Annotated in this window: 58 protein-coding genes (2 of these 58 running past the window's edge); 26 read left to right on the top strand and 32 right to left on the bottom strand. The window is 70.0% G+C overall.

Annotated elements, in window-relative coordinates; translation table 11 throughout:
• On the top strand, positions 1–1636 hold the 3' portion of the coding sequence (cydC, locus tag AC06E6_RS04280; RefSeq protein ID WP_478060402.1) for a thiol reductant ABC exporter subunit CydC. Its footprint begins 53 nt before the window's first position; the window shows 1636 of its 1689 coding nt (coding positions 54–1689); its start codon lies off the left edge, out of view; it ends in the stop codon at positions 1634–1636.
• A 149-nt stretch (positions 1637–1785) separates the two neighbouring features.
• On the opposite strand, the gene AC06E6_RS04275 is transcribed toward cydC, so the two are convergent.
• The 17 genes from AC06E6_RS04275 to ccmA all read right to left on the bottom strand — a co-directional run bounded on the left by AC06E6_RS04275 (position 1786) and on the right by ccmA (position 17458).
• Complete coding sequence (locus AC06E6_RS04275) at positions 1786–2691, bottom strand: DNA ligase (protein ID WP_478060401.1); 906 nt, start codon at positions 2689–2691, stop codon at positions 1786–1788.
• Positions 2692–2798: 107 nt separating this feature from the next.
• Complete coding sequence (gene metX, locus AC06E6_RS04270) at positions 2799–3920, bottom strand: homoserine O-acetyltransferase MetX (RefSeq protein ID WP_478060400.1); 1122 nt, start codon at positions 3918–3920, stop codon at positions 2799–2801.
• Positions 3921–4102: 182 nt separating this feature from the next.
• Entirely contained in the window at positions 4103–4810 is a 708-nt protein-coding gene (locus tag AC06E6_RS04265) for a class I SAM-dependent methyltransferase (protein WP_478060399.1), read from the bottom strand.
• A 22-nt stretch (positions 4811–4832) separates the two neighbouring features.
• On the bottom strand, positions 4833–5846 hold the full coding sequence (locus AC06E6_RS04260) for a tetratricopeptide repeat protein (RefSeq protein ID WP_478060398.1): 1014 nt from the start codon (positions 5844–5846) through the stop codon (positions 4833–4835).
• Positions 5840–6292, bottom strand: coding sequence for a cytochrome c-type biogenesis protein (locus tag AC06E6_RS04255; protein ID WP_240212659.1), 453 nt, complete (start codon positions 6290–6292; stop codon positions 5840–5842). Before AC06E6_RS04255 ends, AC06E6_RS04260 begins: the two co-directional genes overlap by 7 nt.
• Positions 6289–6891 (bottom strand): DsbE family thiol:disulfide interchange protein, encoded by a 603-nt coding sequence (locus AC06E6_RS04250; RefSeq protein ID WP_240212660.1) that lies wholly within the window; start codon positions 6889–6891, stop codon positions 6289–6291. Before AC06E6_RS04250 ends, AC06E6_RS04255 begins: the two co-directional genes overlap by 4 nt.
• Positions 6891–8819 carry a heme lyase CcmF/NrfE family subunit gene (locus AC06E6_RS04245; protein WP_478060397.1) on the bottom strand — a complete coding sequence of 643 codons (1929 nt, stop codon included), beginning with the start codon at positions 8817–8819 and terminating at the stop codon, positions 6891–6893. The genes AC06E6_RS04250 and AC06E6_RS04245 overlap by 1 nt, the downstream gene beginning before the upstream one ends.
• Positions 8820–9287 carry a cytochrome c maturation protein CcmE gene (gene ccmE, locus AC06E6_RS04240; protein ID WP_240212662.1) on the bottom strand — a complete coding sequence of 156 codons (468 nt, stop codon included), beginning with the start codon at positions 9285–9287 and terminating at the stop codon, positions 8820–8822.
• Positions 9284–9463, bottom strand: a complete 180-nt coding sequence (ccmD, locus tag AC06E6_RS04235) for a heme exporter protein CcmD (RefSeq protein WP_104938642.1) — start codon at positions 9461–9463, stop codon at positions 9284–9286. Before ccmD ends, ccmE begins: the two co-directional genes overlap by 4 nt.
• Complete coding sequence (locus tag AC06E6_RS04230; RefSeq protein WP_240212663.1) at positions 9460–10212, bottom strand: heme ABC transporter permease; 753 nt, start codon at positions 10210–10212, stop codon at positions 9460–9462. The genes ccmD and AC06E6_RS04230 overlap by 4 nt, the downstream gene beginning before the upstream one ends.
• A gap of 141 nt (positions 10213–10353) precedes the next feature.
• Positions 10354–10809: an azurin gene (gene azu, locus AC06E6_RS04225; protein WP_104938644.1), complete on the bottom strand. Its 456-nt coding sequence runs from the start codon at positions 10807–10809 to the stop codon at positions 10354–10356.
• Between the two features lie 131 nt (positions 10810–10940).
• Entirely contained in the window at positions 10941–11693 is a 753-nt protein-coding gene (locus AC06E6_RS04220; RefSeq protein WP_240212664.1) for a c-type cytochrome, read from the bottom strand.
• Positions 11690–14215, bottom strand: a complete 2526-nt coding sequence (locus AC06E6_RS04215; RefSeq protein WP_478060396.1) for an MtrB/PioB family outer membrane beta-barrel protein — start codon at positions 14213–14215, stop codon at positions 11690–11692. Before AC06E6_RS04215 ends, AC06E6_RS04220 begins: the two co-directional genes overlap by 4 nt.
• A gap of 18 nt (positions 14216–14233) precedes the next feature.
• Positions 14234–15277, bottom strand: a complete 1044-nt coding sequence (locus AC06E6_RS04210) for a DmsE family decaheme c-type cytochrome (RefSeq protein WP_240212666.1) — start codon at positions 15275–15277, stop codon at positions 14234–14236.
• A 113-nt stretch (positions 15278–15390) separates the two neighbouring features.
• Positions 15391–16005 (bottom strand): TetR/AcrR family transcriptional regulator, encoded by a 615-nt coding sequence (locus tag AC06E6_RS04205; protein ID WP_240212667.1) that lies wholly within the window; start codon positions 16003–16005, stop codon positions 15391–15393.
• A 104-nt stretch (positions 16006–16109) separates the two neighbouring features.
• A complete protein-coding gene (ccmB, locus tag AC06E6_RS04200; protein WP_104938649.1) occupies positions 16110–16805 on the bottom strand; it encodes a heme exporter protein CcmB in 696 nt (231 codons plus the stop codon).
• The gene (gene ccmA, locus AC06E6_RS04195; protein WP_104938650.1) at positions 16802–17458 is read right to left on the bottom strand and encodes a heme ABC exporter ATP-binding protein CcmA; all 657 of its coding nucleotides are present in this window, start codon (positions 17456–17458) and stop codon (positions 16802–16804) included. The genes ccmB and ccmA overlap by 4 nt, the downstream gene beginning before the upstream one ends.
• 161 nt (positions 17459–17619) lie before the next feature.
• Between ccmA and AC06E6_RS04190 the strand changes: the two genes are divergently transcribed.
• From AC06E6_RS04190 to AC06E6_RS04170, 5 genes are all read left to right on the top strand, one after another.
• Positions 17620–18768, top strand: a complete 1149-nt coding sequence (locus AC06E6_RS04190) for a pyridoxal phosphate-dependent aminotransferase (RefSeq protein WP_478060395.1) — start codon at positions 17620–17622, stop codon at positions 18766–18768.
• Positions 18765–18911, top strand: a complete 147-nt coding sequence (locus tag AC06E6_RS04185) for a hypothetical protein (RefSeq protein ID WP_240212669.1) — start codon at positions 18765–18767, stop codon at positions 18909–18911. Before AC06E6_RS04190 ends, AC06E6_RS04185 begins: the two co-directional genes overlap by 4 nt.
• 5 nt (positions 18912–18916) lie before the next feature.
• Positions 18917–19102: a hypothetical protein gene (locus AC06E6_RS04180; protein WP_240212670.1), complete on the top strand. Its 186-nt coding sequence runs from the start codon at positions 18917–18919 to the stop codon at positions 19100–19102.
• Positions 19095–19892, top strand: a complete 798-nt coding sequence (locus AC06E6_RS04175; protein WP_240212671.1) for an amidohydrolase — start codon at positions 19095–19097, stop codon at positions 19890–19892. The genes AC06E6_RS04180 and AC06E6_RS04175 overlap by 8 nt, the downstream gene beginning before the upstream one ends.
• A gap of 106 nt (positions 19893–19998) precedes the next feature.
• Positions 19999–20430, top strand: coding sequence for a hypothetical protein (locus tag AC06E6_RS04170; protein WP_240212672.1), 432 nt, complete (start codon positions 19999–20001; stop codon positions 20428–20430).
• Positions 20431–20472: 42 nt separating this feature from the next.
• Here AC06E6_RS04170 and AC06E6_RS04165 read toward each other — a convergent pair whose 3' ends face one another.
• From AC06E6_RS04165 to AC06E6_RS04145, 5 genes are all read right to left on the bottom strand, one after another.
• Positions 20473–21123 (bottom strand): ATPase, encoded by a 651-nt coding sequence (locus tag AC06E6_RS04165; protein WP_240212673.1) that lies wholly within the window; start codon positions 21121–21123, stop codon positions 20473–20475.
• Between the two features lie 3 nt (positions 21124–21126).
• Positions 21127–21468, bottom strand: coding sequence for a type II toxin-antitoxin system prevent-host-death family antitoxin (locus tag AC06E6_RS04160; RefSeq protein ID WP_240212798.1), 342 nt, complete (start codon positions 21466–21468; stop codon positions 21127–21129).
• A 137-nt stretch (positions 21469–21605) separates the two neighbouring features.
• Positions 21606–23192 carry a pseudouridine synthase gene (locus AC06E6_RS04155; protein ID WP_240212674.1) on the bottom strand — a complete coding sequence of 529 codons (1587 nt, stop codon included), beginning with the start codon at positions 23190–23192 and terminating at the stop codon, positions 21606–21608.
• The gene (scpB, locus tag AC06E6_RS04150; RefSeq protein WP_240212675.1) at positions 23189–24028 is read right to left on the bottom strand and encodes an SMC-Scp complex subunit ScpB; all 840 of its coding nucleotides are present in this window, start codon (positions 24026–24028) and stop codon (positions 23189–23191) included. The genes AC06E6_RS04155 and scpB overlap by 4 nt, the downstream gene beginning before the upstream one ends.
• 16 nt (positions 24029–24044) lie before the next feature.
• On the bottom strand, positions 24045–24959 hold the full coding sequence (locus AC06E6_RS04145; RefSeq protein WP_240212676.1) for a segregation and condensation protein A: 915 nt from the start codon (positions 24957–24959) through the stop codon (positions 24045–24047).
• 347 nt (positions 24960–25306) lie between these two features.
• On the opposite strand from AC06E6_RS04145, the gene AC06E6_RS04140 reads away from it, so the two are divergent.
• From AC06E6_RS04140 to AC06E6_RS04100, 9 genes are all read left to right on the top strand, one after another.
• A complete protein-coding gene (locus tag AC06E6_RS04140; RefSeq protein WP_240212677.1) occupies positions 25307–25606 on the top strand; it encodes a YciI family protein in 300 nt (99 codons plus the stop codon).
• Positions 25603–25875, top strand: coding sequence for a BolA family protein (locus AC06E6_RS04135; RefSeq protein ID WP_104938660.1), 273 nt, complete (start codon positions 25603–25605; stop codon positions 25873–25875). Before AC06E6_RS04140 ends, AC06E6_RS04135 begins: the two co-directional genes overlap by 4 nt.
• Positions 25876–26033: 158 nt before the next feature.
• Positions 26034–27056 (top strand): LacI family DNA-binding transcriptional regulator, encoded by a 1023-nt coding sequence (locus AC06E6_RS04130; RefSeq protein WP_240212799.1) that lies wholly within the window; start codon positions 26034–26036, stop codon positions 27054–27056.
• Positions 27057–27137: 81 nt separating this feature from the next.
• Positions 27138–30101, top strand: coding sequence for a TonB-dependent receptor (locus tag AC06E6_RS04125; protein WP_240212678.1), 2964 nt, complete (start codon positions 27138–27140; stop codon positions 30099–30101).
• Between the two features lie 84 nt (positions 30102–30185).
• Complete coding sequence (locus AC06E6_RS04120) at positions 30186–31802, top strand: glucoamylase family protein (RefSeq protein WP_104938664.1); 1617 nt, start codon at positions 30186–30188, stop codon at positions 31800–31802.
• A 15-nt stretch (positions 31803–31817) separates the two neighbouring features.
• The gene (locus AC06E6_RS04115) at positions 31818–33086 is read left to right on the top strand and encodes a sugar ABC transporter substrate-binding protein (protein ID WP_478060498.1); all 1269 of its coding nucleotides are present in this window, start codon (positions 31818–31820) and stop codon (positions 33084–33086) included.
• Positions 33083–33964 (top strand): carbohydrate ABC transporter permease, encoded by an 882-nt coding sequence (locus AC06E6_RS04110; protein WP_240212679.1) that lies wholly within the window; start codon positions 33083–33085, stop codon positions 33962–33964. Before AC06E6_RS04115 ends, AC06E6_RS04110 begins: the two co-directional genes overlap by 4 nt.
• Positions 33961–34797 (top strand): carbohydrate ABC transporter permease, encoded by an 837-nt coding sequence (locus AC06E6_RS04105; RefSeq protein ID WP_240212680.1) that lies wholly within the window; start codon positions 33961–33963, stop codon positions 34795–34797. The genes AC06E6_RS04110 and AC06E6_RS04105 overlap by 4 nt, the downstream gene beginning before the upstream one ends.
• Positions 34798–35030: 233 nt before the next feature.
• Positions 35031–38156, top strand: coding sequence for a discoidin domain-containing protein (locus AC06E6_RS04100; protein WP_478060497.1), 3126 nt, complete (start codon positions 35031–35033; stop codon positions 38154–38156).
• 48 nt (positions 38157–38204) lie between these two features.
• Here the strand turns inward: AC06E6_RS04100 and AC06E6_RS04095 are convergent, their stop codons facing one another.
• The 6 genes from AC06E6_RS04095 to zwf form a co-directional block, all read right to left on the bottom strand.
• Complete coding sequence (locus AC06E6_RS04095; RefSeq protein ID WP_161615152.1) at positions 38205–38462, bottom strand: DUF2789 domain-containing protein; 258 nt, start codon at positions 38460–38462, stop codon at positions 38205–38207.
• 167 nt (positions 38463–38629) lie between these two features.
• Positions 38630–39289: a bifunctional 4-hydroxy-2-oxoglutarate aldolase/2-dehydro-3-deoxy-phosphogluconate aldolase gene (eda, locus tag AC06E6_RS04090; protein ID WP_104938669.1), complete on the bottom strand. Its 660-nt coding sequence runs from the start codon at positions 39287–39289 to the stop codon at positions 38630–38632.
• A 42-nt stretch (positions 39290–39331) separates the two neighbouring features.
• Entirely contained in the window at positions 39332–41248 is a 1917-nt protein-coding gene (gene edd / locus AC06E6_RS04085; protein ID WP_161615150.1) for a phosphogluconate dehydratase, read from the bottom strand.
• Positions 41249–41402: 154 nt separating this feature from the next.
• Positions 41403–42119: a 6-phosphogluconolactonase gene (pgl, locus tag AC06E6_RS04080; protein WP_240212682.1), complete on the bottom strand. Its 717-nt coding sequence runs from the start codon at positions 42117–42119 to the stop codon at positions 41403–41405.
• Positions 42116–43123, bottom strand: coding sequence for a glucokinase (gene glk, locus AC06E6_RS04075; protein ID WP_240212683.1), 1008 nt, complete (start codon positions 43121–43123; stop codon positions 42116–42118). Before glk ends, pgl begins: the two co-directional genes overlap by 4 nt.
• A complete protein-coding gene (zwf, locus tag AC06E6_RS04070) occupies positions 43120–44559 on the bottom strand; it encodes a glucose-6-phosphate dehydrogenase (RefSeq protein WP_104938671.1) in 1440 nt (479 codons plus the stop codon). Before zwf ends, glk begins: the two co-directional genes overlap by 4 nt.
• Before the next feature lie 348 nt (positions 44560–44907).
• On the opposite strand from zwf, the gene AC06E6_RS04065 reads away from it, so the two are divergent.
• Positions 44908–46008 (top strand): ABC transporter ATP-binding protein, encoded by a 1101-nt coding sequence (locus AC06E6_RS04065; RefSeq protein ID WP_240212684.1) that lies wholly within the window; start codon positions 44908–44910, stop codon positions 46006–46008.
• Here AC06E6_RS04065 and ygfZ read toward each other — a convergent pair whose 3' ends face one another.
• The gene (ygfZ, locus tag AC06E6_RS04060) at positions 46009–46869 is read right to left on the bottom strand and encodes a CAF17-like 4Fe-4S cluster assembly/insertion protein YgfZ (protein ID WP_240212685.1); all 861 of its coding nucleotides are present in this window, start codon (positions 46867–46869) and stop codon (positions 46009–46011) included.
• A 39-nt stretch (positions 46870–46908) separates the two neighbouring features.
• Here ygfZ and AC06E6_RS04055 point away from each other — a divergent pair, with 39 nt between their 5' ends.
• From AC06E6_RS04055 to AC06E6_RS04010, 10 genes are all read left to right on the top strand, one after another.
• On the top strand, positions 46909–47082 hold the full coding sequence (locus AC06E6_RS04055) for a DUF1674 domain-containing protein (protein ID WP_104938673.1): 174 nt from the start codon (positions 46909–46911) through the stop codon (positions 47080–47082).
• Between the two features lie 53 nt (positions 47083–47135).
• On the top strand, positions 47136–47528 hold the full coding sequence (sdhC, locus tag AC06E6_RS04050) for a succinate dehydrogenase, cytochrome b556 subunit (RefSeq protein ID WP_054665183.1): 393 nt from the start codon (positions 47136–47138) through the stop codon (positions 47526–47528).
• Positions 47525–47908, top strand: coding sequence for a succinate dehydrogenase, hydrophobic membrane anchor protein (sdhD, locus tag AC06E6_RS04045; RefSeq protein ID WP_104938674.1), 384 nt, complete (start codon positions 47525–47527; stop codon positions 47906–47908). The genes sdhC and sdhD overlap by 4 nt, the downstream gene beginning before the upstream one ends.
• Before the next feature lie 3 nt (positions 47909–47911).
• On the top strand, positions 47912–49702 hold the full coding sequence (sdhA, locus tag AC06E6_RS04040; protein WP_104938675.1) for a succinate dehydrogenase flavoprotein subunit: 1791 nt from the start codon (positions 47912–47914) through the stop codon (positions 49700–49702).
• Between the two features lie 18 nt (positions 49703–49720).
• Positions 49721–50506, top strand: coding sequence for a succinate dehydrogenase iron-sulfur subunit (locus tag AC06E6_RS04035; protein WP_104938676.1), 786 nt, complete (start codon positions 49721–49723; stop codon positions 50504–50506).
• A gap of 112 nt (positions 50507–50618) precedes the next feature.
• Complete coding sequence (locus AC06E6_RS04030; protein WP_104938677.1) at positions 50619–50873, top strand: FAD assembly factor SdhE; 255 nt, start codon at positions 50619–50621, stop codon at positions 50871–50873.
• Positions 50824–51252 carry a hypothetical protein gene (locus tag AC06E6_RS04025; RefSeq protein ID WP_240212686.1) on the top strand — a complete coding sequence of 143 codons (429 nt, stop codon included), beginning with the start codon at positions 50824–50826 and terminating at the stop codon, positions 51250–51252. Before AC06E6_RS04030 ends, AC06E6_RS04025 begins: the two co-directional genes overlap by 50 nt.
• A 44-nt stretch (positions 51253–51296) precedes the next feature.
• Entirely contained in the window at positions 51297–52538 is a 1242-nt protein-coding gene (locus AC06E6_RS04020) for a lipoprotein-releasing ABC transporter permease subunit (protein WP_161615145.1), read from the top strand.
• Positions 52531–53241 carry a lipoprotein-releasing ABC transporter ATP-binding protein LolD gene (gene lolD / locus AC06E6_RS04015; protein ID WP_240212687.1) on the top strand — a complete coding sequence of 237 codons (711 nt, stop codon included), beginning with the start codon at positions 52531–52533 and terminating at the stop codon, positions 53239–53241. Before AC06E6_RS04020 ends, lolD begins: the two co-directional genes overlap by 8 nt.
• Before the next feature lie 140 nt (positions 53242–53381).
• On the top strand, positions 53382–53840 hold the full coding sequence (locus AC06E6_RS04010) for a DUF6491 family protein (protein ID WP_161615143.1): 459 nt from the start codon (positions 53382–53384) through the stop codon (positions 53838–53840).
• Between the two features lie 50 nt (positions 53841–53890).
• On the opposite strand, the gene AC06E6_RS04005 is transcribed toward AC06E6_RS04010, so the two are convergent.
• The 3 genes from AC06E6_RS04005 to ftsY all read right to left on the bottom strand — a co-directional run.
• Positions 53891–54166 carry an oxidative damage protection protein gene (locus tag AC06E6_RS04005; protein ID WP_161615142.1) on the bottom strand — a complete coding sequence of 92 codons (276 nt, stop codon included), beginning with the start codon at positions 54164–54166 and terminating at the stop codon, positions 53891–53893.
• 30 nt (positions 54167–54196) lie between these two features.
• Entirely contained in the window at positions 54197–55255 is a 1059-nt protein-coding gene (gene mutY / locus AC06E6_RS04000) for an A/G-specific adenine glycosylase (protein ID WP_240212688.1), read from the bottom strand.
• A 77-nt stretch (positions 55256–55332) separates the two neighbouring features.
• On the bottom strand, positions 55333–55714 hold the 3' end of the coding sequence (gene ftsY, locus AC06E6_RS03995) for a signal recognition particle-docking protein FtsY (RefSeq protein WP_104938684.1). Its footprint extends 863 nt past the window's final position; only the last 382 of its 1245 coding nucleotides appear in the window; the start codon falls outside the window, past its right edge — the gene reads right to left on this strand; its stop codon occupies positions 55333–55335.

Here is a 55714-nt window from a genome sequence, read left to right as displayed (position 1 = left end):
GTTGCTGGCGGTGATGCTGCTGCTGGTGACGATGCTGGCCGGCGTCGGCCTGCTGGGGCTGTCCGGTGGGTTCCTGACCGCCGCGGCGCTGGCCGGGGCGCTGGGCGCCGGCGCCACCTTCAACTTCTTCTCGCCGTCGGCGGGGATCCGCGCATTGACCTTCGTGCGCATCGTCTCGCGTTACTTCGAGAAGCTGGTCGGCCACGACGCGACCCTGCGCATCGCCCGCGACCTGCGGGTCTGGTTCTTCCGGCGCGCGTTGCCGCTGGCGCCGGCGCGCCTGGGGGGCACGCGCACCGGCGAACTGCTGGCGCGGTTGATGTCCGACATCGGCGAAGTGGATGGCCTGCTGGTGCGGGCGGTGGGGCCGCTGCTGGCGCTGGCCGGCATCGCGCTGGCCAGCATCGCCGTGGCCGCCAGCATCCATTGGCCCGCGGCCGCGCTGTTGCTGCTGCTGTCGCTGCTGGTCGGCATCGGCGTGCGGTTGCTGGCCGTGCGCCGCGGCGATGCCGGTGAGGCCGCGCGCGCGCGGCATCGTGCGCGGCTGCGTACGCTCGCCTACGAAGGCCTGGAGGGCGCAGCCGACCTTGCCGCGCTGGAGGCGCGCGACGCCTGGTGCGCGCGCGTCGACGCCGCCGCGCGCCAGCTTGGCGGCGACGACCACCGCCGCCGCGGCCGGCTGATCGCCGGCAACATGCTTCACTCGGCCTGCGCCGGGCTGGGCCTGCTGGCGATGCTGTGGCTGGCGCTTTCCGCCTTCCAGGACGGCAAGGTGACGGCGCCGCTGGCCGCCACGCTGGTGTTCCTGACCGTGGCACTGCTGGAAGTCGCCGCCGGCTGCGGGCTAGCCTGGCAGGCGCTGCAGTCGGCGCGCGTATCGGCCGGGCGGCTGCAGGCCATCGTCGACCAGCCGCCCTCGGTATCCGACCCGGCGCGGCCGCGCCCGCTGCCGGCACCGCCGGCCACGCTGTCGTTCGAGCAGGTGGTGTTCGCCTGGCCTGGCGAGTCCCGGCGCCTGCTCGATGGCATCGACCTGCAACTGCGGCCCGGCGAACGCATCGCCATCGGTGGTGACAGCGGTTGCGGCAAGACCACGTTGTCGGCGCTGTTGCTGCGCCTGTGGGATCCGCAGGCGGGTGCGGTGCGCTGGGGCGGGGTCGACCTGCGCGACGTCGCCCAGGCCGATTGGCATCGGCATGTCGCCTGGCTGCCGCAGGGCGCGCCGGTGTTCGCCGGCAGCATCGCCGACAACCTGCGGCTGGGCCAGCCGCTGGCCGACGACGCACGGCTGTGGGCGGTGCTCGAACAGGTACGGCTGGGCGACTGGGCGCGCCGCCAGGGCGGGTTGGCGGCGTGGGTCGGCGAGAACGGCGCCACCCTGTCCGCGGGCCAGGCGCGGCGCCTGGCGTTGGCGCGTGCGCTGCTGCGCGACGCGCCGTTGATGGTGCTGGACGAGCCGACCGAAGGTCTGGACGTGGATACCGCCGACGCGCTGCTGGTCGACATGGCGGCCGCCTTGGGCCCGCGCAGCCTGCTGATGATCACCCACGGGCATCTGCCCGACGGGGTAGTGCACCGCCAGTACCGGTTGCAGCGCGGGCGCCTGTTGCCCGTGGACGGCGGGGCGCAGGGCTGAGGCCGGCGCAGGGATCGCGCCGGCCAGTACCGCCGGCGCGCCGCGGCGCGCGCGCGATATCTCGCTCCGGGGCATGCCGTGGCGGTCTTGCGCGGCACGCCGCGCGGAGGGATGACCGGTGCTCTGCGCATGCGGGGACCTGGCTGTGGTCATCGATAGCGCGTGCCGTCGACCGTGGGGGGCGGAAGTTGGGGGCGCCGGTCGTGGGGCGCGGTGCTGGCGGCGGCGGGTTCGCGTACGCGCAGGAAGCGCGCGAAGCGCGGCAGGCCGTTGCGGGTCAAGCCGTTGTAGCGGTAGGTGACCAGGCTGCCGATCGCGGGCGGCGCCATGCGCTGGGCATCCTTGAAGCCGCTGCCGATGCGGAAGCGGGCGCCGTCGGCGCGCTCCACCAGCAGCGCGCCGAGCAGGCCGGCGTACTTGCCCTTGCCGGGCAGGTGTGCGACCACCCGCGCGTCGGCATCGTTCCAGGATTTGAGCTTGAGCAGGCCGGTACTGCGGCCGGCGATGTAGTGGTTGTCCTGGTGATGCAGCATCAGCCCTTCGCCGCCGGCCGCCACGATGGCGGTCAGATGGCGGTGCAGTGCGCGGGTGTCGGCGATGCGCTGTTGCGGAACCAGCGCCAGGGTCGGCGAGGCGGCCTTTTCGACGAGGGCGCGCAGCGCCGCCAGGCGCTGGCTGAAGGTGCCGCCGTGCCCGGGCAGGTCGAAGACCATCAGCCGCAGGCTTCGCCAGTCATCCGCGTCGGGCGGATAGCGGCGCACGCTGCTGCTGGCGTGTTCGAAGCGGCCGCGCCCTGCCCACAGCTCGCCGTCCAGGGGCTGCGGCGGCCAGCCGCGGGTGAATCCGTCGGGGGCGTCGATGCGGTGGCCGGCGCGGGTCCACAACGCGTGCCCGTCCCAGCGCGCGCGGACACCGTCGAGCTTCTCGCTGACCCAGTAGCGGGAGACGTCCGGCCCGTCGCGCCACTGGCTGGCCAGCATCGGTGAAGGCACCGCCGCTGCCTCGGTGCGGGGCAGCAGCAACAGGTACAGCAGCAGGGTCCACAGGCGGCGCATGCTGGCTCCAGGAATGACTGGAGTAACAGCGTGCGCGCGGCGCAGGGGATGGTTGGATCGGGCGCGGCGCCGGCAGGGTGTAGGGACCTGCCACGCCGCAGCGTGGGTCAGGAACCGGGCAGGGAGTCCAGGAAACCGCGCACGGCTGGGCCGTAGCGGTTGTAGTCCACCAGGAACGCATCATGGCCCTGCGGCGAGTCCATGCCGATGAACTGGGCGTCGGCGCCACCGGCGCGCAGGCCGTCGGCGATCTGCTGCTGCTGCTCGACCGGAAACAGGATGTCGGTGTTGGCACCGATGGCCAGCGCGCGCTGCACGTGGATCTTCGCCAGCCCGGCCATGACGTCGCCGGCGCCGTACTCGGCCAGGTCGAACCAGTCCATCGCGCGGCCCAGGTACAGGTAGCAGTTGGGGTCGAAACGGCGCACGAAGCGGCGCGCGTGGCCTTCGAGGTAGCTTTCCACCTGGAACTCGAGGCCGAACGGATCGTCGTCGCCCTGCTCCGAATCCAGCCGCACCCGGCCGAAACGCCCGTCCCATTCCAGCGCCGAGCGGTAGGTGATGACGCCCAGCTTGCGCGCCATGCGCATGCCCGATTCCGGGTAATGGGCGTCGTCGTAGTCGCCGCCGTTCCAGGCCGGGTCGAGGCGGATGGCCTCGCGCTGCAGCGAGCGGATCGCGATGGAGAAGGGCAGCGCCTGCGCGCTGCCGGAAATGTTGATGTGGGTGCGGGCGATGCCCGGATGCTGCAGCAGCAGCGCCAGTGCGGTCATGCCGCCCATCGAGTTGCCGACCAGGCAGGCCAGCTGTTGGATCCCGAGCGCGCGCACCACCTCGGCCGCGGCGTTGGCGATGTCCTCCACCGACAACTCCGGGAACGACAGCCGGTAGGGCCGGCCGGTCGCCGGGTCCAGCGACGCCGGGCCGGTGGAGCCCTTGCAACTGCCCAGCGAGTTGACGCAGACCACGAACCAGCGCCCGGTATCGATCGGCTTGCCGGGGCCGAGCATGGGCTCCCACCAGCCGGGCGCGGGGTTGCCGGGATGGCTGGCGGCGTGGGCATCGGGCGACAGCCCGGTGACGATCAGGATGGCGTTGCCGGCATCGGCGGCCAGCGTGCCCCAGGTTTCGTAGGCGATGCGCGCGCCGTGCAGCTGGCCGCCGCGCTTCATCGGGAACGGCGAGGCCAGAGCGTGGAAGCGGCTGCCTTCGGGGATGAACTCGGTCATCGGCCGATTCTACCGGCCGTGTGCCGATACGGGGATGGCAGGCGATGCCCCGGCGTTATCAGGGCATGCGCCGTGGTTACCACGGCCGTGGGCAATGCCGCCGCTGCAACCGCCACGGGGCGGCGCCAGCAGCCGGAACGACAGGGCGGGCGCCGCGGGTTGGCTGCCGGGGCGGGCCGGGCTCAGCGGGCGTGATCGTCGCGCCTGGACAGCCAGCCGTGGATCAGCCCGGCCTGGAAGAACCGCACCGGGGGCTGGAAACCACCCGCGGCGATGAGCGCGGCGATCTGCTCCGGCGGCAGTATCCCGACGTCCCGGGCATAGGCATCGCGCATGCATTGCATGGCGTCGGCGGAAACCTCGGCCGCGGCCATCATGTTCATCCATGCGCGCAGGAGCACGTCGTAGGCGGGCGACTGCACGTCCGCGGCCAGGTCGGAGCTGGCGAGGATTGCACCCGGCGCGAGCCGGTGCGCGATTTCCCGGAAGAAGCCGGTGCGGACCGTCGTATCGAGAATGAACTGGGAGACCAGGAAGCAGGTGGCCGCGTCGAAGCGGCCGCTGTCGGGCAGCGATTCCAGGTAGCCCTCATGGAAGTGGCAGCGCGCCGACAGGTTCTCCCTCGCGGCGGCCTGGCGGCACAGGGCGAGCATCGCGCCGGAAGGTTCCACCGCGGTGAACTGCCAGCCGGGGTGGTTGCGGGCCAAATGCAGCAGTTCCGCGCCGGTACCGGCCCCGACACAGAGGATGCGGGCATCCGCGGGCAGGGCGGCGAAGGCCGAATCCAGCAGCAGGTGCAGGCAGTCGCGGATCGGGTGGGTCCTGGCCCACTGCGCGTCGTAGCCGGCTGCCTGCTGGTCGAACAGTCGCGTGATCTCGTCCTGGTTCACGGCCTGCGCGCCTGCGGCCGGGTCACGGTTGGCCGAGCGTGATCCGCAGCGGTCCGCTCGCGGGCAGGGCGACCCTGACCGGTAGCGACTCCACGTCACCGTCCTGGCGCATCGCGGTGCCGCTGGCGGACAGCCGCGCGAACACCTCGACCTCGCCCAGCGCGGAAAGCTTCTGCGTGGGCATCGGGCTGTCGGCGTCGTCCAGGGTGACGGTGAGCGGCCCGGCCTGCGCCGGATGCCGCTCGACCGCGACCGGCATCGGCGGGCCACCGGGGACCCGGGCGATGACGAACACGGTGTCCTTGCCGGTGGCGGTGCGGGCCTGCAGCGACGGCGACAGCGTGACCTCGACGGTGATCGCATGCGCGCCGGCGGCACCGCTGGCCGCGGCGGGCGTGGACGGCGGCATGCCGGCGTCGGCGCGGGCGGCGTCGATCTGTTCGCGCAACGCGGCGGCGGCGTTGGGATCCAGCCGCGGCAGCAGGCTTTCCCAGGTGCGCACGGCGGCTTCGTTGTCGCCACGCTGGCGCTGCACGATGCCGGTGAGCCAGAGCGCGCGCTGGTTGTCCGGCGCCACCTTGCGGGCACGTTGCAGCCATGCCACACCGGTGTCGTCGAACAGCATCTTCGGATGCGCGCGGGCGCGCGCCTGCGCGGCTTCGACCAGCAGTTCCGGCTGGTCGGGATCCAGCTTCAACGCGCGCTCGAACGAGGCGGCGGCCTCGGCCACGCGCCCGAGTTCGAGCTCCGAACGTGCCAGCAGGACCCAGCCTTCGGCGCGCTCGGGGTGCGCTTCCAGCACCGTGCGCAACTGGGCGACCGCCTGCTCGAGGGTCTGCGGTGGCGCGGCATCCGGCGCCTGCAGCGCCGCCGGCGTGCCCAGCCACAGGTACAGGCCCACGGTGGCCACCGCCATGGCGCCGGCCAGGGTGCCCCAGATCGCGCGCTTGCCGGCGCGCAGCAGCGGCCACAGCATGGCGCCGCCGGCGACGGCGGCCAGCAGCGCGGCCAGCGACAGAAATACCGCTTTCACCATTCGCGTTCGTCCTGGTTCGCATCGTCGGCCGCAGGCGCGGGCAGGGCGCGGCCGCGCCGCTTCACATGCGCGTAGAGCAGCCCCGCGCCAGCCAGCAGCAGCACGCCCGGGCCCAGCCACAACAGCAGGGTGCTGCCTTCCATGCGCGGGCGATAGAGCACGAATTCGCCGTAGCGTTCGACCAGGAACTGCTTGATCTGTGCATCGCTGCGGCCTTCGCGCATCAGGTTCAGCACTTCGCGGCGCAGGTCGTGGGCGATCTGCGCGTTGGAGTCGGCCAGCGACTGGTTCTGGCACTGCACGCAGCGCAGCTCGGCGGCCAGCGCGTGGAAGCGCGCCTCCTCGGCGCGGTCGCGGTACTGCAGCGGGGCCGGGTCGCCCATCGGCTGCGCCATCGCCAGCCACGGCAGGCACAGCGCCAGCAGCATGGCCAGCAGCCGCGTCATCGCGCGCGCTTCCCGCCAGCCCCGGCCTCGATCTTCTCCAGCGCCGGGATCAGCTGCCGGTCGAGTACGTCCTGGGTGATGGCGCCGCTGTACTTCCAGCGCACGATGCCGCTGCCGTCCACCAGGAAGGTTTCCGGCGCGGCGGCGATGCCCCAGTCCAGCGCGGTGCGGCCTTCCTCGTCGGCCAACACCACCATGTACGGGTTGCCCAGCTGCTCCAGCCAGCGCAGGGCGTCGGCGGGTGCGTCCTTCCAGTTGTAGCCGATCACGCGCACGCGCTTGGTCTCGGCGAAGCGGGTGAGGATCGGGTGTTCGTCACGGCAGGTCGGGCACCAGCTGCCCCACACGTTGAGCAGGTACGGCGCGCCACGCAGGTCGTGGCCGCTGACCTTGACGGTCGGGTCGTGCAGCACCGGCAGCGAGAAATCCGGTGCCGGCTTGCCGATCAGCGCCGACGGCAGGGTGTCGCGGTCGGGCCGGTCGGAACGGCTGACGCCATAGAGCATCAACCCGACCAGGCCGAGGAAGAACAGCGCGCCGATGATCAGCGCGACCGGCGGCAGGCGGTGGGGATTCGGATTGGAAGGCGTGTCGGACATCAGGGTTTCTCGGGCAGCCGGCGGAAGCGGCGGTCGACGGCGGTGACGAAGCCGCCCAGGGCCATCAGCAGCGCGCCCAGCCAGATCCAGCGGACGAAGGGCTTGACCTGCACGCGGACCGCCCAGGCACCATCGCCCAGCGACTCGCCGAGCGCAACATACACATCGCCGCCCAGCGCCGGATGGATGCCGGCCTCGGTCATCGGCATGCCGCCGCTGGCGTACATGCGTTTTTCCGGGTGCAGCAGCGCGACCTCGCGGTCGCCGCGGAACACACGCACGTGGCCGCGGTCGGAGTGGTAATTGGGGCCGTCGCTGGCATCCACGCCCTCGAATGCCAGGCGGTAGCCGCCGGCCTCGACCGTGCCGCCCGGCGCCAGCGCCACCTCATGCTGGATGCTCAGCGCCTCCACCAGCAGCGCGCCGACCAGGAACACGGCGATGCCGGCATGGGCGATCAGCATGCCCCAGGTTTCGGCGTTGGGGCGTCCGCCACCGCGCAGGCGCTGCCACAGCACGTACCCGGTGCCGGCCGCCACCCACGCCGCGGCGGCGATACCGGCGGCGGTCTTGAGCTTGCCCTGCGGTGCCATGAACCAGCCCACCACGCCCAGCAGCAGCGCCAGCACCGCCCAGGGCGTCAGCAGCGCAAGCGGCCGCAGCCCCTGCTCGCGCTGCCAGCGGGTCAGCGGGCCGAACGGCAGCAGCAGCACCAGCGGCGCCATCAGCAGCAGGAACAGCGTGCCGAAGTAGGGCGGTCCCACCGAGACCTTGCCCAGGTCCAGCGCGTCGGCCAGCAACGGATACAGCGTGCCCAGCAGCACCATGGCGCAGGCGCAGCTGAGCAGCAGGTTGTTGGCCAGCAGCAGGCCTTCGCGCGAATTGAGCGCGTAGGCGCGGCGCGGATCGGCCGGCCCGCCCATGGCCGGGGCCCGCAGCGCGTAGAGCAGCAGCGCGCCGCCGATCACCAGCGCCAGGAACACCAGGATGAACAGGCCGCGCGCGGGGTCGGCGGCGAACGAGTGCACGCTGGTGAGCACGCCCGAACGCACCAGGAAGGTGCCGAGCAGCGACAGTGCGAACGCGGTGATGGCCAGCAGCAGGGTCCAGCCGATGAACACGCCGCGCTTTTCCGTGGCGGCCTGCGAATGCAGCAGCGCCGCGCCGGCCAGCCAGGGCATGAAGCTGGCGTTCTCCACCGGGTCCCAGAACCACCAGCCGCCCCAGCCCAGTTCGTAGTACGCCCACCAGCTGCCCAGGGCGATGCCCAGGGTGAGGAAGGCCCAGGCCACGTTGGTCCACGGCCGGGTCCAGCGCAGCCAGCGCACGTCGATGTGGCCATCGAGCAGGGCGGCGACGGCGAAGGCGAACGGTACCGCGAACCCGACATAGCCCAGGTAGAGCATCGGCGGGTGGATGATCAGGCCGGGGTCCTGCAGCAGCGGGTTCAGGTCGCGGCCCTCGACCGGCGCCGGCAGCAGCCGCTCGAACGGGTTGGAGGTGAACAGCAGGAAGGCCAGGAAGCCCACGCTGATCAGGCCCATCACCGCCAGCACCCGCGCCATCACCACCGGCGGCAGGCGCCGCGAGAACCCGGCCACCGCCGCGGTCCACAGCGCCAGCACCAGGGTCCACAGCAGCAGCGAGCCCTCGTGCGCGCCCCACACCGCCGAATAACGGTAGATCACCGGCAGCAGCGAATTGGAGTTCTCGGCCACGTAGCGCAGCGAGAAATCCTGGCGCACGAAGGCCAGGGTCAGCACCACGAACGCGCCCAGCACCGCGGTCAGCTGCAGCAGGGCGGCGGGGCGGGCGATGGCGACGAACGGGGCGATGCCGCGCTGCGCGCCGACCAGTGGCAGGACGCTCTGCAGCAGTGCCGCCAGCAGCGCGAGGATCAGCAGGACCTGTCCGATCTCGGCGAGCACTCAGCGCGACTCCGCCGGAGTGGCCGTGGCCGGGACCTGGTGCTTGTCATGGGCCACGCCCATCTTGTCGGCCAGTTCCTTGGGCATGTAGGTCTCGTCGTGCTTGGCCAGGACCTCCTCGGCCACGAACACGCCGCCAGCCATGCGCCCGGTGGCGACCACCGCCTGGCCCTCGCGGAACAGGTCCGGCAGGATCTTGTCGTAGGTCACCGGCAGCTGCGCGTCGCCGTCGGTCACCTCGAAGCGCGCCAGCAGTGCGCCCGGGGCGCGCTGGAACGAGCCCTTGGCGACCATGCCGCCGAGCCGGAAGCGGGCGTCGGGCACAACCTTGCCGGCCTTCACTTCGGCCGGGGTGTACAGGTAAGCGATATTGCGCTGCAGGGCGGTGGCCACCAGCGCGGCGGCGATGCCGGCCACGGCAAGCACCAGCAGCACCAGCAGCAGGCGGCGGCGTTGGACCGGACTCATCGGCTCAGTTCCTGGTCGCCGGGCGCGGCGGCCGCGGCAGTGCGGCTGGCGCGCGCCAGGCGGTTGCGTACCTCGCGCAGTTGCCGCCGCACCTGCAGGCGCGGGATGGCGAAGTCCCAGGCCAGCACCACGAAGAACACCGCGTAGGCCAAGGCGACGTACTGGAAATAGGTCATGTCAGTTTCTCCACGCGCTCGCGTACCCAGGCCTTGCCGGCCTCGCGGCGCAGGTTGTCGGCACGGGCGCGGGCAAGCAGCGAGCCGGCGAACCAGAACTTGGTGGCCAGCACCATCAGCCACAGCGGCAGGATCATGCTGCCGTCCATGCTGGATTCGCCGAACATGCGGATGGTCTGGCCCTGGTGCAGCGAGTTCCACCACACCACCGAATAGCGGATGACCGGCAGCAGCACCACGCCGACGATGGACAGCAGCCCGGCGGCGCGCGCGGCGGTGCGGCGGTCGTCGATGGCGCCGTACAGGCCCATCACCCCCAGGTACAGGAACAGCAGGATCAGCTCGGTGGTCAGGCGCGGGTCCCAGTCCCACCAGGTGCCCCACATCGGCTTGCCCCAGATGCTGCCGGTGAGCAGGGTGATGAGGGTGAAGGCGGCGCCGATCGGCGCGCAGGCCATGGCCAGGATCTCGCACAGCTTGACCCGCCAGACCAGGGCGATGGTGCTGTAGAGCGCCATCAGCCCGAACACGAACAGGCTCATCCAGGCCGAGGGCACGTGGATATAGAGGATGCGGAAGCTGTCGCCCTGCTGGTAGTCGGCCGGCACCACCGCCAGCGCCTGCCACAGGCCGAAGGCGAACAACGGCAGCGAGGCCACGTAACACCATGGCGACCAACGGGCGGCGAAAGCGTCGAAATAGGCAGGGGACCCCAGCCGATGGAACCAACCTGGCAAACCTTTGAACATCCGCTCGCTCGTCGAGGAAAACGATGGCGGGGTGGACCCCATCCACCCCGTTGCCGGGCACCGCGAAGCACGTGCGCCCGGCGGCTCGTGAAGATTAGCCCAAGACGGCGCGGTTGGCACGGCCAGCCCGCGCCGTGGCGGTCACTTCAGGGTGAGCGTGCCCTTCATCAGCGCCGCGTGGCCGGGGAAGCTGCAGAAGAACGACAGCGGCGCGCCGGCCGCGGTGAGCTTGGCCACCGGAATGCTGAACGAGGTGCTTTCGCCGCCGCCGACCACCTTGCTGTGGGCGATGACCCGGGTGTCCCCGGCCTTGATGTAGTCGGCGGCCAGCCCGGCCTTGATGCCGTCGGCGTCGATGCCGGCCATGTCGGCGGTCTTGGCGACGACCACGTTGTGGCCCATCACGTTCTTGGCCATTTTGCCGGTGTGCTTGAGGTTGACGGTGAAACTGGCGCAGCTCTTGGGCACGTCGATGTTGGCCATGTTGTAGCGCATGGCGTCGTTGCCTTCCAGGTTCACCGAGCAGCTGCCGGCGGCCTGGGCGGCACCGGCGGCGCCGAGGGCCAGGGTGGAAGCGAGGATCAGTTTGCGGAACATCGTCAAAGCTCCTGTCTACGGGGAGGGGCCGCCGCTACGGGCGGATGGCCGGCCATGCTGTCGCCGGCGTTTCGGGTTGACAAGCGACGTGATGTCGCAGGGGGGGGCGGCCTGCGCCGCGTCGTGCATGCTCAGTCCTCACCCAGGCCGGAAAGCCAGGACGAGACGGCCTGGATGCTGTCCGCGTCCAGCCGCCGGCCGATGCCGCCCATGATGAAGTCGCTGGTGGAGTCGTGCAGGTCGCCTTCGCGGTATTCAGCCAGCTTGCTCTGCAGGTAGGCCGCCTGCTGGCCGCGCAGGACCGGGAAGGTGGCGTACGGCGTGCGCCCGTTGCGGTCGGCGACATCGGCATCGCGCATGCCGCGGGCATCGGCGCCGTGGCAGCCCTGGCACGGGGGGATGCCCTTGGCGGCATCACCGTGCAGATAGAGCGCCCGGCCGCGTTCGAGCAGCGCGGCGTCCACCGGTTCGGCGGGCGTGTTGCCGGTGCCGGCCCGCGCCGCGGGCAGCGGCAGGCTGGCGTAATAGGCCGCCAGGTCGCGCATGTCCTGGTCGTCGAGGGTACTGACCAGGGGCGTCATCGGTGACAGATGGCGCCCGCGCTTCAGCTCGACCAGTTGCCAGTAGGCGAAGTCGGCGCGCTGCCCGCCGATATTGGGGAACGGCGGCGCGGTGCCGCCGCCGTCGTCGCCGTGGCAGGCGCCGCAGACCTGCGATTTCCGCTTGCCGGCGGCCGCGTCGCCGCTGATGCGCGGGACCGCGCGCAGGTCGAGGTAGCGCGGATGCAGCGTGGCCGCAGGCGCGTCGCCGTCCGCGCCGCTGGCGACAGGGGCCAGGCCGGCCAGGCCGCCGGCAAGCACCAGCGGGAGCAGGGGGCATTTCATAGCGCCACCTCCAGCATCATTCCCAGCAGGTTGACGCGGTAGCTTGACGGGCCGCCATCGACGTACACGCGGTGGTCGTAGACCAGCGTGTCCTCGAAACCGAAGTAGTGCCAGTCCGAGAGGTTGCCGCGCTCCCAGGTGTCGAACACGCGCAGCCGCACGCGCTGGCCCAGCGGCATCGACAGCCCTGCGGTGAGCGAGTTGACCCGGTAGACCATCACCGGGTAGCTGCCGCTGGCCAGCGCCGCGTTGGCCGGCACGGTGAGCGCGCCGGGCGAATTCATGCGGTAGCCGGTGCGCCCGCGCGAGGACGTCCAGTTCCAGGCCAGGTCCAGGCTGGCGCGGCCGAGCCGGCGGCTGAGGTTCAGCCCGGCATAGTGGTTGCGCTGGGTATCGTCCATCCACCAGCGGTTGGCCTCGGGATAGGTGGGGCCGCCGAGTTGCGGGTCGCTGCCGGCGGCCTCGTTGACATTGGCGAACACCAGCTCGGAGCGGTCGTGGCCGTACCAGGCGCTGGCGGTGGTGTCCGGGTCCGGCTGCCATTCCCACTGCACGCTGGTGGCGTAGCTGTCCAGCTTCTGACGCCCGATCCGTGCATCGTAGTGGTTGCGGTCCGCGCGCGCGGAGACGTAGACGGTCATGTCGCGCGGCAGGATGAAGGTCGCCATCAGGTCCAGCTTGTGCTGGGTACGCGAGGCGATGTCGTATTTGCGCAGCGCCGCGACCGTGTGCGGCGGCAGCCCCGCGGCCGGTTCGACGAAGCCCGGCAGCGAACTGGAGAAGGTGAACTCGTATGGGTTGTAGTAATAGCGGCTGCCACCACGGTCCAGCCAGCTGTAGTTGGCGCGCAGGGTGAGCCAGTCGGCGGTGCGGTTGTTCCAGCTCAGCCTGAGCATGTTGTCGCGGGTGGTGGCGACCTCGCGGTGCGCACGCTCGATCCAGGTGAAGGTGTAGGTGGCGCCGAGCGTGTTGCGTGGCGACGGGCGCCAGTCCAGGCCGGTGGAGAGCTCGCGGGTTTCCTTGTCCAGCGGCAGGTTGCGGATGCGGGTGAGTACCGAGCGGTTGGCGCCGGGGTCCCACAGGCCCATCTCGCCGGGCACCACCGAGCCCTGGGCGCCGTTCTCGGCGATGTAGCCCCATTGGTCGGTCAGCGGGTTGTACGACCAGTAGGTGCCGGCGTAGTCCTCGCGCAGGTAGCGCGCGGTGCTGCGCCAGGTCAGGCCGTCCAGCGGCTGCAGCACCAGGCGCGCGTCGAGCTTCTGGTTGTTGATCGCCATGTCGGCGCGGTCGCGCGACAGCGCGGCGGTGGTGTTCCAGTCGGCGCAGTTGGCCAGGAACGGCGGCGCCAGGTCCTGGCCGAACTGCCCCTGGCAATCCATCGGTGGCAGCAGGCGGTCGTTCTGGCGCATCGTGCTCAGTGACGCGGCGAGGGTGAAATCGCCCTTCCACGCCGGCAGCCGGCGGCTCACGCTGGCACCAAACCGGTGGTAGTCGTTGTCGGGCTCGTAGGCGAACGAGCCCTGGTACAGCGGGGGCGAGTTGGCCCCGGCCACCGAGCCGACCGCGAACGGCACCGCGTAGCTGAAACTGCGCTGGGCATGGCGGAACAGCGAGCCGGTGTAGCTGAATTCGCTGCGCCACAGGTTGCCGACGAAGCGGAAGCCGCCGCTGAAGTTGAGCGTGCTGTCGTCGATCGGGCGCGGGATCTCGTAGATGCCGCCGTTGTTGGCGAACGGGTAGTTGAAGAAGAACGGGCCGCCGAACGGGCGCGCGCCCTTGCGCTGCTCGTGGGTGAGGCTCGCATAGGTGGTCCAGCGCGGATTGAGCAGGTAGTTGATGCTGACGCCCTGCTTGTCGCGCACCACGGCCAGGGTGATCGGCGGCTGCGCGGCGGAAACGGCCGCGACCTGCGCCGGACTGCTGCCGGCCGCGGCGAGCCCCGGCTTGAGCGTGAGCCGGTCGCTGCCCACGCCGTCCCAGATCGAGCGCGCGTTGCCACTGAGCACGTTGGGCGAGCTGCGCATGAAGGCCTGCACCCGGTAGCGCCCGGCCTGGCCGAACAACGCGCGGTAATACTGGTTGTCCCGGTCCAGCCGGCTCAGGCGCAGGTCGGCATAACGGCCGTCGCTGGCGCGGCGCAGGCTGAAGTCGGCCTGCAGCAGCAGACCGTCGTCCGGGTTGCGGAACCGCCGCCAGTTGGTATTGGCGGTGTCGCCGCTGACGTGCAGGTAGCCCAGTGCGACGTCGCCCGACCACTGCCAGCCACCATCGCCGGCCGGCTTCAACGCCGGCACCTGCGGGTTGCAGCCATACAGGAAGCCGGTTGGCGTGCGCTTGGGGGTCGCCGTCAGCCAGCTGGTGCCGTCCGGGTCGCAGCCGCGCCAACCGACGCGGCCGGACGGGTCCAGCCAGTTGCCGAACTGCAGGTCGATGCCGGCGCCACTGTCCTGTGCCCGTGCCAGCGCGGCCAGGAGGGCGAGGGGCAGCAGCGGCCAGCGGCAGGCATGGGGGCGTTTCCACATGTGCATGGCGTCCTCCCGTTACTTGTGCAGGCGTGGGCCGGAGGGGTGATTGGAGCCGTGGACCTGCGCGTGGCAGGTGATGCAGCCGCGGCCCATCAGGCGTTCGTCCGGGGTCACGCCATTGCCGAGCGACAACGCCGTCTGCAGGTCATTGGGGTGACGGGTGTGCGAATGGCACTGCTGGCACAGCATCGGGATCGGAGCGACCAGCAGGGCGTGCTGGTTGGAGCCATGCACCTGGTGGCAGTTGAGGCAGCTCTCGCGCACCGGCGCGTGTTCGAACAGGAACGGCCCGCGTTTTTCGGCGTGGCACTGGTAGCAGGTCTCGTTGACCGTGTCGGTCTTGAGCAGGGTGGCGTTGAGCGTGCCGTGCGGGTTGTGGCAATCCACGCAGCTGATCTGGCCTTCCGGCAGCGGCATGTGCGAGCGGCGGTTGAACTGCTGGCGGATGTCCTTGTGGCAGGTGGCGCAGGTCTCGCTCACCGACTGCTTGGCGGTCAGGCCTTCGGCGGAGAATTTCTGCATGGGATTGTGGCAGTCGCTGCACGACAGCTCGTTGCGCTGGTGGATCGAGCCCAGCCATGTGTCGCGCGGGCCGCCGGAATGGCAGCCCAGGCAGCTTTCGGTCTGGTTGGCCACGGGCGTGCCGCCCTCATGGGTGAAGGCGATGATCGCGCCCTTGGCGGTCGGGTTGGCCGCATGCACCGAGCCGGGGCCATGGCAGGCCTCGCAGGTGGCGGTGGCCGGATTGGCGGCCAGCGCCACCTGCATGCCCAGCGCATGCGCGGTGTGCGCGAAGTTGTCGCTCTCCTTGGCATGGCAGGCCGTGCAGACCTGTTCGCCGACCGGCTTGGCCTCGGGGTGCGCCGTGTTGCGCGCGGGCACCGCGTCGGCGAAGCCGGGCGGGGCGTTGAAGCCATGCCCGGAAACGGAGGAGGCGAAGCGGGTCTCGGGGAGCTTGACCGCCTGTGCCGGGGCGCCGGCCTGGACCGGGGCCAGCCATGCCGCGGACACCAGCAGCGCGGCGGCAAGCAGCAATACGAAGGCGAGATAGAACCGCACGTTCTTCTCCTTGTTGCCCCTGCCAAGGGGGATGGCAACAGCGTAATTGCGATTACGGTGCGATTTTGAGAAAGCGAGCGTTCAGGTCAAGCTGCAACGCAGCAAGCCAGCGTTCAGGAACGGGGGATGGCGCCCTGCAGGAACAACCGTACCGCCGAGCGGGTACGGGCCTGGATCCGCGGCAGATGGGTGGCGTCGACCCAGCCGCTGACGGACTGGATGATCAGCCCGCCGAAGACCAGCATGTAGAAGTGGTCGGCGGCCATGTCCGGGTCCTCGATGCGCAGGCGGCCGGCGCGCGCTTCGCGGGCGAAATACTGGCTCAACAGCCGTTCCATCGGCTGGATGCCATGGGCGCGGAACCAGTCGCGCAGGGCCGGTTGGCTGATGCCTTCGGCGGTGATGATGCGGTGGCAGGCGATGCGCGCGGGACTGAGGATCTCCTCGACCATGTGGCAGGCCGCCTCCTCCAGCGCCTGCCCGGGTGGCAACGGCGAATCCAGCAGGTCCTCCACCTCCTTGCCGAAGTCACGGATGCTGCGCTCCATCAGCGCGTGGACCAGGCCTTCCTTGTCGCCGAAGGCGCGGTACAGCGTGGACAGCGAACCGCCGGCGCGCTTGACGATGTCCGCCAGGCGCGCGCCCTGGTAGCCCTTCTCGTTGAATACTTCGATGGCGACGTCCAGGAACCGCTCCACGCGCCGTTCGCCGCGACGTTGCAGTTCCACTGCCGGGCGTGGCGGAAGCGTGGGTTTTTCCGGGGGCGGGGGCGGTGGCTGGCGCATGCGGGGGTGCGGGTGGAGCCCGGCGCCAAGGATAGCGCCTGCGCTGCTCAGGAGCTGGCGATGCGGATCGCTGCCGCGGCAGTCAGCGGCGCCAGCAGCAGGCTCACCACCAGGCCCGCACCGAGCAGCAGCAGCGCGCCGCTGGCATCGAAGCCCTGTGCCGCCGCCGCCACCGCGCCGGCGCCGAACACCAGCACCGGCACGTACAGCGGCAGCACCAGCAGCGCCAGCAGGATGCCGGAGCGGCGCATGCCCACGGTGAGCGCGGCGACCACCGCGCCGAGCAGGCTCAGCAGGGGCGTGCCCAGCGCCAGCGACGCCACCAGTACCGGCAGCTGCGCGCGTGGCAGCTGCATCAGTTCGGCCAGCAGCGGACTGACCAGCACCAGCGGGAAGGCGGTGGTCAGCCAGTGCGAGAACACCCGCACCGCGACCAGCCATGGCAACGGCACCGGCGACAGCAGCCACTGCTCCAGCGAGCCGTCCTCGGCATCGCCACGGAACAGGGTGTCCAGCGACAGCAGCCCGGCCAGCAGCACCGACAGCCACAGCACGGCCGCGGCCACCCGCTGCAGCAACTCCGGATTGCCGCCCAGGGCCAGGGCGAACAGCGCCACCACCAGCAGCGCGAACAGGATCGGCTGCGCGGCGTCGCCGCGACGCCGCCACAGCAGTTTCAGGTCGCGCGCGAGCAGCGCCCGGGCGGCGTCGAGCAGGGTGGGCTGCGGTCCGGGCAGGCTCATGCGGCGGCCTCCACCGCGGCAGGGCCGAGGGTGAGCGTGCGGTTGCGCACCGGTGGCGCGGCATAGGCGCCGTGGGTGGTGACCAGCGCGGCGCCGCCGCTGCGCAGGTGCGCGGAAATCATGCGGTTGACCAGGTTGATGCCGTCCAGGTCGAGATTGGCGTAGGGCTCGTCCAGCAGCCATACCGGTGCCGGCGACAGCCACAGCCGGGCCAGCGACAGGCGCTTCTTCTGGCCGGCCGACAGCTGCCGCACCAGGGTGTCCTCGTAGCCGGCCAGGCCGACGATGGCCAGGGCGTTGCCGGGCATCTGCCGCACCCGGCGGCCCTGCAGGCCGCACAGCACGTGCAGGTTCTCCAGCGTGCCCAGGTCCTGCTTGAGCGCGGGCAGGTGGCCCAGGTAGGCGATGTAGCGCGAGCGGTCGCCGGCGCCGGCGGTGCGGCCGTCGATCTGGATCGTGCCGTCGTCGGCGCGCAGCAGCCCGGCGAGCACGCGCAGCAGGGTGGTCTTGCCGGCGCCGTTGCCGCCCTGTACCAGCAGCGCCTCGCCGGCATCCACGTGCAGGTCCAGGGGCCCGAACACCGGGTCGTCGTTGCGGGTGAAGCGCAGTCCGCGCGCGTCGAGCAGCGGCGGGGTGTTCAGGGTAGCGGTCATCGGATCGGGCGCTTCCGTCCTTGGGTGGGAGCGCAGCCAGGCTGGCGCATCGGGCGCGACATTATAGGCATTGCCGCCGGTGCCGCAGCGCGGGCGAGGGCGGCCGTTGCCGCCGGCATTGCGTAAACTCGTCGTTTCCCTTCCCCGACGCCGACGCATCGATGCAACCGCAGACCAAGCTGCCCAAGGTGGGCACCACCATCTTCACCGTGATGTCGCAGCTGGCCGCCGAGCACGGCGCGGTCAACCTGGGCCAGGGCTTCCCGGACTTCCCGGCGCCGCAGCGGCTGATCGACGAGACCGCCCGGGCCATGCGCGAGGGCCTGAACCAGTACGCGCCGATGACCGGCGTGGCGCCGCTGCGCCAGGCCATCGCGCAGAAGGCATTGGACTGCTACGGCGCGCAGGTCGACCCGGATACCGAGATCACGGTGACCTCCGGCGGCACCGAAGCGATCTTCAATGCCATCCATGCGGTGGTGCGCGCCGGCGACGAGGTCATCGTGCTCGACCCGGCCTACGACTGCTACGAGCCGGCCATCGACCTGGCCGGCGCGCGCGCGGTGCATGTGGCGCTGGACCCGCGCACCTTCGCCGTGGACTGGGACAAGGTGCGCGCGGCGATCACCCCCAGGACGCGCATGCTGATGGTCAACACGCCGCACAACCCGTCCGGCGCGATGCTCTCGGCCGCCGACATGCAGGCGCTGGCCGACGTGCTGCGCGGCACCGGCATCTACCTGATCTCCGACGAGGTCTACGAGCACATCGTCTACGACGGCGCCCGCCACGAATCGGCGCTGCGCTACCCGGAGCTGCGCGAGCGCGCGTTCGTGATCTCCAGCTTCGGCAAGACCTACCACTGCACCGGCTGGAAGATCGGCTACGCCATCGCCCCGCCGGCGTTGAGCGCCGAGTTCCGCAAGGTGCACCAGTACAACACCTTCACTACCTACGGCCCGGCGCAGTACGGCTTTGCGGCGATGATCCGCGACGAACCGGAGCACCACCTGGAACTGGGCGCGTTCTACCAGGCCAAGCGCGACCGCTTCCGCGAACAGCTGCTGACCACGCGGCTGCAGCCGCTGCCGGTGCCGGGCGGTTACTTCCAGCTGGTGGATTATTCGGCCATCAGCGACCTGCCGGACCACGAGTTCGTGAGGTGGCTGACCATCGACAAGGGCATCACCGCCATCCCGCTGTCGCCGTTCTACGAAACCGCGCCGGCCGGGCAGCGCCTGGTGCGGCTGTGCTTCGCCAAGAACGACGCCACGCTGGATGCGGCGATCGAGCGCCTGGTGAAACTGTGACGGACGAAGCGCCCGGCAACGACTGGAAACTGACGTTGCGCTACGGGCGCGCCACCACGCCATTCCAGCACTACGCGCTCATCGCCGATGGCCTTGCCGGGGCGCTTGGGGACGGCTTTGATGCCGTCCTGGGCCGGCGGTGATGGCGATGAAGGGATGGGCAACGGATGCCGACGCCGCCGCGGACATGCGCCGTTTCACCAGCGGCAGGATCGGCTTCGAGATGGCGGGGCGGGTTGAAATCCACGAGACGCCGCCGGACCAACCGCCGCGCGAAAATCCTTTCGGCTATGACATCTGTTTCGTGCCTTATGACGGTGATACCGATGAATGACCTCCGCATTTCCCTCGTGCAGGGCGACACCCGCTGGCACGACCCGGCGGGCAATCGCGCGCATTACGGCGCGCTGCTGGCGCCGCTGGCCGGCACCACCGATCTGGTGATCCTGCCGGAGACCTTCACCAGCGGCTTCTCCAACGACGCCATCGACAAGGCCGAGGACATGGACGGCCCGACCGTGGCCTGGATCCGCGAACAGGCGCGCGCGCTGGGCGCGGCGGTCACCGGCAGCGTGCAGCTGCGCGTCGATGGCGGGGTCTTCAACCGCCTGCTGTGGGCCACGCCTGATGGCGGGCTGTGGCACTACGACAAGCGCCACCTGTTCCGCTATGCCGGCGAGCACAAGCGCTATGCGGCCGGGCGCGAGCGCCTGTGCGTGGAGCTGAAGGGTTGGCGGATCAATCCGCAGATCTGCTACGACCTGCGTTTCCCGGTGTTCTGCCGCAACCGCTTCGACGTCGAGCGCCCCGGGCAGATGGATTTCGACCTGCAGATCTTCGTCGCCAACTGGCCGTCGGCGCGCGCCCATGCCTGGCGCACGCTGGCGCGCGCGCGGGCGATCGAGAACCTGTGCTACGTGGCGGTGGTCAACCGCGTGGGCGTGGACGGCAACGGCCTGCATTACGCCGGCGACAGTGCGGTGATCGACTTCCTCGGCCAGCCGCAGGTGGAAATCCGCGAGCGCGAGCAGGTGGTGACCACCGTGGTCTCGGCGCAGGCACTGGCCGAGCACCGCGAGCGGTTCCCGGCGATGCTGGACGCCGATGCCTTCACCCTGGGCTGACCCGGGGCGACGCTGAACGCCGGCCGGATGGCGCGGCCGGTACCTGTCTGCGGACGCGGGCGCGCTGCTAGGCTCGCCGCGTCCCCTTGCGAGTGGAGAGCGAACCATGAAGATCCTGGCGGGAGCCCTGCTGCTGGCGGCTGCGGTTGTCGCGCCGTCCGCCCACGCGGCCGGCAACATCGACTGCGAACTGCGTTTCAACCTGTCCGGCTGGTCGATCTTCTACAAGACCGCCACCGGCACCGGCACCATCACCTGCGACAACGGCGCCAGCATCCCGGTGAAGATCAGCGCCAAGGGGGGCGGCCTGACGGTCGGCAAGTCCACGGTCAGTGATGGCCGCGGCAAGTTCACCGGTGCCTACAGCGTCAACGACCTGATCGGCACCTACGGCGGGGCCGAGGTCCATGCCGGCGCATCCCGTTCCAGCAACGCCCAGGTGGTGACCAAGGGCGACATCTCGCTGGCCCTGGCCGGAACCGGTCGTGGCTGGGACCTGGGCGTGGGTTTCGGCAAGTTCGTGATCGAACGGCGCTGAATTTCCGCTGCCCGATGCCCGGTCGCCTGCCGGGCATCGGGTTCAGTCGTCCGTGGTCACCGGGAACGCCTTCAGCGCTGCCCACACGATGGGCTTGGCCCATCCGGGTACCTGGGTGAATTCCTCCCGCGTCGTGGGGCAGAGGATCCGTCCGCGTTCCACTTCCAGTACCAGCAGCGGCTCGACCCTGCCATCGGCGTCGGCCGCCCGGCTGTTGTCGTAGAGATGCAAGGCGGTGAGGTGCGGCAACAGCGCGATCAGGTTCAATCGCGAACTGTCGAAGCGCTGGCGGATCTTGCCTTCGGGTATGTCGTGGCCGCCGTTGGCGACGCGTCCGGCGACGCGTCCGGCGACGCGCTGCAGGTGCAGTTCGATGCTTTCCAGCCCGCAGAACCAGAGGCTGACCTCGTGCTGCCGCGCACAGGCTTCGCGCAACAGGGCAGGGATGGTGTTCGCGCCCAGCGTGGTCTCAAAGGCGTAATCGACGTCGTTGGCCATGGCTGCGCGCAGCCGGCGTACGCCTTCCTGCCAGGCGGTCGCATTGGCCTCATCCTGCGGCCAGCCGCATTCGACCAGCCGGCGGGTAAATGCGTCCGGGTCGAACCATACCGTGCCATCCTCGGCCAGCATCGCGCCCAGCAGTGAACTCCTGCCTGCGCCATTGACGCCGGCAAGCACCAGGATCTTCGCCATCGCTTACGACGACTTGCCCAGGACGATCGTGCGTCCGCGGCGGGCGGGGCGGGCCAGGGCGTTTGCCAGGCTGCCCGCCTGCAGCGTCGCCAGGTGGGCGTCGAACTCGGCCTGGAGGGCCTGCAGCGACTGTGCGCGCTGCGCCGCGGCGGAACGGCCGTTGGCCTGGTCAACCAGGCGCTGGTACGCCTCGGCTGAGACCACCACCGCCTGTGGATGATTGTGATGGGTGACGACCACCGCGCCATTCCTGAGCACCTTGCGCATCAGTTCGGGCCAGCCTTTGGCCTTGACGTCGCTGGCGGGCGTCTTTTCCAGATCGGACAGGTTCCGGGTGAAATCCATGGGGTTGTGCAGCTTTTGGGTAAATTTCGCATGGCCGGTCCACGGCGGAGCGGGGAACCGTAAAGCAGAACGCCCGGCGCTGGGCCGGGCGTTCATGTCATGCACGGGCAGGCGGGCCGTGACGGCCGGCCTGCGCCTCAGCCGCCGCGCGGTCCGCGACCGCCGCCGCCGGGACGACCACCACCGGGGCGGCCGCCGCCCGGGCGGCCCGCCGGACGGCCACTGCCGCCGGGACGGTTGCCGCCGCGCGGTGCGCCGGAAGGACGGTTGCCGGCCGGACGCGCGCCGTACGGGCTGAAGCCCGGGGTGGCGTGGTCGGACGGGAAGCTCGGGGCATTACCCGGATGACCGTAGGGATGCTTGCGCTGGCCCTGGCTCTGGCCGGCGCCCTGGCCGCCGCCCTGCGGACGCCCCTGGCCACTGCCGCTGCGTGCGGCGCCGCCGGCACCCGGGCGCGGCTTGCCGTACGGGCGGCCCTGGCCGTCGCCCGCCGGGCCACGGCCGGGACCGCGGCTGCCGGACGGACCGGCGTTGCGGTGGCCGCTGGGCCCGGTGCTCACGCCTTCGGGCACGTACCAGGTGCGGAACGCGGCGGGGTTGCCTTCCGGCAGGCTGCGGTCGCCCTTGGGCTTGCGCTGCTTGAACGGCTTCTGCGACTGCTTGGCCGCCGCTTCGCCGCTGACGGTCAGGCCGCCCTTGAAGCCGCCGCCCTTGCCGCCGCGGCCACGGCCGCGGTCTTCGCGCAGGGTGTCGAAGCGGCGCAGTTCGCGGCCTTCGTCGGCGGTGTTGTGGCCGTTGACGTAGGCATTGCCGCGGCCGCCTTCGCGCACGCGCACGGTGGTCTTGGCCGCCTTGCGCTGGCCGATCACCGGCTGCAGGGTCAGCGCCGAGGGCGCGCCTTCTTCCAGCTTCAGTTCGGCGCGCAGCGCCTCGACCTGGGCCTGGGGCAGTTCCACCGACTGCCCGCGCAGCAGTTCGCGCGGCAGTTCGACCTTGCCGTAGCGGGTGCGCTTGAGGCGGCTGACCTGGCAGCCCTGCGATTCCCACAGGCGGCGCACCTCGCGGTTGCGGCCTTCCTTGACCACCACCCGGAACCAGTCGTGCGAGTCGGTGCCGCCGATGCGTTCGATCTCGTCGAACTTGGCCGGGCCGTCTTCCAGCGCGACGCCGCGGGCGAGGCGGTCGACGACGTTGTCCGGCACCTTTTCCTGGCCTTCCGGGGCACGCACGCGCACCACGTACTCGCGCTCGACCTCGAACGACGGGTGCATCATGGCGTTGGCCAGTTCGCCGTCGGTGGTGAGCAGCAGCAGGCCGGTGGTGTTGATGTCCAGGCGGCCGATGGCGATCCAGCGCGCGCCCTTGAGCGGCGGCAGCGACTCGAACACGGTCGGGCGGCCTTCGGGGTCCTCGCGGGTGGTCACTTCGCCTTCGGGCTTGTTGTAGACCAGCACGCGCGACGGGTCGGTCAGCGCGCTGGCGACGAAGCTGCGGCCGTCGAGGTCGATCTTGTCGCCGCTCTTGACCGACATGCCGGTCTGCGCGGTCTCGCCGTTGACCTTGACCAGGCCGTCGGCGATGCGCTGTTCCAGCGCGCGGCGCGAGCCGAGGCCGGCCTGGGCCAGGACCTTGTGCAGGCGTTCTTCCAGCCGGGGCTGCTCGACAGCGGCTTCGCGCTTGAGCGAGAGCTTGTTCAACGACGGCTTGCGGGGGGTGTCACTCATTCTGTTTGGCTCCGGCCGGCGTTTTCTTCGTCGGCCTCAGGTTCGGGATCGGCTTCGTCAACAGCCACGGTCGTCGTCGCGACGGCGTTGTTTCCGGTGTCTTCCACTTCCGCCGCGCGCTCTCCCGGCGCGGCGTCGGGTTCGCCCGTGGGGGCGGTGTCGGGTGCGGCATCCCGGTCGTCAGGGGCTGCCGCGGTGTCGGTGTCGCCGCGCCCGGCAGCGTCGTCCGCTGCGGGGCTGGCCGCGGCGGCGGCGAGCGGCGCGGCCAGCTGGCCGTCGTCGCCCAGCGGCAGCTGCGGCTCCAGCTCGCCGATGTCGCGCAGTTCGGACAGCGGCGGCAGTTCGTCCAGGCGCTTGAGGCCGAAGTAGTCCAGGAACGCGCGGGTGGTGCCGAACAGCGCCGGCTTGCCGGGCACGTCGCGGTGGCCGACCACGCGGATCCATTCGCGCTCTTCCAGCGCCTGGATGATGTTGCTGCTCACCGCCACGCCACGCACCTGCTCGATCTCGCCGCGGGTGATCGGCTGGCGGTAGGCGATCAGGGCCAGGGTCTCCAGGGTGGCGCGGGTGTAGCGGGTCTTGCGTTCGGTCCACAGCCGCGAGACCCAGCCGTGCACCTCGCGGGTGATCTGGTAACGGAAGCCGGAGGCGACCTCGACCAGCTCCACCCCGCGCCCCTGGCAGTCTTCGCGCAGCAGCTCCAGCGCGCGTTCGACGCTGCCCGGCGGCGCCGGCTGATCCTCGGGGAACAGCTCCTGCAGCTGCGCCAGGGTCAGCGGCTGGCTGGAGGCCAGCAGCGCGCCTTCGACGATGCGGTTGATCAGCGGTTGATCCATGGGGCGGGAATCGGGCTCAGGCGTTGGGGGAGTGGGCGTCGTTGAAGTCGCCATCGTCGAATTCGCTGGAGAACTGCAGCGGCGCGTTGGTGTTGCCGGCGGCCAGCGATTTCACGTAGATCGGCGCCAGCGGCGCTTCCTGGACGATGTCCAGCAGCTGTTCCTTGGCCAGTTCCAGCAGCGCCAGGAAGGTGACCAGCACGCCGAGCTTGCCTTCCTCGGCGGTGAACAGCGTCTCGAAGCGGTAGAACCTGCCGTCCTCGAGCTGTTCCAGCACGTCGCCCATGCGCTGGCGCACGCTCAGTGCCTCGCGCTTGATCGCGTGGCCGCTGAACAGCTCGGCGCGCTTGAGCACGTCGTGCAGCGCCAGCAGCATTTCCTTCAGGTCCACCGGCGGCGGTACCTTGACCGTGGTCCGGTCCGGCACGAAGGCATGCGCCGGGGTGGTGTCGCGGTCCTGCCGGGGCAGGGCGTCGATGTCCTCGGCGGCCTGCTTGAAGCGTTCGTACTCCTGCAGCCGGCGCACCAGCTCGGCGCGCGGGTCGGCTTCCTCGCCTTCGTCGCTGGGCGGGCGCGGCAGCAGCATGCGCGACTTGATCTCGGCCAGCATCGCGGCCATCACCAGGTACTCGGCCGCCAGCTCGAAGCGCAGCTCCTGCATGACGTTGATGTACTCGACGTACTGCCGGGTGATCTCGGCGACCGGGATGTCCAGGATGTCCAGGTTCTGCCGGCGGATCAGGTACAGCAGCAGGTCCAGCGGGCCCTCGAAGGCGTCGAGGATGACTTCCAGCGCATCCGGCGGGATGTACAGGTCCTGCGGGATCTGCAGGACCGGCTGCCCATGCACCACCGCCAGCGGCATTTCCTGCTGCTGCGGAATGGTGGGCGGCGCTGGCGGGTTCGCGGCGTGCGCGAGTTCTGAAGTCATCAGGGCGACATCGGGTGTTGCGAGCCTTTACGTTCCGGGTTCCCGCCCGGGACAGGGTCCTGCCTTCTGGATTGAAAGCCATGCGCGCCTGTCCGGCGTGCGTGCACATCAACAACGCGACATGCCGCGCTGTCATGCGGCAACGTCATCGCGAGGAGGTCGTCTACACAGTCCGGGAAGGAATCGCGGATCGGTCGGACGGCGGTGGCCTTGCCTGCCGCCGCTCCGGGCCGTTACAGGCCGGCTGCGTGCAATGGCGTAAAGAGTAATCGCCCCGGCCGGGCGGTGTCCAGCGTCCAGGCGCTAGACTTGCCGGCCATCATTCAGCGGACAAGGAGCGGCGAGCCGTGTGGTATGTGATCGAAGGCTACGACGGGCAGGATGTGCTGGGCGCGCGCCTGGCCGCGCGGGCAGCGCACCTGGCGCGGCTGCAGGCACTGCAGGCGCAGGGGCGGCTGCTGCTGGCCGGCCCCTGTCCGGCGATCGACGCCGAGGACCCGGGCGCGGCCGGTTTCAGCGGCAGCGTGGTGATCGCCAGCTTCGACGACCTGGAGGCCGCCCGCGCCTGGGCCGACGCCGACCCCTATGTGGCCGCCGGTGTCTACCAGCGGGTCGACGTGCGGCCGTTCCGCAAGGTGTTGCCTTGACCCGGGTCGAGCGGATCCGTGCCGCCCTGGAGGCTGCCTTCGCGCCCAGCCGGCTGGAAGTGGAGGACGACAGCCACCGCCACGCCGGCCATGCCGGCGCGCGCGACGGGCGCGGTCACTTCAATGTGCTGATTGTCAGCCCGGCATTCGCCGGAAAGGCACCGCTGGCGCGCCATCGGGCGGTTTACGCGGCACTTGGCGACATGATGCAGACCGATATCCACGCGCTGTCGATCCAGGCGCGGACCCCGGCCGAGGCCGGCGCCTGATCCCGGCCGCGGACCGGGCCGCGCGCCCTGCGCGCTTCCGGTCGCGGCCGCGCGGGGCAAGGCGTACCCGGCGCCGGCCTCGCCTGTAACAAATTGTTTACAAATCGACATGGAAACGCTTACAGTCGCCGCGACCCCTGTCTGCGGAGGGTATGGCGGTGGCGAAGCAGGCGATCACCATCAAGGATGTTGCCCGTGAGGCGAAGGTCTCCGTCGCCACCGTGTCGCGTGCCCTCAACGGTCACGAGAACGTCGCCGAGCCGGTGCGCAAGCAGGTGCTGGAAGTCGCCCGCCGGCTCCGCTACGCCCCGCATGCCGCCGCGCGCAGCCTGAGCAGCCGCAGCACGCAGACCATCGGCCTGGTGCTGCCCGACCTGCACGGCGAGTTCTTTTCCGAACTGATGCGTGGCATCGACGGGGTCGCGCGCATGCACCGCTGGCACCTGCTGGTCTCCAGCTACCACGGCGACCAGGAACAGCAGGGCGTCGCGCTGCAGGCCATGCGCGGCCGCGTCGACGGCCTGCTGGTCATGTCGCCCTATGCGGCAGACGCGGGTTTCCTGATGGACAACCTGCCGCCGGCACTGCCCACCGTCCTGATCAACACCCCGGTGGCGGATGGCCAGTACCCGGCCTTCGGCATCGACGACCATGCCGGCGCCCTGGCCATGACCCGCTATCTGCTGGAGGCCGGGCACCGCCGCATCGCCTTCATCGCCGGTCCCGACGGCAACCATGATGCCCGCGAGCGCCTGCGCGGCTTCCAGGACGCGATGGCCGCGGCCGGCGCGCCCGCCGAAGGCCGCGTGCTGGCCGGCGGTTTCGACGAGGCGTCCGGGTACGCGGCCGGAAAGGCGCTGCTGCGCGAAGCGCACCTGCCCGATGCGGTGTTCGCGGCGAACGACATGATGGCGCTGGGTTGCCTGTACGCCTTCAGCCAGGCCGGCGTCCGCGTGCCGCAACAGGTCGCGCTGGCCGGGTTCGACGATATCCCGCTGGCACGTTTCGTTCACCCGTCCTTGACCACGATGCAGGTCAGCATCGCCGACCTCGGGGGGCGGGCGACATCGCACCTGCTGCACCTGATGGAGCGCGACGACGCGTCGGAAGGGGGCGCTGGAACGACGCTCGTACCCACCCTGATCGTGCGTGATTCGACGTCCCGACGAGAGCTTCCCTGATCCACCGCCCATGTGCCGGAATCCCCGGCAAGGTCACCAACGAACCGAATGGCAGCCGCGCTGCCGCACCCGGAGAGCCCCATGAACCATTCCGCCAACCGCAACACGTACCCCGCCCGCAGGCTGCTCAGCTGCGCGCTGGCCAGCTGCCTCCTGCTGGGCGCCGCGCCGGCGTTCGCGCAGAGCACCGGTGCCACCATCCGTGGCCAGGTGATGGCCGATTCGGCCCCGGCCGGGCAGGCGCAGGTGACCGCGACCAACCTGGCCACCGGCCTGAGCCGCAGCGTGCAGAGCAGCGCCACCGGCAGTTATTCGCTGGCCGGCCTGCCGCCGGGCACCTACCGGGTGGACGTCACCGCCGGCGGCAAGACCAGCAGCCAGAACATCACCGTGCAGGTCGGGCAGACCGCGACCGTCAACCTCGGCGTCGGCGGCGTGGCCGAGACGGCCGGCGGCAACGCCACCACGCTGGACGCCGTGCAGGTGACGGCACAGGCGCCGGTGGAGACGATGACGTCGGAGATCGCGACCTACATCACCCCCCAGCAGATCCAGGCCCTGCCCCAGACCACGCGCAACTTCCTGGCCTTCGCCGACACCGTGCCGGGCATGAGCTTCGAGCAGAACCCGGCCAACGGCTCCACCAAGCTGCGCGGCGGCGTGCAGAGCGCCAACAACGTCAATGTCTACATCGACGGCATCGGCCAGAAGAACTACGTCACCCAGGGCGGCCTGACCGGCCAGGATTCCAGCCGCGGCAACCCGTTCCCGCAGCTGGCGATCGGCGAGTACAAGGTCATCACCTCCAACTACAAGGCCGAGTACGACCAGATCAGTTCGGCGGCGGTGACCGCGGCGACCCGGTCGGGCACCAACGATTTCTCCGGCTCGTTCTTCTGGGATTACACCAACCAGAACTGGCGCGAGCCGCGGGAGAGCGAGAAGAACGGCGCCGGCAAGACCCGTTCGGGCGAAAAACAGTATGGCGCGGCGTTCGGTGGCCCGATCGTCAAGGACAAGGCGCACTTCTTCGTTACCTACGAGGCCAAGGAATACAACGCCCCGCAGGACCTGACCCCGGGCGAGGGACGCACCGCCGCGGACCTGCCGCAGGCCTGGCGCGACCAGCTGGGCGCGGCCAGCACGCCGTTCAAGGAAGACCTGTACTTCGGCAAACTCGACTGGTCGATCAACGACGAGAACCTGGTCGACCTGAGCTACAAGCGTCGCGAGGAAAGCGACATCAGCAATGTCGGCGGGCAGAGCGCGCGCAGCTACGGCACCGACGTCGGCGTCAACGAGGACCGCTACGACCTGCACTGGCAGTTCTCCAACAGCAACTGGCTCAACGACGCCCACCTGACCTACGAAAAGGCGTTCTGGAGCATGGAGCCGGCCAACTACGGCAACGGCATGGTGCTCACCGATGGCTCGTCCAACGACGGCCGGCAGATCTTCCGCATCGGCGCCGGTAACGGTGGTCTGCAGAACAAGGGGCAGAAGGGCTGGTCGTTGCAGAACGACACCACGTTCTTCGGCTGGGAAGGCCATACCGTCAAATTCGGCATCAAGTACAAGCAGGTGGATCTGGAGACCACCGAGCAGCAGCCGTACAACCCGCAGTTCTACTACGACATCAACCAGGGCGGCATGGTGCCGTACTTCGTGCGCTTCGGCAGCCCGGCCATCGGCACCAGTGGCGGTACGGTCACCTCGAAGAACAAGCAGTTCGGTCTCTACATCCAGGATGACTGGGACGTCACCGATCGCCTGATCCTGAACCTCGGCCTGCGCTGGGACTACGAGAAAACCCCCTCCTACCTGGACTACGCGACCAGCGCCGACGTGCTGGCCTCGCTCAATGCCCAGGATCCGCAGGCCGGCGCCGCGGTGGGCCAGACCTATGCGCAGACGCTGGCGCTGGGCGGCATCGACATCAACCGTTTCATCAGCACCGGCAACAACCGCAAGGCGTTCAAGAACGCCATCCAGCCGCGCATCGGGTTCTCGTATGACCTCAGCGGCGACGAGCGCCATGTGCTGTTCGGCGGCATCGGCCGCTCCTACGACCGCAACCTGTTCGATTACCTGCAGCTGGAGCTGACCAAGGCCACATTCCCGACCCGCGAGTTCATGATCAACTCGCCGGGCCATGCCTGCGACCCGGCCGCATCCAACTGCCTGGCCTGGAACCCGCAGCTGCTCGATCGCGAATACCTGATGTCGCTGGCCAATTCGTCCCAGGCCGGCCGCGAAGTATGGATGTTCGACAACGACCTGAAGACCCCGTATTCGGACCAGATCAGCCTGGGCATCCGCAACACGTTCGCCGTTATGGGCCATGACTGGAATACCTCGGCCACCCTGCAGCACATCCGTTACAAGGATGGCCTGCTGATCATGCGCGGCAACCGCCGCGGCGATGGCAGCTACTACAACGCATCGGGTAGTCCGTGGAGCGGCGGCGGGCTGCCGGGGCTGGGCGGGCTGATCCTGGCCACCAACGGTTTCCAGTCACGCAGCAACGCGTTGCTGCTCAGTGCCGACAAGCCTTACACGGCCGAGAGCCCGTGGAACCTCAACTTCGCCTATACCTTCACCGACGCCAAGCAGAACATCCACGAGAAAGATCCGGTATACGGCTGGTACTTCCCCGGTGGCGGCTGGTACGACGGCGCCTGGACCCCGCGCCACCGCCTGGTGGTCAGCGGCTTCACCGACCTGCCCTGGGGCATGAGCGTGGCCGGCAAGCTGACCCTGGCCAGCAAGGTCAAGCGCTGGGACATCGATGGCACCAGCGGCTATGAGCGCCCCCGCAGCTGGGAGCCGGACGGCACCTATGGCTTCAAGCAGTTCGACATGTCGCTGACCAAGACCTGGGACACCGGCACCGACCTGAAGCTCAAGGTCCGTGCCGACGTGATCAACGTGTTCAACTGGACCAACTGGGGTGGGTACGGCATCAACTGGAACACCGGTGTGATCAACAGCTGGGACCAGTACGCCACCCGTACCTTCAAGCTGTCCTTCGGTCTGGACTGGTAAGCCGCTGCGCCCGGCCGCCGGCAATGGCGGCCGGGCCAGCCACCGGCCACGGCCCACCCCCTGGTTCCCCCAACGGAAAGCGTCTTGAGCATCCCGCGTACCACCAAGCTGTTGCTGTGCACCGCCGCCGGACTCGCGCTGGGCCTGGTGGCCGGGTGCGGCAAGGCGCCCGAGCCGACACCGAAAGTGGTGCCCCAGGTGATCCTGATCGAAGCGGACCTGCCGCCGCGGCCGATGAAACCCGAACTTCCGCCGCTGTTCGACGACATCGAGCGGCGCACCTTCCAGTTTTTCTGGGACACCACCAACGAGCGCAACGGGCTCACCCCGGACCGCTATCCGTCGCGTCCGTTCGCCAGCATCGCTTCGGTCGGCTTCGCCCTGACCGCCTATCCGATCGGCATCGAGAAGGGCTGGGTCAGCCGTACCCAGGCGGTGGACCGCACCCTGACCACGCTGCGCTTCCTGCGCGACGTGCCCACCGGCCCGCAGCGCACCGGCAAGGCCGGCTACAAGGGCTTTTATTACCACTTCCTGGACATGCACGACGGCCGCCGATACGACAGCTGGGTGGAGCTGTCCAGCGTGGATACCGCGCTGCTGTTGATGGGCGTGCTGTTCGCGCAGTCCTACTACGATGGCGACGACGCGCGTGAGAAGGAGATCCGCAGGATCGCCGATACGCTCTACCGCCGCGTGGACTGGCAGTGGCTGCAGCGCAACAAGCCGCTGGTGTCGATGGGCTGGTTCCCCGAGAGCGGTTTCATCCAGCACGACTGGATGGGCTACAACGAGGCGATGATGCTCTACGTGCTGGCGCTGGGCTCGCCGACGCATCCGGTCGAGCCCGATGCGTGGACCGTGTGGACGCGCACCTACGACAACGACTGGGGCGTGTTCCAGGGGCAGGAGTACCTGTCGTTCGGGCCGCTGTTCGGCCACCAGTACAGCCACGTCTGGATCGACTTCCGCGACATCCAGGACGCCTACATGCGCGAGCGCGGCATCGACTACTTCCTCAACAGCCGCCGTGCCACGCTGGCCCAGCGCGAGTACGCCATCGCCAACCCGATGCAATGGAAGGACTATGGCGAGAACGTATGGGGGCTGACCGCCGGCGACGGGCCCCAGAACACCACCCAGGAATACAAGGGCGAACAGCGCCAGTTCCGCCATTATTCCGCGCGCGGTGCCGGCCTGCGTGAGAATTTCGACGACGGCACCATCGTGCCGTCGGCGGCGATCTCCTCGCTGCCGTTCGCGCCGGAGGTGGTGATTCCCGCCACCCAGGAAATGCACCGGCGCTACGGTGACTACCTGTACTCCAGCTACGGCTTCCTGGACTCGTTCAACCCCAGTTTCGACTACGACATCCCGCTCAAGACCGGGCGCCTGATTCCCGACCGCGGCTGGGTGGCCAGTGATTACATCGCCATCGACCAGGGGCCGATCCTGGCGGGCATCGCCAACTACCGCGACGAGTTCGTCTGGAACGTGATGAAGAAGAACCCCTATATCCGCAAGGGCCTGGAGCGCGCCGGCTTTGCCGGTGGCTGGCTGCTGCCGGAAGGGGAGGAGTGGCAGCCGCTGCAGAAGGACGACAAGGCTGCCGCCGCGCGCGCGGTGGGCATTGCCGAGTCGCGCGCCGCCGCCGCGCAGGAGCAGAAGGCGGCGGGCAAGCCCGCGCCCCGGCCGCAATAGGTCGGGCCGGTGACGCTGCGCCTGCCCGTGCTGTTGTGCCTGGTCCTGCTGGCCGCCTGCGCGCGGCCGCAGCAGGGCATCACCCTTCGCTTCTGGGCGATGGGGCGCGAAGCCGAAGTGGTCGGCGAGCTGGTCCGCGAGTTCGAGGCCGAGAACCCCGGCATCCGCGTCGAGGTGCAGAACATCCCCTGGACCGCGGCGCACGAAAAGCTGCTGACCGCCTATGCCGCGGACGGCCTGCCGGACATCTGCCAGCTCGGCAATACCTGGATACCCGAGTTCGCCACCCTCGGTGCGCTGACCCCGCTGCAGCCCTACGTGGACGCTTCGCGCGAGGTCGTGCCGGCGGACTATTTCCCGGGCATCTGGGACACCAACGTGGTCGAGGGCCGACTGGTCGGCATCCCCTGGTACGTGGATACGCGGCTGCTGTTCTACCGCAAGGACCTGCTGCGCAAGGCCGGCTATGACCACCCGCCGCGCGACTGGGCCGAGTGGGAGCGCATGAACCGGGCGCTGAAGCAGGTGCTCGGGCCCGACCGCTACCCGGTGCTGATGCCGCTCAACGAGTTCGAGCCGCAGCTGTCGCTGGCGCTGCAGCAGGACGACCCGCTGCTGCGCGACCACGACACCCGCGGCAATTTCGCCAGTCCGGGGTTCCGCCGCGCGCTGGGCTTCTACGCCAACATGTTCGAGCAGGGCTGGGCGCCGAAGATGTCCGAGACCCAGATCTCCAATGTGTGGGACGAGTTCTTCCGCGGCTTCACCGTGTTCTACCTGTCCGGGCCCTGGAACATCCGCGAGTTCCGGCAACGCCAGCCGGCCTCGCTGGAGGGCGAGTGGGGCACCGCGCCGCTACCGGGTCCGCATGGCCCGGGCGGCGGCATCGCCGGTGGCACCAGCCTGGTGGTGATGCAGTCGTCGCCGCACAAGCAGGCCGCATGGAAACTGATCGAGTTCCTGTCGCGACCGGCGGTGCAGCAGCGGTTCCACGCCCTCATCGGCGACCTGCCGCCGCGGCGCAGCGTGTGGCGGCAGGCATCGCTGCACGAGGACCCGCTGGCGGCCGCGTTCGGCCAGCAGCTGGAGCGGGTCAGGCCCACGCCCAAGGTGCTGGAGTGGGAGCGCATCGCCCAGGAAATGCGCATCGTCAGCGAGCAGGTGGTACGCGGCGGGTTGGACCAGGACGCCGCGGTCAGGCGGCTGGACGCGCGGGTGGACGAGATCCTAGCCAAGCGCCGCTGGATCATCCAGCGGCAGGCGACGCAGGAGGCCGCGCGATGAAGCGGGGCGCGCTCGCCGGCTGGGTGTTCGCCGCGCCGGCGCTGATCGTGATCGGCGTGTTCTTCGGGCTGCCGGTACTGTCGGCGCTGGCGCTGAGCCTGACCGATTTCGACCTGTACGCGCTGGCCGACCCGCACAACCTGCGCTTCGTCGGCCTGCACAACTACCTGGACCTGCTGCGCACGCCGATGTTCTGGAAGTCGCTGGGCAACACCGCGTATTTCGTGGTGCTTGGCGTGCCGTTGTCGATCGCCCTGTCGCTGGGCGCGGCGATGCTGATCAATGCGCCGGTGGCGCGCTTCAAGGCGCTGTTCCGCACCGCGCTGTTCGCGCCGGTGGTGACCACCCTGGTGGCGGTGGCGGTGATCTGGCGCTACCTGTTCCACACCCGCTACGGGTTGGTGAACTGGGCGCTGGGGCAGGTCGGCGTCAACCCGGTGGACTGGCTCGGCGATCCGCACTGGGCGATGCCGACCATCATCCTGTTCGCGGTGTGGAAGAACTTCGGCTACAACATGGTGATCTTCCTGGCCGGGCTGCAGGCCATCCCGCGCGACCTGTACGAGGCCGCGCGGATCGACGGCGCCTCGCGCTGGAAGCAGTTCCTGCACATCACCCTGCCCATGCTCGGGCCGGTGCTGCTGGTGGTCGGGGTGATCACCGTCTCGGGCTATTTCCAGCTGTTCGCCGAGCCCTACGTGATGACCCGCGGCGATCCGCTGCAGAGCACGGTGAGCGTGCTGTATTACATGTTCGAGGAAGGCTTCAAGTGGTGGAACCTGGGGCGTGCTTCGGCCGTTGCGTTCCTGCTGTTCCTGATCATCCTGGGCGTGACCACGCTGATGTTGCGCTACGGCAGGCGCAGGGAGCTGGTATGAGTCGCGAAATCGGCCAATCGCGTGCCTGGGGCGCGTGGGTCAATGCGGCCCTGCTGCTGCTGGCCTTTGTCAGCCTGGCGCCGCTGGCGTGGATGGTGTCGGTGTCGTTCATGCCCAGCGGGCAGGCCTCGCAGTTCCCGCCGCCGCTGCTGCCGGCGCAGGCCACCATCGACAACTACCGGCAGCTGTTCGCGCGCACCGGCATGGCCGGCAACTTTCTCAACAGCCTGGGCATGTCGGCGGGCATCACCGTGGGCTCGCTGCTGTTCAACACCCTGGCCGGTTATGCCTTCGCCAAGCTGCGCTTTGCCGGCCGCGAGCGGGTGTTCCAGGTGCTGCTGGCGGCGCTGGTGATCCCGGCGCAGGTGGCGATGCTGCCGCTGTTCCTGCTGATGAAGCAGCTGGGGCTGGTCAATACCTGGGGCGGGGTGGTGGTGCCGGCGCTGGCCAGCGTGTTCGGCATCTTCCTGGTGCGGCAGTACGCACGCTCGATCCCCGACGAGTTGCTGGAGGCGGCGCGCATCGACGGCGCCAGCGAGGCCCGCATCTTCTTCCAGATCGTGCTGCCCATGCTCAAGCCGGTGCTGGTGACGCTGGCGATCTTCACCTTCATGGGCGCATGGAACGACTTCATGTGGCCGTTGATCGTGCTCACCGACCAGGAGCACTACACCCTGCCGGTGGCGTTGGCCTCGCTTTCGCGCGAGCACATCATGGACGTGGAAATGATGATGGCCGGCGCGGTGGTCACCGTGGTGCCGGTGCTGGCGCTGTTCCTGCTGCTGCAGCGTTACTACATCCAGGGGCTACTGCTGGGCAGCGTGAAGGGGTGAGCGGGCACGCCTGCCACGGCGTGCCCGGCGCGTCGGCGGATGCCGGGCCGTGCCCCGGCCGCGCGGGGCGTTCCGGCGCCGGCGGCGTCCCGCTGGGGCGGACGGCCCGACGCCGCAGCAGGGCCTGCACCCGCTTCCAGTTCTGGGAAAATCACACCATGGCCGCCGCCCCCGTACCGAGATCCACCGCGATGAGAAGGTTCCTTGCCCTCCTGCTGTTCTGCACCGTGACGATGGCCGGCAACGGCGGCGCGGCCGAGGGCGGCAGCCGGGTGCTGGCGAAGTTCGACGATATCGGTGCCTGGCAGCTGATCACCTCGCCGCAGGTCAGCGGTTCGCTGCGGCCGGTGAACGGCAATGGCGGCCGCGCGCTGTGCTTGGACTATGACTTCCACGAGGTCTCCGGCTACGCCGGCATCCGTCGCCGGCTGGATGTCACCTGGCCGGACAACTACCAGGTGAGCTTCGGCCTGCGTGGCGACTCGCCGGCCAACGACCTGCAGTTCAAGCTGATCGACGCCAGCGGTGACAACGTGTGGTGGGTCAACCGCAGCGGTTACCGCTTTCCCAAGGACTGGACCCGGGTGAGCTACCGCAAGCGCCACATCGACAAGGCCTGGGGGCCGGGCCAGGACCCGGTCCTGCGGCGCAGCGCCGCGGTGGAGTTCACCATTTACAGCAAGGTGGGCGGCAAGGGCACGGTGTGCTTCGACCAGCTCACGCTGCAGCCGCTGCCCAAGGAGGACGGCTCGGCGCTGACCGCCAGCGTCATCGCCGATACCGCGACCGCGCTGCAGCAGCGCATTGCCGACGGCCGGCCGGACACGGTATGGATCAGCGGCGGGGTCAAGCAGCAGACCGTCAGCCTGGACCTGGGCAAGGTGCGCGAGTTCGGCGGCGCGGTGATCCAGTGGGTGCCGGGGCTGGAGGCGTCGCGCTACGTGGTGCAGGCCTCGGTCGACGGGCGCGACTGGCGCAGGCTGCGCGAGGTGAGCGCCGGCGGTGGCGGCCGCGACTGGCTGGCGTTGCCCGAGACCGAGGCACGCTACCTGCGTTTCGACCTCATCGACGGCCCCAGCTGGCGCTACGGCATCCGCGACATCAGCCTGAAGCCGCTGGCGTTCGCCGCCACGCCCAATGACTTCGTCCGCTCGGTCGCGCGCGACCTGCCGCGCGGGTCGCTGCCGCGCGGCTTTTCCGGCGAACAGCCGTACTGGACCCTGCTGGGCCTGGACGGCGGCAGCGAGCAGGCGTTGATGGGCGAGGACGGCACCCTGGAGGCGGTGCGCGCCGGTTTCAGCATCGAGCCGTTCGTGGTGCTCGATGGCAAGGTGCTGGGCTGGGCCGACGTCAGCGCCAGCCAGCGCCTGCAGGATGGCTACCTGCCGATTCCCTCGGTGGAATGGAAGCACGACCGGTTCGGCCTGCAGGTGACCGGCTTCGTCCAGGGCCGGCCCGGGCAGGCGCAGCTGGTGGCGCGCTACCGCCTGCACAACCCGGACAAGGTGGCGCACGAGTATCGGCTGGCGCTCGCGGTACGGCCGTTCCAGGTCAACCCGCCCAGCCAGTTCCTTAATACCGTCGGTGGCGTGAGCCGGATCGAGCGCCTGGCGATCCAGGGCGCGCAGGTGGCGGTCAACGGCCAGCCGCGGGTGTTCGCGATGACACCGCCCGATGCCGGTTTCGCCAGTGCGTTCGACAGCAAGCTCGACGTCACCCACCTGGCCGACCGCACCCTGCCGGGCACGCGCGAGGTCAGCGACCCGACCGGGCTGGCGTCCGGCGCGATGCTCTACACCTGGACGCTGGAACCGGGGCAGAGCCGCGAGGTCGCGCTGGTGCTGCCGCAGACCGGCGCCTGGCCGATGCCCGGCCGTTTCGATGCGGACAAGGCGCAGCAGCAGGTCGCGGCGATGTGGCGGCAGACACTGGACCAGGTGCGGCTGCAGTTGCCCGAGGCCGGCCAGCCGCTGGCCGACACGCTGCGCACCGCGCTGGCGCACATGCTGATCTCACGGGTCGGGCCGAGCCTGCAGCCGGGCACGCGTTCGTATGCGCGCAGCTGGATCCGCGACGGCGCGATGATCTCCGAAGGGCTGCTGCGGCTGGGTCGCGAGGACGCGGTGCGGCAATACCTGGAATGGTATGCGCCGTACCAGTTCGACAGCGGCATGGTGCCGTGCTGCGTGGACGCGCGCGGCAGCGACCCGGTGCCGGAGAACGACAGCCACGGCGAGCTGATCCATGCCATCGCCGGGTACTGGCGCCACACCGGCGACATGCAGTTCCTGCAGCGCATGTGGCCGCACGTGCTGGCCGCGTGGGGCTACATGGAAGACCTGCGGCTGAGCGAGCGCAGCGAGGACAACCGCGCGCGCCACCCGGGGTTCTACGGGATGATGCCGGCCTCGATCAGCCACGAGGGCTATTCGGCCAAGCCGGTGCATTCGTACTGGGACGATTTCTGGGCGCTGCGCGGGTACAAGGACGCGGCCGACATGGCCATGGCGCTGGGCCTGGCCACCGAGGCCGAAGCGATGGCCGCTTCGCGCGACCAGTTCCGCCAGGACCTGGACGCCTCGCTGCGCGCGAGCATGGCCGCGCACCGCATCGACTACCTGCCGGGCTCGGTGGAGCTGGGCGATTTCGACGCCACCTCGACCACCATCGCGCTGGCCCCGGGCGGCGAGCAGGGCCGGCTGCCGCAACCGGCGCTGGACAACACGTTCGAGCGCTACTGGCAGCAGTTCGTCGAGCGCCGCGACGGCAAGCGCCCGTGGAAGGACTACACCCCGTACGAATGGCGCAACGTCGGCGCGTTCGTGCGCCTGGGCTGGCGCGAGCGGGCCTGGGAGGCCAGCGAGTTCTTCTTCCGCGACCGCGCGCCGCCGGCCTGGAACCAGTGGGCCGAGGTGGTGTCCTCGACGCCGCGCACGCCGTTCTTCGTCGGCGACCTGCCGCATGCCTGGGTCGCATCGGATTTCGTGCGTTCGGCGCTGGACATGTTCGCGTACGAACGCGAGATCGACGACGCCATCGTGCTGGCCGCCGGCGTGCCGGCGCCCTTGCTGGCGGGCAAGGGCGTCGCCATCGAGGGCCTGCGCACCGCGCATGGCCCGCTGCGTTATTCGCTGGTGCGCGACGAGCGGCAGCTGACCCTGACGGTCGCCGACGGCCTGCGCCTGCCCGGCGGCGGGCTGGTGCTGCCGTGGCCCTACGCGGGCGAGCCGGGCGCGGCCCGGATCAACGGCGAACCGGCGGCGTGGTCGGGGACCGAACTGCGCATCACCACGTTGCCGGCGAAAGTCGAGATCGAGATCCCCGCCGACCTGCGGCGCAGCGAGCGCGGCCGGCGCTGAGGCCGCCGCCAGCGCTGGCTGGCGACGGCGTGGCCGGGGCGCCGTCGCTCAGCCGGGGTTGCGGGCGCGGCTCGCGTCCTCGTGCAGCGCCTCGTTCAACTGGTCGACCACGATCGCCCAGGCATCGTCGCTGGCAAGCTTCTCGCGCAGGAACTGGCGCTGCCCCGCGTTCCAGAAGGGCGCCTCGCCGATGCCGGTTTCCAGCGGCAGCTGGTGGTCGCGGATGAACCCGGCGATGGCCTGTTCGCCAGCGTCCAGGCCCAGCTGGAGGAAGAGGTTGCGCATGCGCGGGGTGGTTTCGTCCATCGATCACTCGGCTCCGGGGAAAGGTCGTGCGCCATCATGACCGCAACCCTGTGTTGCCCGCGCCAAGGCCGGATGGATGCGGGCGGCATCGTGCAGGCACGCAGGCCCCATCGCAACGAAGCGAGCGGGTGCCATGCGTCGGCCGGCGCCGGCGCCGCGGCGTGCGCTCAGCCGGCGCGGACCGCGCGCACGATGGCGGCGGCGGCCGCGGCCGATTTCCTCACCGCGTCCCACTGCCCGCTGCGGATCCAGGCGTCCTGCACCATCCACGAGCCGCCGATGCAGACCACGTTCTTCTGGCCGAGGTAGTCGGCCGCGGTGGCCTCGGTGATGCCGCCGGTGGGGCACAGCTTCAGTTCGGGCATCGGCCCGGCCACGCCCTTGATCATCGCCAGTCCGCCCACGGCGGTGGCCGGGAACAGCTTGCAGACGCGGAAGCCGCGCGCCAGCAGCGCCAGCAGTTCGGTGGGCGAGGCCGCGCCCGGGACCACCGGCAGCGGCGCCCTGGCCAGCGCATCGGCCATGTGCGCCGGCGTGCCCGGGGTCACCAGGAAATCGGCGCCGACGTCGATGGCCTGGCGCATCTGTTCGACGGTCAGCACGGTGCCGGCGCCGACCACCACGTCGGGCAACTCGCGCTTGAGCATGGACAGCGCGTCCATCGCCACCGGCGTGCGCAGGGTCAGCTCGATGGCGGGCAGGCCGCCTTCGAGCAGTGCGGCGCTGACCGCGCGCGCCTGGTCGAGGGTGTGGACGGTGACGACGGGCAGGATGCCGGCGGCGGTGAGCAGGTGTTCGGCGCGGTCCTGGTGCTGGGCGATGGTCATGGCGGGTTCCGGTGGGGCGGGACGCGGCGCGTCCCGTTAGGGTCAGGCGTCCTTGGCTTCGTGCGGGGCGGCAGCCGCGGCGGCATCGTGGCCCAGTTCGTACTCGGCGTCGTACTCCCACACGCTGCCGTCGGCGCGTGCCGGGCCGCAGGAAATGGAAACGGCGCCCTGGTCGGCCGGGCCGACCACGCTGCGGTTCATCGCGAACAGGTTGCGGCCAAGGTCGTGGCCGGCCGGTGCGGTGTTGGCGGCAAGCGGGCGCGCCGCCCATTCGGCAGGGTCCACCCGTACTTCCAGGATGCCGGCCTCGCCATCCAGGCGGATGATGTCGCCTTCGCGGATGCGCGCGATCGGGCCGCCGCGGGCGGCTTCGGGGGTGACGTGGATGGCGGCGGGAATCTTGCCCGAGGCGCCGGACAGGCGCCCGTCGGTGACCAGCGCCACGCGCCGGCCCTGGTTCTGCAGCAGCCCCAGCAGCGGCGCCAGCGAATGCAGCTCCGGCATGCCGTTGGCGCGCGGTCCCTGGTAGCGCACCACGGCCACGAAATCCTGCGGCAGGGCGCCGGCGGCATGCAGCTTGTTCAGTGCCTGCGGCGCGTCCACCACCACCGCCGGCGCCTCGATCGTGCGGTACTGCGGCTTCACCGCCGACAGCTTGATCAGCGAACGGCCGATGTTGCCGCGCAGCAGGCGCAGTCCGCCCTGGGCCTCGAACGGCGCGGCGGCCGCGCGTACCACCTCGGTATCGGCGCTGTGCGCGACGGCCGGCGCGTAGACGACCTTGCCGTCGATCAGCCGCGGTTCCTGCGCATAGGCGCGCATCCCGCCTTCGGCGATGGTCGGCAGGTCGTCATGCATCAGCCCGGCGTCCATCAGTTCGCGGAACACGAAGGCCGGCCCGCCGGCCGCGGCGAAGCGGTTCACGTCGGCCTCGCCATTGGGGTAGACGCGCGCCAGCAGCGGCACGATCTGCGACAGCTGGTCCATGTCGTCCCAGGTCAGCACGATGCCGGCCGCGCGGGCCACCGCGATCCAGTGGATGGTGTGGTTGGTGGAGCCGCCGGTGGCCATCAGCGCGACGATGGCGTTGACGATGGCGCGCTCGTCGATCAGCCGCCCCAGCGGCCGGAAATCGCTGCCGAGCGCGCAGATCTCCAGCGCGCGGGCGGTGGCGGCACGGGTCAGCGCATCGCGCAGCGGCAGTTCCGGGTTGACGAACGAGGCGCCCGGCAACTGCACGCCCATCGCCTCGAGCAGCACCTGGTTGGAATTGGCGGTGCCGTAGAACGTGCAGGTGCCCGGCGCGTGATAGGAGTCGGCCTCGGCCTGCAGCAGTTCCTCGCGGGTCGCTTCGCCGGCGGCATAGCGCTCGCGCACTTCGGCCTTCTTCTTGTTGGGGATGCCCGGCGTCATCGGCCCGGCCGGCACGAACACCGCCGGCAGGTGGCCGAACGCCAGCGCGCCGATCAGCAGGCCCGGGACGATCTTGTCGCACACGCCCAGGTGCACGGTGGTGTCGAACATGTCGTGGCTCAGGCCGACGGCGGTGGCCTGGGCGATGACGTCGCGCGAGAACAGCGACAGTTCCATGCCGCCGCGGCCCTGGGTGACGCCGTCGCACATCGCCGGTACGCCGCCGGCGACCTGCGCGGTGGCGCCGAGTTCGCGCGCGGCGTCGCGGATCAGCTGCGGGTAGTGCTCGAACGGCTGGTGCGCCGACAGCATGTCGTTGTAGGCGGTGATTATGCCCAGGTTGGGGGTCACGTCGCCGCGCAGCCGGCCCTTGTCGGTCGGGCCGCAGGCGGCGAAGGCATGGGCGAGGTTGCCGCAGCTCAGGCGCGAGCGGAACGGGCCCGAGCGCAGCGCGGCCTCGATGCCCGCCAGGTACGCCGCGCGCGACGGCGCGCTGCGCTGGCGGATGCGTTCGGTGATGGCGTGGATTTTCGGATGCAGGCTCATGGCTTTTACACGCAGGGAAAGGGGGAGGGGGAAGCGGGAGGGAGGAGGCTGCGGAAGGCGGAAAGTGGAGGGCGCGGCCCATGCCGGATCATCGCCCCGGCACGCGGCAGGGCGCGTGATCCCGCACGCCCGCCGGTTCTTTCCCGGTTCGCCTTCACCCGCACCAGTGCACGCGCAGCTTCGGGCCGGGCGCGTCGATGGCGGCCAGCACCGGATAGCGATGCACGTCTCCCGAGGCGAGCGCCGCCTCCAGTACTTCGAGCTTCTGCTTGCCGCGCAGCAACAGCAGGCGGTTGCCGACGGACGCCAGCCCGCGCGGGGTCAGGGTGATGCGCAGGTGCCAGTCGCGGGCGACCGGGCAACCGCTGGCGTCCAGCGCCGCATACGGCTTGCTGCCCTGCAGGGCGCGTTCGAGGTCGCGCGAGCCCGGGAACAGCGAGGCGGTGTGGCCATCGTTGCCCATGCCCAGCACGACCAGGCAGGCCGGCTGCGAGTACTCGGCCTGCAGGTTGGCGTCATGGACGCATTCGGCCAGCGATTTGCCCACCCGCACCAGGGGGTCGAAATGCGCGCCCTCGACCCGGTTGAGGAAGCTGTGGCGCACCAGCCAGGCGTTGCTGTCGCGGTCCTGCGGCGACAGCCAGCGCTCGTCCGCCAGGCCCACTTCCACCCGCGCCCATTCCAGCGGCTGCTCGGCCAGCAGTTCGTAGACCGGGGCCGGCGTGGTGCCGCCGGACAGCAGCATGCGCGCGCGGCCGCGCTGGCCGATCTCATGGCCGAGGATCGTCGCCATCTCGCGGGCGACGTTCTCGGTCCAGGCCTCCTCGTCGGAGTGGCGGACCAGGGTGAGGCGTTCGGCGAGTGCGCTCATGCGGGTGCTCCGGATGGGGCCTGCTCCAGGTCCAGCGCGTACGCGGCCGCGCCGAGCAGGCCCGGGCAGGGGTGGACGATGGCCAGCGACGGTACCTGCGACAGGGTCGCGCTGAAACGCCCCTTGTTCTCGAAATGGCTGCGGAAGCCGGAATGGCGCAGGGACTCGAGCAGCCGCGGCACCAGGCCGCCGGTAAGGAACACGCCGTCCCAGGCGCCCTGGACCAGCACCGCGTCGCCGGCGACCGCGCCGAAGATGTCCATGAACACCTCGATCGCGCGCATGGCGACCGGGTCGCCGGCGGCGGCGCGCTCGCTGACCTGCGCCGGCTGCGGCTGGCCCGGGTCCTGGCCGGCGATCTCGCTCAGCGCGCGGTGCAGGTTGACCAGGCCCGGGCCGCAGATCAACCGCTCGTTGGAGACGCGCCCGAACTGCTGGCCCAGGATCTGCAGGATGCGGATCTGCTCGGGGGTGGTCGGCGCGAAACTGGCATGGCCGCCCTCGGTCGCCAGCGGGTAATAGCGACCATCACGGACCACCAGCCCGCCCACCCCCAGGCCGGTGCCAGGGCCGATCACGCAGTAGTTGCGTGGCTGCGACGGCGCGGCCGGCTGCCAGGGCGCACCGCCGGTTTGGACCACGTCGGCCGGTTGCAGCAGCGCCACCGACATCGCCTGGGCGACGAAGTCGTTGATCAGGTGCAGCCGCGACAGGCCCAGTTGCGCGGCGGTGCGCGAGCGCGAGATCACCCATGGATGGTTGGTGATGCGCGCCTCGTCGCCGTCCACCCGCCCGGCCACGGCGAACACCCCGCTGTGGGCCCGGGCACCGCGCTCGCGCAGGTAGCAGGCAGCGGCATCGGCCAGCGACGCGAAACGCGCCACCGGGTATTCGCCGATGCTGCCCGGGTCCAGCGGGGCGGCGGTGGAGGTGTCGGCCAGCGCGAAGCGCGCGTTGGTGCCGCCGATGTCGGCGACCAGCACGTGTCCGGCCGGGCCGCTCACAGCGCGTCGTCCGCGCGGTTGTCGGCGACGATCGCCGCGGGCAGGAACAGGTGCGCCTGCGCCGGGCCCCAGCTGCCGGCCGGATACGGCTCCATCGGCAGGTCGGCGGCCTTCCAGGCGTCGGCGACGCTGTCGATCCAGGCCCACGCCGCGCGCACTTCGTCATCGCGCACGAACAGCGCGTGGTTGCCGTTGAAGGCATCCAGGAACAGGCGCTCGTAGGCGATGCGGCGATGCAGGCCGGTGGGCACGGACAGTTCCAGCTCCAGCGGCTGCAGTTCCAGCGCGCCCCATTCCGGGCCCGCCAGCGAACTCATCAGCCCCAGCTGGATGTTCTCCTGCGGCTGCAGCTGGAAGGTCAGCCGGTTGGGCTGGGCATGGCGGCGGTCGGGGCGTTCGAACAGCCAGTGGGTGACCGGCTTGAGGTTGACCTCGATGCGGGTGGTGCGCTCGGGCAGTCGCTTGCCGGTGACCAGGTGGAACGGCACCCCGGCCCAGCGCCAGTTGTCGATATGCGCGGTGACGCCGACGAAGGTCTCGGCCTCGCTGCCTTCCGGCGGCTGATAGGCCTGTGCCGGCTGGCCATTGATGGTGCCGGCGGTGTAGCGGCCGCGCACGCTGTCCTTGGCCGCATGGCGCGCGTCGAGCGGGCGCAGTGCGCGCAGCACCTTGACCTTCTCGTCGCGGATCCGGTCCGCTTCCAGCGAGGCCGGCGGTTCCATGGCCACCAGGCACAGCAGCTGCAGGATGTGGCTCTGCACCATGTCGCGCATCGCGCCGGAGCGCGAGTAGTACGAGTCGCGGCCGTCGACGCCGTCGCTCTCGGCCACCATGATGTGTACCGATTCGATGTAATTGCGGTTCCACACCGCTTCCAGCAGGGTGTTGCCGAAGCGCAGCGCCATCAGGTTCTGCACCGCGGCCTTGCCCAGGTAATGGTCGATGCGGAACACCCGGTCCTCGTCGATCAGCGCGCCGATCGACCGCAGGATCTGCTCGGCGCTGTCGCTGTCCGAGCCGATCGGCTTTTCCAGCATCAGCCGGTGCGGCGCGGACAGCGCGCCGCCCAGGGCCAGGCCCTCGCAGGTGGAGATGTACAGCCCGGGCGGGATCGACAGGTAGCTGACGCAGTGGCGGTCGTTGAACTCACGCACCGCGTCGGCGATCGAGCCGGGGTCGCGCAGGTCGACCGAGCGGTAGTCGATGCGCCGCAGCAGGTTGTTGATGTCGTCCTGGCTGGCCTGCGGCAGGGCCTGTTCCAGGCGTGGCCGCAGGATGTCGCGGAACTTGTCGGTGTCGTGCGGCGAGAGCGCCATCGCGCGCACCCGGAAATCCTCGGGGAGCAGGCCATCGCCGAGCAGCCGCAGCAGGGAAGGGAACAGATAGCGCTGGGCCAGGTCGCCTGTGGCACCGAACAGGAGGAGGGTGTCGTGCATGGCTCGAGTTTCGTGTTCTGGTGACATCGTTGTCAATCGCCCTTCGCTATGTTCTGGTTGCTGTTCCAGTGGGGGTCCCGCAGCCGTCGGCCGCCCCTGCGCCGTGTCCGGGTGGGTGCGGCGAGCGCGCTGGGAGGGGGAGCGGTCCGCGGGTGTCGAAACCGGCCGGTGCGGGCGTCCGCCAGCGCCGCCGCGAACCATGGATGGTGCCATGGGAGAACGCTTGCGTGGCAGAATGTTTCCACTGTATTCGTATTCGAACGCGGTCGCCCCGACCGCATTGGCGACGCGCGTCGCCATCCACTTCGCCGGTCGCCGTGCGCGCGGCCGGACTGAATGAGGCAGGCGATGGCGGACGTGCGGTTTGACGGAGTGCGCAAGGTCTACGACAACGGCCAGGTCGCCGTGCATGGGGCCAGTTTCGACATCGCCGACGGCGAGCTGATGGTGCTGGTGGGGCCGTCGGGCTGCGGCAAGTCGACCTTGTTGCGGATGGTCGCGGGGCTGGAAGAGATCAGCGCCGGCACGCTGTCCATCGGCGGGCGCGTGGTCAACGACGTCGCGCCCAAGGACCGCGACATCGCCATGGTGTTCCAGAACTACGCGTTGTACCCGCACATGACCGTAGCCGAAAACCTCGCCTTCGGGCTGAAGCTGCGCGGGCACGACAAGGCCGAGATCGCGCGCCGGGTGCAGGGTGCGGCCGACATGCTGGGCCTGGGCGGAATGCTGGACAAGCTGCCGCGGGCGATGTCCGGCGGGCAGCGCCAGCGCGTGGCGCTGGGGCGGGCGCTGGTGCGCGAGCCGGCGGTGTTCCTGCTGGACGAGCCGTTGTCCAATCTCGATGCCAAGCTGCGCCACTCGGTGCGCACCGAGATCGCGCAGCTGCACCGCAAGCTCGGCACCACGATGATCTACGTCACCCACGACCAGGTCGAGGCGATGACCCTGGGCCAGCGCATCGTGGTGCTCAACGATGGCATGGTGCAGCAGATCGACACGCCGATGGCGCTGTACCAGCGCCCGGCCAACCTGTTCGTCGCCGGCTTCCTCGGCAGCCCGGCCATGAACACGCTCAAGGGGCGGTTGCAGGCGCTGGCGGGCGGGGACGTGGCGCTGGACATGGGCCAGGACGGTCGCATTCCACTCGGCCGCGCACCGGTGCCGGCTGCCTGGTCCGGGCGCGAAGTGGTGGTCGGCGTGCGCCCGGAGCACCTGCAGCCGGGCGGCGGCGACGCGGCCTTCCCGGCGCTGATCGATGGCATCGAGCCGGTCGGCAACGAAATGTTCGTCAACCTGCGCCATGCCGGCCGGCCGCTGGTGATGCGGGTACCGCCGCAGGTGCTGCCCGCCGCGGGCGCGCGGATCGACGTGGCCGTCGTTCCGGCGGCGCTGCATTTCTTCGACGTGGACAGCGGCCTGCGCCTGGACGCGGCGCAGGCGGCCTGATCAGCGCGCCAGGCCGTCGAGCAGCTCCAGGCGCTCGACCGCCGCGCCCGCCACCTCCAGGCCGCCCGCCGGCAGGTCCAGCGGCAGCACCGCCAGTGCCAGCGTGCCGGCGCTGCTGGCGACGGTGCCGATGGTCGCGCCCGCCTGGGTGACCGCGTCGCCGGGCGTGCTGGCGAGGTCGCCATGCAGCAGGGCCAGCGAGCGCTTGGCCTTGCCCAGGAAATGGGTGCGTGCCACGATTTCCTGGCCCGGGTAGCAGCCCTTCTTCACGCTGTAGGCCGCAAGCCGGTCCAGCCCCAGTTGCTGCGGCGTCCACTGTTCCTGCTGCGAGGCCTCCAGCCGTGGCAGCCCGAAGCGCAGGTCCCACTGGCGCCAGGCCAGCTCCGCGGCATCGACGTACGCGGCGGTGCCCGCCGGCACCAGGCGCAGGGTGCGCGGGTGGGCCGCGGTCCCCAGGTCCAGTTCGATGGCGCCACCGTCGAGGTGGGCGAATGCGGCGCCATGGGCGCGGGCAGGCGCCTGGAACGCGGCTTCGACGGCGAAGGCATCGGCGTGGGCAAGGGTGACCTTGCGCCTGAATACGAAGCGCCGCAGCTGTTCGGCCATGGCCTCGACGCCGCCGTCGTGGCAGAGCAGCAGGAGTTGTCCGGCATCGAGCCGCAGCAGCTGGAACACCGCCAGGACGCGGCCCTTGGCGGTCAGCCACGCATTCCACTGCCAGTGGCCGTCGGCCAGCGACGGTACGTCGTTGGCGAACTGGGCCTGGGCGAAGGCGACCGCGTCCGGGCCGGAAAGGGCCAGCACCTGGGGCCGGCGCAGTGCGCGCGTACCGCTGAAGAGGGGGGCGAGGTTGTCAGACACGTGAACGGGGACTAAAATTTGTGCGTTGCGAGACCGACCATGATAGGCCAAACAACCCCCACTCCCGAGGACGGAACCCCAGCCCCGCCGGAACCGGAGAAGCAGCCGCTTGCCGATGCCGGAACGGTACCGCAGGAAATCGGCGGACGCGGCGGACTTGATCCGGTGCGTTACGGCGATTGGGAGAAAAACGGTCGCTGCATCGATTTCTGAGCAGCGTCAGCCAACGCGGCATCCGCCGCCCAGCCGAGATAACGAGTCAGCGAATGGCGAACAGACCCCGCCCCCTTTCTCCGCACCTGCAGGTGTATCGCTGGCAGATCCAGATGGCCACCTCGATCCTGCATCGAGCCACCGGCATCGTTCTGTCCGTCGGAGCCCTGATCATTGCCGGCGGCCTGCTCGCCCTGATGATGGGCCCCGAGTCCTGGAACTGCTTCACCACCCATGCCAGCGCCTGGTACGGCAAGGTGATCCTGTTCGGCTGGACCTGGTGCTTCGCCTATCACCTGTGCAATGGCATCCGCCACATCGTCCAGGACTTCGCCATCGGCTACAGCAAGCCGACCTTCATCCGCAGCAGCTGGCTGTCGGTGATCGGCTCGCTGGTCATCACCGCGCTGGTCTGGGCCTACGTCTGCTTCGGAGGCGCCGCATGAACAATTTCCGCACCCCGCTGAAGAACGCGCGCGGCCTCGGCAGCGCCAAGTCCGGCACCATGCACTTCATCCACCAGCGCCTGACCGCCACCGCGCTGGTGGCGCTGACCCTGTGGTTCCTGTGCTTCGTGCTGAGCCTGATCGGCGCCGACTACGTCACCGCCGTCACCGCCGTGGCCAAGCCGTGGAACGCGATCGCCCTGGTCGGCTTCCTGGTGGCCATGTTCTGGCACGCCCAGCTCGGCCTGCAGGTCGTGCTCGAAGACTACATCCACAATTCGCTGCTGGCCCTGGCCCTGCAGACCTCGGTCAAGTTCGTCGCCGTGCTCGGCGCGATCGTCAGCATCTTCGCGGTCGCCCGCGTCGCGCTTGGGAACTGATACATGTCCGCTTACAACATCACTGAACACAAGGTCGACATGGTGGTCGTCGGCGCCGGCGGCGCCGGCCTGCGCGCGACCTTCGGCCTGGCCCAGAAGGGCCTGCAGACCGTGTGCATCACCAAGGTCTTCCCGACCCGCTCGCACACCGTGGCGGCGCAGGGTGGCATTTCCGCCGCGCTGGGCAACATGGGCGAGGACGACTGGCGCTACCACTTCTACGACACCATCAAGGGCTCGGACTGGCTGGGCGACCAGGATGCGATCGAGTACATGGTGCGCGAGGCGATCCCGGCGATCATCGAGCTGGAACACTACGGCGTTCCGTTCAGCCGCACCGAGGACGGCAAGATCTACCAGCGCCCGTTCGGCGGCATGACCACCAAGTACGGCGAAGGCCCGTCCGCGCAGCGCACCTGCGCCGCCGCCGACCGTACCGGCCACGCCATGCTGCACACCCTGTACCAGCAGTCGCTGGCGCACAACGCGCGCTTCATGATCGAGTACTTCGCGCTCGACCTGATTTTCGACGAAGAGGGTGTGTGCCGCGGCGTGCTGGCGCTGGACATGGCCGAGGGCACCCTGCACCTGTTCCGCGCCCATGGCGTGGTGCTGGCCACCGGCGGCTACGGCCGCGCCTATTTCAGCGCCACCTCGGCGCACACCTGTACCGGTGACGGCGGCGGCCTGGTGGCCCGTGCCGGGCTGCCGCTGCAGGACATGGAGTTCGTGCAGTTCCACCCGACCGGCATCTACGGCGCCGGCTGCCTGATCACCGAGGGCGTGCGCGGCGAAGGCGGCATCCTGCGCAACAGCAGCGGCGAGCGCTTCATGGAACGCTACGCACCGCATTACAAGGACCTGGCCTCGCGCGACGTGGTCAGCCGTTCGATGACCATCGAGATCCGCGAAGGCCGCGGCGTCGGCGAGCACAAGGACCACATCCTGCTCGACCTGACCCACCTGGGCCCGGGCGTGATCGACGAGAAGCTGCCGGGCATCGCCGAGAGCGCGCGGATCTTCGCCGGCGTCGACGTGCACAAGCAGCCGATCCCGGTGATCCCGACCGTGCACTACAACATGGGTGGCATCCCGACCAACTACCACGGCGAAGTGGTGCGCAAGGTCGGCGACAACCCGGATGCGGTGGTGCCGGGCCTGTACGCCATCGGCGAGGCGGCCTGCGTGTCGGTGCACGGCGCCAACCGCCTGGGCTCCAACTCGCTGCTGGACCTGGTGGTGTTCGGCCGCGCGGTGGCCAACCGCTGCGCCGAGACGATCAAGCCGGGCGCGCCGCACAAGACCCTGGGTTCGGATGCCTGCGACAAGGCGCTGGGCCTGCTGGACAAGCTGCGCCACGCCAATGGCGACACCCCGACCGCCGTGATCCGCGACCGCATGCAGCGCACCATGCAGGCCGACGCCGCGGTGTTCCGCACCAGCAAGACGCTGGCCGAAGGCTGCGCGAAGATGGCCGAGGTGTTCGATTCGTTCCAGGACGTCAAGGTTTCCGACCGCTCGCTGGTCTGGAACTCGGACCTGATCGAGACCTACGAGCTCAACAACCTGCTGCTCAACGCCGTGGCCACCATCAATTCGGCCGAGCAGCGCAAGGAAAGCCGCGGCGCGCACGCGCACGAGGACTATCCGGAGCGCGACGACGCCAACTGGATGAAGCACACGCTGGTCACCGTCGACGAGAAGGGCAAGTGCAGCTTCGACTACCGTCCGGTGCACATGTACACGCTCACCGACGACGTCGCCGTCGTGCCGCCGAAGCCGCGCGTCTACTGATCCGGGGAACCTACGAACATGGCTGAATTTGCACTCCCGAAGAACTCCCGGATCACCCAGGGCAAGCACTTCCCCGCCAAGAGCGGCGGCAAGAACGTGCGCACCTTCAAGATCTACCGCTGGAGTCCGGACGACGACCAGAACCCGCGTACCGACACCTACGAGGTCGACCTCGACGCGTGCGGCCCGATGGTCCTGGACGCGCTGATCAAGATCAAGAACGAGATCGACCCGACCCTGACCTTCCGCCGGTCCTGCCGCGAGGGCATCTGCGGTTCGTGCGCGATGAACATCGACGGCACCAACACGCTGGCCTGCACCCGCGCCATCGCCGACTGCACCAAGGCCGAGGTGCCGATCTACCCGCTGCCGCACATGGACGTGGTCAAGGACCTGGTGCCGGACCTGACCCACTTCTACGCGCAGTACGCGTCGATCAAGCCGTGGATCCGCACCCAGACCCCGGCGCCGTCGGACCGCGAGCGGCTGCAGTCGCCGGAAGACCGCAAGAAGCTCGACGGCCTGTACGAGTGCATCCTGTGCGCCTGCTGCTCGACCAGCTGCCCGAGCTACTGGTGGAACGGCGAGCGCTACCTGGGCCCGGCGATCCTGCTGCAGGCCTACCGCTGGATCATCGATTCGCGCGACGAGGACACCGGTGCGCGGCTGGACGATCTGGAGGATCCGTTCAAGCTGTACCGCTGCCACACCATCATGAACTGCGCCCGGACCTGCCCGAAGGGGCTGAACCCGGCGCTGGCGATCGCCGAGATCAAGAAGTTGATGATGGCGCGCCGCGCCTGATGCGCCGGCCCGCGCGATGCCCCGCGCATCGCGGCCATGGCGGCACCGGTCCCTCTGGCCGGTGCCGTCTTCGTTTACGCCACGGTCCGGCCGTGGCATCGGCAGGTGAGCGATGAGCCCTGAAGACGAGATCGAACTGAAGAAGCTGCGCTGGCGCTGCCGACGCGGCATGCGCGAGCTGGACCAGCTGTTCGGGCGCTATCTTGACCAGCGCTGGGGGCAGGCGCCGACAGCCGAGCGCGCTGTTTTCCTGCAGTTGCTGGAAACCGAAGACGACAAACTGTGGCGCTGGTCCATGGGCTACGAGGCCTGTCCCGATGCGCAGCAGGCGGCCCTGCTGGACTATATCCGCACCCTTCCGCTGTGAGTGGCGGCCCTCGCGCTGGCAGGCCGGCGCGATGTGCCTGCTGGGCCTGCTGGGCGCCATCGCGCTGTTGAACTGCGGGCTCGCGCGGGCCGTTGCATGGCCGGCGGCGCTGCTGGCCGTAGGCCACGGGCTGGGCATGGCGCGGCGCGGGCTGCGCCAGCCGGTGCGGCGGCTGCGGGTGCCGCTCGCGCCGGCTGCGGCCGAGGTCGACGGCGGCGCGGTCCAGGCGCTTGAGCTGCTCGAGCGCGGCCCGCTGCTGGTGCTGCGCTGGCGCAGTGGCGGGCGACGCGGGCAGCTGCTGTTCTGGCCGGACACGCTGCCCCGCGCCGGTCGACGTGAACTGCGACTGGCCGTGCGCGCCCATGCCGTTTCCCGTTAGCCGGCGGGAATGGCAACATGGCGCCACTCCATCGGCACACGCGCATGTTCAGACCCTTACCCGTCGCAATCGGATTGCGCTATCTGCGGGCCAAGCGCCGCAACGGCTTCATCTCCTTCATCTCCATGGCCTCGATCCTCGGCATCGCGCTCGGGGTCACCGTGCTGATCACCACGCTGGCGGTGATGAGCGGTTTCCAGAAGGAAATCCGCGACCGTCTGCTGCAGATGTCCGCCCACGCCACGGTCAGCGCCGATGGCGCGCCGATGCGCAACTGGCAGCACGCGGTGGACGTGGCCAGCCGCGACCCGCGCGTGGCCGGTGCCGCGCCCTACATCGAGATCCAGGGCATGCTGGCCGGCCCGCGGGTGCAGGGCGCGATCGTGCAGGGCGTGGACCCGGCGCTCGAACCGAAGGTATCGGTGCTGGGCGAAAAGATGCAGAAGGGCGCGCTGGACAGCCTGCAGCCGGGCGGGTTCAACATCCTGCTCGGCAAGGAGCTGGCGTTGTGGCTGGGCGTGGACGTGGGCGACAGCGTGGTGGCGACGCTGGCCGAGATCCAGGGCACCCCGGTCGGGGCGATGGCGCGGACCAAGCGCTTCAAGGTCAGCGGCATCTTCGAGGCCGGCTCCAACGAGATCGACCGCGGCGTGGCGTTCGTCAACATGCAGGACCTGGAACGGGTGCTGCGGGTGGACGGGGTCACCGGCGTGCGCCTGAAGCTGCACGACATGGACCAGGCCTATACCGTGGCGCGCGACCTGGCGCTGAACCTGGAGGGCATGTACCGGGTCAGCGACTGGACCCAGGAGAACGCCAACCTCTACCACTCGCTGCGCATGGAAAAGACGGTGATGGGCATCCTGCTGTCGCTGATCGTGGCGATGGGCGCGTTCAACCTGGTGTCCTCGCAGGTGATGCTGGTGACCGACAAGCAGGCCGACATCGCGATCCTGCGCACGCTGGGGCTGACCCCGCGCGGGGTGATGCAGGTGTTCATGGTGCAGGGCAGCCTGATCGGGCTGATGGGCACGGTGGCCGGCGTGATCGGCGGCATCACCCTGACGCTCAACCTGGAGCGCATCCTCGGCCTGATCGAATCGACCTTCGACATCAAGCTGCTGCCCGAGGACGTGTACTACATCACCGGCCTGCCGACCGACATGCAGACCGGCGACATCGTGGTGATCACCGCGGTGGCGCTGCTGATGAGTTTCCTGGCAACGCTGTACCCGGCCTGGCGCGCGGCGCGCACCCAGCCGGCGGAGGCGCTGCGCTATGAATGAGAACGCGACCATGGAATCGGTGATACGTGCCGAGGGGCTGGCCAAGACCTACGCCGAAGGGCGCATGCGCACGCCGGTGTTCGACGGGCTCGAACTGGACGTGGCGCCGGGCGAGACGGTGGCCATCGTCGGTGCCTCCGGCGCCGGCAAGAGCACCCTGCTGCACCTGCTCGGCGGGCTCGACGTGCCGACCGCCGGCGAGGTGTACGTGGCCGGCCAGCGCATGTCGGCCCTGTCCGACGCGCAGCGCGGGCGCCTGCGCAACACTTCGCTGGGCTTCGTCTACCAGTTCCACCACCTGCTGCCGGAGTTCACCGCGCTGGAGAACGTGATGATGCCGGTGGTGCTCGGCGGTGCCGATATTGCCGATGCCCAGCAGCGCGCGCGTGCACTGCTGGAATCGGTCGGGCTGGGGCACCGGCTGGAGCACAAGCCCGGCGAGCTGTCCGGCGGCGAACGCCAGCGCGCGGCGGTGGCGCGGGCCCTGGTGAACCGGCCCGCCTGCGTGCTCGGCGACGAGCCCACCGGCAACCTGGACGACAAGACCGCGGCCACGGTGTTCGACCTGATGCTGGAATTGAACCGCGCCCAGCGCACCAGCCTGGTCCTGGTCACCCATGACCGCGGCCTGGCGCGGCGCCTGGACCGGGTACTCGAACTGCGCCAGGCGCGGCTCCATCCGCTGGCGCACAGCGACGTCTGAGGCCCATCCCGCCCGCCCCCCTCCGGCGGCGGGGCGGGCCGCCTGATCCGGCCGCCGGCTGAACAGGCCGCGTCGGCTCGCTTGCGCGTCACCGGCTGCGGTGCAAGATGGCGAAGGTATTCCCGAACAGGAGGTGTGTCATGAAACGTCTGGCAATGGTCTTGTTCGCCGTCGCCGCGCTGGCCGGCTGCGCCACCACCGGCAAGCTGTCCAGCAGCGAGCGGCTGCAGCTGTACCGCGCCCATGCCGGCGCGCCGGTGAAGGATTTCCAGTACTTCGGGTCGCTCAACGGCTGGACCGAGCTCGGCGACAGCGCGCTGGCGGTATGGACCAAGCCCAACGAGGCCTGGCTGTTGAACCTGAGCGGCCCGTGCATGGACCTGTCCTATGCCCCGGCGATCAGCGTCACCAACATGATGGGCCGGGTATCGGCCAAGTTCGACCGCGTGATCGTGCTCGGCGGTGGCCCGGGCCTGACGCGCATGCCGTGCCGGATCGATACCATCCAGCCGCTCGACGTGAAGGCGCTGCGCACGTCGGAGAAGGAGCTGCGCGAGGCCAAGATCGAGGCGCGTGCCGAGGACCCGTCCCGCGACTGAGCCGGCCGTGGCAGCAGCGAGGGGGCTGGCAGCAGCCCCCTCGGGCAGTATCAGGGGGCGTCCGGGGCGACGTAGCCAGCGGGCTTTTCCGCGCCGCCGCCGAACAGGAACTTGACCAGCTCTTCCTCCAGGAACGCGCGGTGCTTCGGGTCGCGTGGCGACAGCCGGTTCTCGTTGATCAGCATGGTCTGGTGCGCCAGCCACGCCGCCCAGGCCTGCTTGCCGACGTTGGCGAAGATGCGCTGGCCCAGTTCGCCGGGGTAGGGCACGAAGTCCAGGCCTTCGGTTTCGCGTTGTTCGTACTGGCAGAAGACGGAGCGTGGCATGCGGGGTTCCTGTCGGTGGAGCGGGCCGCCTCAGTGGCGGTCGAGCAGCTTGCGGATGGGCGCCGGCAGCCCCAGCGAGGGCAGCTCGGCGCGGGCGACCCAGCGCAGGTCGGCATTGTCGCCCACGCGCGGGCGCGGGGCGACCCTGCGCAGGTGCAGCGGCTGCAGGTGCAGCCGGTAGTGGCTGAAGGTATGGACGATCAGCGGCAGCTCGTCGGCGGCGTCGTAGTCGCCGTCGATGTGGCTGGCGAACCAGGCGCGCAGCGCGGCATCGGTGTCGGCCTGCGGCAGCGTCCACAACGAGGCCCAGATGCCGGTGGGCGGCCGCTTGCACAACAGGATGCGGCCCTGGCTGTCCTCCAGCAGCAGCGCGCTGGCCTCGCGCTCGGGCAACACCTTGCCGGGCTTTGGCGTCGGCAGTGAATCCACCTGTCCCTGCGCATGTGCCGCGCAGCCATCCCGCACCGGGCACAGGCTGCAGGCGGGGTTGGCGCGGCTGCACAGGGTGGCACCGAAGTCCATCTGCGCCTGGGTCCAGTCGGCCATGCGTCCCGGCGGCACCTGCGCCACGTGCTGCGCGGCCAGTACCCACAACTGCTTTTCGACGGCGGGCAGGCCGGGGTGGCCGGCGATGCCGTGGTAGCGGGTGAGCGCGCGTTTGACGTTGCCGTCGAGGATGGGAAACGGGTCGTTCCAGGCCTGGCTGAGGATGGCGCCGGCGGTGCTGCGGCCGATGCCCGGCAGCGCCAGCAGCGCTTGCGGATCGCGCGGCAGGTCGCCGCCATGCAGCTCCACGCAGCGAAGGGCCGCGGCGTGCAGGTTGCGGGCGCGGGCGTAGTAGCCCAGCCCGGCCCAGTGCGCCATCACCGCGTCGTCGTCCGCCGCGGCGAGGTCGGGCAGGGACGGGAACGACTGCACGAAGCGCTGGAAATACGGAATGACCGTGGCCACCTGGGTCTGCTGCAGCATGATTTCCGACAGCCACACCCGGTAGGGCGTGCGCGGATGCTGCCAGGGCAGGTCATGGCGGCCGTGGCGGTCGAACCAGTCGAGCAGGCGCGGGGAAAAGGCATCGGTGGACGGGCGCATGCGCGCACCCGCACCCGTGCCGGGAGTTGCATCGGTGGCGCCGGCCACGATGCCCGACGCCGCTCCTGCGCGGGCCATCAGTTGCCCAGCGCCTCCGGCAGCAGTGCATCGACGAAGGCTTCCGGGTCGAATACGCGCAGGTCTTCCGGGCGCTCGCCGATGCCGGCGAAGCGGATCGGAATGCCGAACTCGCGCGCCAGCGCGAACACCACGCCGCCCTTGGCGGTGCCGTCGAGCTTGGTCACCACCAGCCCGGTGACGCCAGCGGCGGCATGGAACTGGCGCAACTGGTTCAGCGCGTTCTGGCCGGTGGTGCCGTCGATCACCATCAGCACCTCATGCGGCGCGCTGGGGTCGATCTTGCCCAGTACGCGGCGGATCTTGCTCAGCTCGTTCATCAGCCCGGCCTGGGTGTGCAGGCGGCCGGCGGTGTCGGCGATCAGCACGCTGGTGCCGCGG

The organism is Stenotrophomonas sp. Steno-Z10-HUANG (assembly GCF_056393075.1).
This window is presented reverse-complemented; position numbering and strand designations above follow the sequence as displayed.

Excerpts from the sequence above, each read along its gene's own strand:
- AC06E6_RS04275 (WP_478060401.1), bottom strand. The coding sequence starts at position 2,691 with ATGCGCCGCCTGTGGACCCTGCTGCTGTACCTGTTGCTGCTGCCCCGC.
- metX (WP_478060400.1), bottom strand. The coding sequence starts at position 3,920 with ATGACCGAGTTCATCCCCGAAGGCAGCCGCTTCCACGCTCTGGCCTCG.
- AC06E6_RS04260 (WP_478060398.1), bottom strand. The coding sequence starts at position 5,846 with ATGGTGAAAGCGGTATTTCTGTCGCTGGCCGCGCTGCTGGCCGCCGTC.
- AC06E6_RS04255 (WP_240212659.1), bottom strand. The coding sequence starts at position 6,292 with ATGACGCGGCTGCTGGCCATGCTGCTGGCGCTGTGCCTGCCGTGGCTG.
- AC06E6_RS04250 (WP_240212660.1), bottom strand. The coding sequence starts at position 6,891 with ATGTCCGACACGCCTTCCAATCCGAATCCCCACCGCCTGCCGCCGGTC.
- ccmE (WP_240212662.1), bottom strand. The coding sequence starts at position 9,287 with ATGAGTCCGGTCCAACGCCGCCGCCTGCTGCTGGTGCTGCTGGTGCTT.
- ccmD (WP_104938642.1), bottom strand. The coding sequence starts at position 9,463 with ATGACCTATTTCCAGTACGTCGCCTTGGCCTACGCGGTGTTCTTCGTG.
- AC06E6_RS04230 (WP_240212663.1), bottom strand. The coding sequence starts at position 10,212 with ATGTTCAAAGGTTTGCCAGGTTGGTTCCATCGGCTGGGGTCCCCTGCC.
- azu (WP_104938644.1), bottom strand. The coding sequence starts at position 10,809 with ATGTTCCGCAAACTGATCCTCGCTTCCACCCTGGCCCTCGGCGCCGCC.
- AC06E6_RS04220 (WP_240212664.1), bottom strand. The coding sequence starts at position 11,693 with ATGAAATGCCCCCTGCTCCCGCTGGTGCTTGCCGGCGGCCTGGCCGGC.
- AC06E6_RS04215 (WP_478060396.1), bottom strand. The coding sequence starts at position 14,215 with ATGTGGAAACGCCCCCATGCCTGCCGCTGGCCGCTGCTGCCCCTCGCC.
- ccmB (WP_104938649.1), bottom strand. The coding sequence starts at position 16,805 with ATGAGCCTGCCCGGACCGCAGCCCACCCTGCTCGACGCCGCCCGGGCG.
- ccmA (WP_104938650.1), bottom strand. The coding sequence starts at position 17,458 with ATGACCGCTACCCTGAACACCCCGCCGCTGCTCGACGCGCGCGGACTG.
- AC06E6_RS04190 (WP_478060395.1), top strand. The coding sequence starts at position 17,620 with ATGCAACCGCAGACCAAGCTGCCCAAGGTGGGCACCACCATCTTCACC.
- AC06E6_RS04180 (WP_240212670.1), top strand. The coding sequence starts at position 18,917 with ATGAAGGGATGGGCAACGGATGCCGACGCCGCCGCGGACATGCGCCGT.
- AC06E6_RS04175 (WP_240212671.1), top strand. The coding sequence starts at position 19,095 with ATGAATGACCTCCGCATTTCCCTCGTGCAGGGCGACACCCGCTGGCAC.
- AC06E6_RS04170 (WP_240212672.1), top strand. The coding sequence starts at position 19,999 with ATGAAGATCCTGGCGGGAGCCCTGCTGCTGGCGGCTGCGGTTGTCGCG.
- AC06E6_RS04165 (WP_240212673.1), bottom strand. The coding sequence starts at position 21,123 with ATGGCGAAGATCCTGGTGCTTGCCGGCGTCAATGGCGCAGGCAGGAGT.
- AC06E6_RS04160 (WP_240212798.1), bottom strand. The coding sequence starts at position 21,468 with ATGGATTTCACCCGGAACCTGTCCGATCTGGAAAAGACGCCCGCCAGC.
- AC06E6_RS04155 (WP_240212674.1), bottom strand. The coding sequence starts at position 23,192 with ATGAGTGACACCCCCCGCAAGCCGTCGTTGAACAAGCTCTCGCTCAAG.
- scpB (WP_240212675.1), bottom strand. The coding sequence starts at position 24,028 with ATGGATCAACCGCTGATCAACCGCATCGTCGAAGGCGCGCTGCTGGCC.
- AC06E6_RS04145 (WP_240212676.1), bottom strand. The coding sequence starts at position 24,959 with ATGACTTCAGAACTCGCGCACGCCGCGAACCCGCCAGCGCCGCCCACC.
- AC06E6_RS04125 (WP_240212678.1), top strand. The coding sequence starts at position 27,138 with ATGAACCATTCCGCCAACCGCAACACGTACCCCGCCCGCAGGCTGCTC.
- AC06E6_RS04110 (WP_240212679.1), top strand. The coding sequence starts at position 33,083 with ATGAAGCGGGGCGCGCTCGCCGGCTGGGTGTTCGCCGCGCCGGCGCTG.
- AC06E6_RS04105 (WP_240212680.1), top strand. The coding sequence starts at position 33,961 with ATGAGTCGCGAAATCGGCCAATCGCGTGCCTGGGGCGCGTGGGTCAAT.
- AC06E6_RS04100 (WP_478060497.1), top strand. The coding sequence starts at position 35,031 with ATGGCCGGCAACGGCGGCGCGGCCGAGGGCGGCAGCCGGGTGCTGGCG.
- AC06E6_RS04095 (WP_161615152.1), bottom strand. The coding sequence starts at position 38,462 with ATGGACGAAACCACCCCGCGCATGCGCAACCTCTTCCTCCAGCTGGGC.
- eda (WP_104938669.1), bottom strand. The coding sequence starts at position 39,289 with ATGACCATCGCCCAGCACCAGGACCGCGCCGAACACCTGCTCACCGCC.
- edd (WP_161615150.1), bottom strand. The coding sequence starts at position 41,248 with ATGAGCCTGCATCCGAAAATCCACGCCATCACCGAACGCATCCGCCAG.
- pgl (WP_240212682.1), bottom strand. The coding sequence starts at position 42,119 with ATGAGCGCACTCGCCGAACGCCTCACCCTGGTCCGCCACTCCGACGAG.
- zwf (WP_104938671.1), bottom strand. The coding sequence starts at position 44,559 with ATGCACGACACCCTCCTCCTGTTCGGTGCCACAGGCGACCTGGCCCAG.
- AC06E6_RS04065 (WP_240212684.1), top strand. The coding sequence starts at position 44,908 with ATGGCGGACGTGCGGTTTGACGGAGTGCGCAAGGTCTACGACAACGGC.
- AC06E6_RS04055 (WP_104938673.1), top strand. The coding sequence starts at position 46,909 with ATGATAGGCCAAACAACCCCCACTCCCGAGGACGGAACCCCAGCCCCG.
- sdhC (WP_054665183.1), top strand. The coding sequence starts at position 47,136 with ATGGCGAACAGACCCCGCCCCCTTTCTCCGCACCTGCAGGTGTATCGC.
- sdhD (WP_104938674.1), top strand. The coding sequence starts at position 47,525 with ATGAACAATTTCCGCACCCCGCTGAAGAACGCGCGCGGCCTCGGCAGC.
- sdhA (WP_104938675.1), top strand. The coding sequence starts at position 47,912 with ATGTCCGCTTACAACATCACTGAACACAAGGTCGACATGGTGGTCGTC.
- AC06E6_RS04035 (WP_104938676.1), top strand. The coding sequence starts at position 49,721 with ATGGCTGAATTTGCACTCCCGAAGAACTCCCGGATCACCCAGGGCAAG.
- AC06E6_RS04030 (WP_104938677.1), top strand. The coding sequence starts at position 50,619 with ATGAGCCCTGAAGACGAGATCGAACTGAAGAAGCTGCGCTGGCGCTGC.
- AC06E6_RS04025 (WP_240212686.1), top strand. The coding sequence starts at position 50,824 with ATGCGCAGCAGGCGGCCCTGCTGGACTATATCCGCACCCTTCCGCTGT.
- AC06E6_RS04020 (WP_161615145.1), top strand. The coding sequence starts at position 51,297 with ATGTTCAGACCCTTACCCGTCGCAATCGGATTGCGCTATCTGCGGGCC.
- lolD (WP_240212687.1), top strand. The coding sequence starts at position 52,531 with ATGAATGAGAACGCGACCATGGAATCGGTGATACGTGCCGAGGGGCTG.
- AC06E6_RS04010 (WP_161615143.1), top strand. The coding sequence starts at position 53,382 with ATGAAACGTCTGGCAATGGTCTTGTTCGCCGTCGCCGCGCTGGCCGGC.
- AC06E6_RS04005 (WP_161615142.1), bottom strand. The coding sequence starts at position 54,166 with ATGCCACGCTCCGTCTTCTGCCAGTACGAACAACGCGAAACCGAAGGC.
- mutY (WP_240212688.1), bottom strand. The coding sequence starts at position 55,255 with ATGCGCCCGTCCACCGATGCCTTTTCCCCGCGCCTGCTCGACTGGTTC.